This window comes from Amycolatopsis sp. cmx-4-54 (assembly GCF_046548895.1).
Classification (GTDB): Bacteria; Actinomycetota; Actinomycetes; order Mycobacteriales; family Pseudonocardiaceae; genus Amycolatopsis.
The window spans coordinates 1-55909 of record NZ_JAEBEJ010000011.1 but is presented as its reverse complement, the minus strand read 5'-3'; the positions used below and the strand labels follow the sequence as shown (position 1 = coordinate 55909).

Below are 55909 nucleotides of genomic sequence, written 5' to 3'. Positions count from 1 at the left end.
GACGATGATCGCCGAGATCTCCTTGCGCCCGTTCTCCTTCACGTCGGTGACGGCGGTGACCGTGACCAGTTTCGTGATGTCGGTGCCGGAGTTGGTGATGAACGACTTGCTGCCGTTGATCACCCAGGTGTCGCCGTCGAGTTTCGCGCGCGTGCGGGTGGCGCCGGCGTCCGAGCCGCCACCGGGTTCGGTGAGCCCGAAGGCGCCGAGCGCGGTGCCGGCGCACAGCTCCGGGAGCCACTTCTGCTTCTGCTCCTCGGTGCCGAACCGGTGGATCGGCATGGCGCCCAGGGAAACACCGGCCTCGACGGTGATCGCGACCGAGGAATCGACGCGCGCCAGTTCCTCCAGCGTCAGGCAGAGCGCGAAGTAGTCACCGCCCATGCCGCCGTATTCCTCGGGGAAGGGCAGGCCGAACAGGCCCATCTCTGCCATCTTCGCGACGATCTCGTACGGGAATTCCTCCCGCTCGTAGAGGTCGCCGATGACCGGGGCGACCTCGGAGCGCGCGAATTCCTCGACCGTCTTGCGCAGCGCCTCGTATTCGTCATCCAGCCGAAAGTCGATCATTGCTCATCCTTTTGGGGTGTCACGACGGCTACCGTCTCGTCCAGCGCGACCTGTTGGCCCGCCCGGACGGGGAGTTCGCTGACCACGCCGTCGATCGGCGCGGTGATCGTGTGCTCCATCTTCATCGCCTCGACGACCACGAGCGGCGTCCCGGCGCTCACCACGGCACCGGCGGCGGCCTTGACCACCAGCACGGTTCCGGGCATCGGACTGGTGACCGGTCCGGCGCCACCCGCGGCACCGGCCGCCGAACGCAGCCTTTCGCGCTCGCCGATCGCGAAGCTGTGGCCGTCCCGCGAGAGCCATACCGTCCGCCCGCTCCCGGCCGCGTGCCGGTAGCGGTGGAAACCGGTGGGATGCCGGACTTCCAGCAGATCGCCGTCGCGTCGCGCGGAAACCCGGACCGGCTCGGCGTCGTCGACACTCACGAGCGCGTTCGCCGGAGTGCCCTGCACCCGTACGACGACTTCGGAACTTCCGGACTTCAACGCGAAGTCGATCCCGCCGGAACCGCCGAGCCGCCAGCCGTCCGGCACGTCCCACGGATCGACGACGGAGCCCTGTGGTTGAAGGGAAAGCAGCCTGTCCAGCGCTGCCGCCACGAAGAACTCCGGAGGCACCTCCTCGGAGACCAAAGTGGACAGTCGCCGGTCGACGAGGCCGGTGTCGAGCTTGCCGCCACGGACGTCGCCGTCGGCGAGGAGCCCGCGCAGGAAGGCGACGTTGGTGCCGACGCCGAGCAGCGCGGTGTCCGCGAGCGCCAGATCGAGCCGGTGCAACGCGGCCGCGCGGTCCGGGCCCCAGGCGATGACCTTGGCCAGCATCGGGTCGTAGTTCGAGCCGATGACCGCGCCCTCGCTCATCCACGAGTCGACGCGTACGCCCTCGCCGGACGGCTCATGGACCGCGAGCACGGTGCCACCCGTCGGGATGAAGCCGCGAGCGGGGTCTTCGGCGTAGACGCGGGCTTCGACGGCGTGGCCGTCCAGCCGGACGTCGTGCTGCGCCACGGTGAGCACGTCGCCAGCGGCGATCTTGACCTGCCACTCCACGAGATCCAGCCCGGTCACCAGCTCGGTCACCGGATGCTCGACCTGCAGCCGGGTGTTCATCTCCATGAAGAAGAACTGGTCGGGCGCGGTGGCCGACACGATGAACTCGACCGTCCCCGCGCCGACGTAACCCACCGAGCGCGCGGCCTCGACCGCGGACGCGCCCATCTTCGCGCGCGTCGCTTCGTCGAGGAGCACGGACGGCGCTTCTTCGATGATCTTCTGGTGCCGCCGTTGCAGGCTGCACTCGCGCTCGCCGAGGTGGATCACGTTGCCGTGGGTGTCGGCGAGCACCTGGATCTCGATATGGCGCGGCGTGGTGACGAACCGCTCCATGAGCAGGGTGTCGTCGCCGAACGAACCCTTGGCCTCACGGCGCGCGGACTCGACCGCCGCGTCCAATTCGGACAGTTCGGTGACCAGCCGCATACCCTTTCCGCCACCACCGGCGGACGGCTTGAGCAGCAACGGGAACCCGACCCTCTCCGCGGCGGCCGCGAAACCGCCTTCGGGAATGTCCACATCGGACGCGCCGGGCACGACCGGGACACCGGCCTCGGACACCGTCGCCTTGGCGCGGATCTTGTCGCCCATGGCGTCGATGGCCTCGACCGGCGGGCCGATGAAGACCAGACCGGCGTCGGCGCAGGCACGCGCGAATTCCGCGTTCTCCGCGAGGAAGCCGTAACCGGGATGGACCGCCTGCGCTCCCGTGTCGAGCGCCGCCTGGACGATCGCCGGGATGGACAGATAGCTTTTCGCCGCTTCGGCCGGGCCGATACGGACGGCGGTGTGCGCCTCGCGGACGTGCCGGGCGTCGGCGTCCGCGTCGCTGTACACCGCGACCGAACGGATGCCGAGCCCCTGCAGCGAGCGGATCACGCGGACCGCGATCTCCCCGCGGTTGGCGACCAGAACCGTGTCGAACATGCTCACATCCTGTGTCTTCCGGCGGCGCGCGATCGCGAACGCGTAGCCAGGCCGCTCGTTGGTAAGTCGAACTCGAGTCGTGTGTCCAGGGCGGCCCGCCTCCACGTTCGCGAGTCCTCCGGACGGCATACGCGTCGGCTTCGGTCGAGTCGGGCGATCCTCCGCATCGTTGCGCTCACATCCTGAAGACGCCGTAGTTGACATCGGACAAGGGCGCGTTGGCCGTCGCGGACAGCGCGAGGCCGAGCACCGTGCGGGTGTCCGCCGGGTCGATCACGCCGTCGTCCCACAGCCGCGCCGTCGAGTAGTACGGGCTGCCCTGCGCCTCGTACTGTTCGCGAATCGGATCCTTGAAGGCCTCTTCGTCCTCAGTGGACCATTCGCCGCCGCGTGCCTCGATGGCGTCCCGGCGAACCGTCGAAAGCACCGACGCCGCCTGCTCGCCACCCATAACCGAGATGCGCGCGTTCGGCCACATCCACAGGAACCGCGGCGAGTACGCGCGGCCGCACATCGAATAGTTGCCCGCGCCGAACGAGCCGCCGATGACGACGGTCAGCTTCGGGACGCGCGCGCAGGCCACCGCGGTGACCATCTTCGCGCCGTGCTTGGCGATGCCGCCGGCCTCGTAGGCCCTGCCGACCATGAAACCGGTGATGTTCTGGAGGAACAGCAGCGGGATCGAGCGTTTGTCGCACAGTTCGATGAAGTGCGCGCCCTTCATCGCGGACTCGGCGAACAGGACGCCGTTGTTCGCGATGATGCCGACGGGGTGACCGTGGATCCGGGCGAACCCGGTGACCAGCGTCGAGCCGTACTCCTTCTTGAACTCGCCGAACCGGCTGCCGTCGACGAGCCGGGCGATGACCTCGCGGACGTCGTAGGGCACGCGCGGGTCGGTCGGGACGACACCGTACAACTCGTTCGGGTCGGCGACCGGTACCTCCGTCGGGAGGACATCCCACGGGCGTGACGTTCGCGGCCCCAAAGTCGACACGATCGAGCGAACGATGCGCAACGCGTCGGCGTCGTCCTCGGCCAGGTGGTCGGTGACGCCGGACTGGCGCGAGTGGACGTCGCCGCCGCCGAGCTCCTCCGCCGTGACGACCTCACCGGTCGCGGCCTTCACCAGCGGCGGACCGCCGAGGAAGATGGTGCCCTGGTTCCGCACGATGACCGCTTCGTCGCTCATCGCCGGGACGTACGCGCCGCCCGCCGTGCAGGAGCCGAGCACCGCGGCGATCTGCGGGATGCCCCGCGCGGACATCGTGGCCTGGTTGTAGAAGATCCGGCCGAAATGCTCACGATCCGGGAAGACCTCGTCCTGCCTCGGCAGGAACGCGCCGCCGGAGTCCACCAGGTAGACGCACGGCAGGTTGTTGTGCAGCGCGACCTCTTGCGCGCGCAGGTGCTTCTTGACCGTCATCGGGTAGTAGGTGCCGCCCTTGACCGTCGCGTCGTTGGCGACGATCACGCATTCGCGGCCGGAGACCCGCCCGATTCCGGTGATGATCCCGGCCGAGGGCGCCTCGTCGTCGTACAGTCCGGTGGCGGCCAGCGGGGACAGCTCCAGGAACGGCGAACCCGGGTCGAGGAGGGTGTCGACCCGGTCGCGTGGCAGGAGTTTGCCCCGCTCGACGTGGCGGGTGCGGGATTTCTCCGGGCCCCCGAGCCGGGCCGCGGCGAGCCGCTTGCGCAGGTCCTCGACCAGCTCGGCGTGGGAGGTGACGCTGCGGGCGTACTCGTCGCTGCCCGGATCGGCCGAAGTGCTCAGTACGGGTGTGTCCATGGCTCCTCGTCGCCAAGTTAGCCGTCGTTAACTTGCCCTTGTAGGTTAACGCCCACTAACCCGCTCTGTCCACCGCGTCCTCGTAGCGCGTGAAGGCCCCCTTCCCTCGGCTGACCCGAGGGAAGGGGGCCTTCACGCGCGAAACGATCAGCCGATCGCGGAGACCAGCGGGTTGTAGTAGCCGCCACGCTGACCGGCGGCCGTCGGGTGGTACGAGTTCACGATCGGCCAGGTGAGGCTGTGCAGGTAGTCGTCGGCCGACGAGCAGATGTTGTGCCCGGTGAAGGCGGGCCGCACGTCGACGAACTTCGCGCCGTTCGCGGCGGCGCGGGCCGAGAGCACCGACGCCAGCGCGTCGGAACCCGAGTTGATCGCCGAGCGCTTCGTGTCGCTCAGCCCGACCGAGCACGAACCCGGCACCGTGTAGAAGCGCGGGTACCCCAGGACGACCAGCTTCGCGCCGGGCGCCTTGGCCTTGATCTTGCCGTAGACGTTGTTCAGCAGGCCGGGAAGCGTGTTGTTCACATACGTCTTCGCGGTGTTGACCCGGTTGACGCAGGTCTGGTCGCTGCCGGTGGTGCAGGTGGTCATGACGTCGGCGAACCCGGCGTCGTTGCCGCCGACCGAGACCGTCACCAGCGTGGCGCTGGAGGTGACGTTCGCGATCTGGTTGAGGACGTCGCCGGTGCGCGCCCCCGAGCACGCGACGAACTTGAAGGTGGTCCCGGCGTGGGCGTTGGCCCACAGCTGGGGATAGGCGTTGGCGCTGCGCATGCAGTCGCCCGAGTCGCCGTAGCTGCCGGCACCGACGCCGGACGAGTACGAGTCACCGAGCGCCACGTAGTCGGTCGCCGCTTGGGCGGTGCCCGCGAGACCCAGGGTGGCAAGGACAGCGACCCCCAGGGCCGCACCTAAACGAGTGAAGGAAAGAGCTTTGATCCGAGCAGGGACGGCCATGGTCACTCCTTCGTGACAAGTTAACGAGACACAGCATTACCAGGTGGTAGCCACACGCAAAAGGGTCATTTCCCCAGGTAACCCGCTTGGCTCAGGCTGGAAGTACGGCCGCGTGTTAGCGCTCGCTAACATGCGGCCTTAATATGGCCAGATGCCGGCGAACCCCACCCCACTCGTGAACGGCGAGAAGGCGAACAGGCGTGAACAGATCATGGCCGCCGCCGCCGAACTCTTCGCCCACCACGGTTTCCACGGCGTCGGCATCGACGACATCGGCGCGGCCGTCGGCATCTCCGGTCCGGCGCTGTACCGGCATTTCCGCAGCAAGGACGCCATCCTCGGCGAGATGTTGAATTCGATCAGCCGCTACCTCCTCGACGGTGGGACTGCCAGGGCGAGCCAACGGGACGAGCCGGGTGAGGTTCTCGAAGCATTGGTGAATTTTCACGTCGAATTCGCGCTCGCGCATCCCGCGCTGATCACCGTCCAGGAACGCAACCTCGCCAATCTCACGGACAGTGACCGCAAACAGGTCCGCGCCCTGCAGCGTCAGTACGTCGAGGTCTGGGTGCGCGCGATCAGCGACGCCGTCCCCGGGATCGGCGAACGGCAGGCCCGGTCGGCGGCGCACGCGGTCTTCGGGTTGATCAACTCGACGCCCTACAACCGCCATCTCGGTGACAGCGAACTGGCCGAAATGCTCTGCCGCCTCGCGCTGGGTGCACTGCACGCCGCCAAGTGACCACGTCCGGGTTTCGGCCTATCCCCACTTTTCCGTCCTCTGGTGTTTGATAGGCACGTGGAGCCGGACAGGAGCGAGTACGAGCGGAGGCTCGTCGAAAAGGCGCAGCGCGCCCTCGTCGCGATCAGCCTCGGGGAGGACGCCGAGGCGCTCGACGAGCTCACGCCGACCGCCGTCGAGCCCCAAGCCCGCTCCGAAGAGACCAAAGAGCTCGTGATGATGCTCTTCGGTGAATGCAGCGCCATGGTGTCGACCCTCGGTGACGGCGGCAGCGCGCCAGTCAAGGTCCAGGTGTTCGACGAGGACGGTGAAGAGGTCTCGATCGACCAGGCGGACCCGCCCGTGCGGACGGCCGTGCGCACGCTGCTGGCCGAGGTGCACGGCAACAGCGAGGCCGCGCAGGAACAGGTCGAGATCGCGCTCGCCAACGCCGCGCCGGACGAGGTCGACAGCCTCGTGCTGCAGGCGCTGCGCTGGACGATCCGGCTGTCGGCGGAATGCTTGGACCGGGATCTGCCGGTGGCGCCTTGGATCTCGGACGCCGTCGCGGACTAGCCGGGCGTGGGTCCGCCGGGTGTCGCGACGTTCAGCGTTGCGAAAGTGGCGAGATCAAGTCGGTGGTGGAGTGGGTCGCCAAGGTGCCTGGGCCCCCTGACCGTCCATAAGGGACGCCGGTCAGGCAATGGTGTCCTTTTGAGGACGGTCAATATCGCGAAGGGGCTGTCTTACCCTCCAATAAGGGCGATTCCGAGTACCGGCGGCAGGCAAGCGCTCCAGCGGGAGCACGTTGCGAAAGCCACTTTCGCAACGTTGAAGGTTGCGAAAGTGGCTTTCGCAACGTGTTCCTCACCGAGCATCGGCGGGAGGGCAGGCACCGCGGCCTACCCCAGCAGCAGCTTCACCAGCCGCGAGATCTGCTCGGTCTCGATCAAGAACGAGTCGTGCCCGTACGGCGAGCCGATGACGGCGAACTCCGCCCCATCGATCCCGTCCGCGATGGCCTGCGCCTGGTACAGCGGGTAAAGCCGGTCACTGTCCACCCCGGCCGCGACCGTGCGCGCGGTGACCCGGCCGAGCGCGTTCGCGAGCCCGCCCCGCCCGCGGCCGACGTCGTGCGTGTTCATCGATTCGGTGAGCACCACGTAGCTGCCGGCGTCGAACCGGCGGGAAAGCTTCCCGGCGTGATGGTCCAAATAGGACTCGACGGCGAATCGTCCGCCGCGCAACGGGTCTTCACTGTCTTGGTGGCGACGCCCGAAGCGTTGCTCCAGTTCGGCTTCGCTGCGATAGGTCGTGTGCGCGATACGCCGCGCGATGCCGAGTCCGACGTCCGGGGCGCCGCCGGGGATGTCGTGATAGTCGCCGCCGTGCCAGCCCGGGTCGGCGCGGATGGCGTGCAGTTGCGGCGCGGCCCAGGCGATCTGATCGGCCGACGCCCGCGCCGTCGACGCGAGCACGAGCAGCGCCGCGACCCGATCCGGTTCGCTCACCGCCCATTCGAGCGCGCGCATCCCGCCCATGGACCCGCCGATCACCGCGGCCCATCGGCCGATGCCGAGCGCGTCGGCGAGGACGGTCTCGGCGCCCACCTGGTCCCGAACGGTCACGGCGGGAAACCTGCTGCCCCAAGGCTTTCCGCCCGGATGCCGCGAAGACGGACCGGTCGATCCCTGGCAGCCGCCGAGCACGTTCGGGACCACCACGAAGAACGCGTCGGTGTCGATCGCCTTGCCCGGCCCGATCAGGCCGTCCCACCAGCCGGGGCTGACGTGGCCTTCCTCCGCCGGGCCGACGGCGTGACTGTCCCCGGTCAGCGCGTGCTCGACGAGGATCGCGTTGGAGGCACCGGGATTCAGCGTTCCCCAGGTCTCGTAGGCGAGCGTGAAGGGCAGCGTCCCGCCGGTTTCGAGCGCCTGGACGCCGCTGACGAAGCGGCGACGCCCAGGCGGGTCTCCCTCGCGCCACGCACCGGTCACAGAGCGGCCTTGGCCGCCCGGAATCCGGCCTCGAGATCGGCCTTGAGGTCCTCGATCCCTTCCAGCCCGACGGCGAGCCGCACGAGCCCCGGCGTGACACCGCTGGAGGTCTGCTCCTCGGGCGTGAGCTGGCTGTGCGTCGTCGAGGCCGGGTGCACGATCAGGCTGCGCACGTCACCGATGTTGACCAGCTGGCTGTGCAGTTCCGTACCGTCCACAAAGGCCCGTCCGGCTGCGACACCGCCGCGCAGGTCGAACGAAAGCACCGCGCCGGCGCCCTTCGGCAGATACTTCTTCGCGGCCTCGTAGTACGGGCTCGACGGCAGCCCGGCGTAATACACCTTTTCGACTTCGTCACGCTGCTCCAGCCATTCGGCCAGCGCCTGCGCGTTGGACACGTGCCGCTCCAAACGCAGCGAAAGCGTCTCGATCCCTTGCAGAATAAGGAAACTGTTCAACGGTGCGATCGCGGCACCGGTGTCACGCAGGATCTGGACGCGGGCCTTGGCGGCGAAGGCACCCGGGCCGAGGGCCTCCCAGTACTTCAGGCCGTGGTAGCTCGGGTCGGCCTCGGTGAAGCCCGGGAACCGCGCCGGGTCCTTGCCGAAGTCGAAGGTGCCGCCGTCGACCAGCACTCCGGCGACCGTGGTGCCGTGCCCGCCGAGGTACTTGGTCGCCGAGTGGACGACGATGTCGGCGCCGTGCTCGATCGGGCGTACGAGATACGGCGTCGGCACGGTGTTGTCCACGACCAGCGGGACACCGGACTCGTGCGCGGCGTCGGCGACCGCGCGGATGTCGAGCACGTTGCTGCCCGGGTTGGCCAGCGTCTCGGCGAAGAACAGCTTGGTGTTGGGCCGGACGGCGGCCTTCCACTGCTCGATGTCGTCCTGGTCCTCGACAAAAGAGACCTCGATGCCGAGCTTCGGCAGCGTGTAGTGGAAAAGGTTGTAGGTGCCGCCGTACAGCGAAGGACTGGAGACGAAGTGGTCGCCCGCGTTCGCGAGGTTGAGGATGGCCGCCGTCGTCGCCGCGCTCCCGGAGGCGAACGCCAGCGCCGCGACACCGCCTTCGAGCGCGGCGAGCCGCTGCTCCAGCACGTCCTGCGTGGGGTTGTTGATCCGCGTGTAGATGTTGCCGGGCTCGGCGAGGCTGAAGAGATCGGCACCGTGCTGGCTGTCGCGGAACACGTACGAGGTGGTCTGGTAGATCGGGGTCGCCCGCGCGCCGGTGGCGGTGTCCGGCGCCGCACCCGCGTGGATCTGCTTGGTCTCGAACGACCATCCGTCCGCGCTCATCGCGATTCTCCTAGCGGCTCAAGGGGTTTCGGCTGATGACGCCGAAGCTAGCTCCGCCGGACGGACCATCCAACTGCTCTCAGGAGGTGGGATTCCTTTCCTGAAGGGCGAACCTGTTGCCCTCCGAATCGGTGAACATCGCCCACCAGCCCCACGGCTGCTTCTCCGGGCGGGCGGGGAATTCGACCCCCTTCGCCGAAAGCTCCTCGTACGTCTTTTCGATGTCGTCGGCGTAGAAGAAGAAATTGCCCGTCGGCACTTCGTCACGCACTTCGAACCGCTTGAGGTCCTCCGGCGCGGCACTCAGGACGAGCGCCGTCGCACCATCGGCGGACGTGACCTCGACCCACCGGCTCCCGTTGTCGTCGTACGGCACGTCGGTGGTGATCTCGAACCCGACGACCTCGGACCAGAACCTCTTCGCCCGGTCCTGGTCCCGCACTCCGACGACGATCTTGTGCACACCCTGAATCGCCACGTCAGCTCCTTTGTATCCATCATGGATATAACGAGATCGGAGTGTATGCTTCCCGGATGGCCGACGGCAACCCGCAGCTCACCCCCGCGGCGTTCCAGACCCTGCTGGCGCTGGCGAAAGGACGCGCGCACGGCTACGCGATCATGGGATTCGTCGACGAGGTGAGCGGCGGCACCGCCCAGCTCGGTCCCGGCACGCTGTACCGGACGCTCGCCCGGCTCGTCGCCGACGGCCTGGTCGAAGAGGCCCCGGACGCGAGCGAGGACCAGCCGCACGACTCGCGCCGCCGCTACTACCGGCTGACCCGCGCCGGCCGGGACGTCGCCGCCCGCGAGGCGGAGTTCCTGAGCAGGCTCGTCGCCGTGGCCGGGCAGGCCGGGCTGCTGAAGCGGGCGGAGTCGGCGTGAGCCGGGCGCTCGGTTTGACGCCGCATCTGTTCGTCAAGGACGTCGACGCGTCGCTTTCCTTCTACGCCAAGGCTTTCGGCGGCGTGGAACTGTTCCGCAACGTGCTGCCGAACGGCGTCGTACTGTTCGTGGAACTCGCCGTCGGCGACGCGCGGCTGCTGGTGAGCCAGGAGATCCCGCAGCTCGACGCCCTCGCGCCGTCGACCCTCGGCGGCACGCCGATGCTCCTGACCTTGGAGACCGAGGACCCCGACGACCTCGTGCGGCGCGCGGTGTTCGCGGGCGCGCGGGTGGAGGCGCCGGTCGAGGAGATGTTCTTCGGCGAGCGCTACGGCCGGATCATCGACCCCGACGGCCACCGATGGGCGCTGACGACCAAACGGGAGCGGTTCACGCCCGAAGACATCGACGCGAGGACCCCACGCGAGGTCTGACGTGTGCGGCGGTCCGGTGACCGGCGGACGTCTCCTCGGGCAGCGCGTCAGCGCGGCGAGGAGACTTCACCGCGCCCGCTGACGAAAACGCGACGAAGGGGCACCTCGACGCTCGACGCGAGCGGCCTTCGAGACTGCCCCTGCGGCGCGTTTTCGTCAGCGGGCGCAAAATAAGGCATGGTTTCCGTGCGGAGCGTGGTCGATCGGGTCGGTCCGACGCTGTTGCACGCCCTCCAGATCCCCGAGGAGTCCCCGGCCGTCGGCGACGTCGTCATCGCCGAACCCGGCAACACCCTCGCCGCGGGCGACCTCGTGCTCGGCGTCGCGATCACCGAAACGCCCGACGCCGCGGAACTCGTCCGGCTCTGCGCGGCCAAAGGCGCCGCCGCCGTCCTGCTGAAACCGCCGCTCGCGGCGAAACCGTCGGTGAAACGGGCCGCGAAATCGGCGGACATCGCGTTGATCGAGGTGCGCTCGGCGACTTCGTGGGCCCAGCTCGTCTGGCTGCTCAGGACGGTCCTCGACGCGCTGGCCGACGAGTCGGACGCGCTTGAGGACGGCGGCGGACCCGGTTCCGGTGACCTGTTCCGGCTCGCGGACGCCGTCGCCTCGGTGGTCGACGCGCCCGTGACCATCGAGGACACCAACTCGCGGGTGCTCGCCTACTCGGCCCGGCAGGACCTGACCGACTCGGCGCGCGTGTCCACGATCATGGGCCGCCGCATCCCCGATGACGTGCTCGCGCGGTTCCGGTCGCGGGGGGTGTTCCGCGAGCTTTCCCGCGGGCGGCAGACGATTTTCGTGCCCGCGCAGCGCGACGGCACCCTGCCCCGGCTCATCGTGCCGATCCGGATGGGCGGTGAGCTACTGGGGTCGATGTGGGCGGTCGTCGCGGGCCCGGTCTCGGACGAACGCGCGGCCGCGTTCGCCGACGCGGCGCCCGTCGTCGCACTGCACCTGCTGCGCCGCCGCGCGCACACCGATTCGCAACGCCGGGTCTCGGCCGAACTCCTGCGTGCCGTGCTGGAGGGGAAGGCCAGCCCGCGCAAGGCGATCGCGGAACTCGACCTGTCCGAGGAGCCGCACCGCGTCGTGGTCGTCGAAGTCGCCGGTGGCGACGGCCGCGACGACGAAGGCCTGCGGCTCGCCCTCCTCGAACGGATTTCACAGGGTGTCGGGAGGCGGCCGGTGGCCACGGAACTCGGCGGCGTGCTCTACGCGGTCGTCCCGGACGGCGACGGCTGGGACGAACTCCGCACCGCGCTCGAAGCCCTGCCGTCGTCGAGGAAGGGCGGAACACCACGGGCGGCCGCGGGGTCGGCCTGCGAAATCGGCGAACTCGCGACGTCGCGGCTTCAGGCAGACGAGGCATTGGGGCTGCTTCGAGCGAAGCTCGTGCCCGGTCGCGTCGTGGTCTTCGACGAGGCGTGGACCGCGCTTTCGCTGCACCGCGGGGCGACGGCGGCAAGTACCGCGAGGGTCGCCGAGCTCGGCCCGCTCGGCTTGCTGCGCGCGCACGACGAAGCCCACGAGAGCGGCTACGTCGACACGCTCTACCAATGGCTGCGGCATCCCGGAGACCCGCGCGCGGCCGCGAAGGAGCTCCGGATCCATCCCAACACTCTGCGGTACCGCATGCGGCGGCTGCTCGACCTCGTCCCGCTGGACCTCGACGATCCCGATGTCCGGCTGGCGCTGATCACACAACTCGTTTCCCTGCGCTGGAGCTGACTCAACTACAAACTGTTCGACAACGAACACTTTGTAGTTCGACAAAATCGTGCCCAGACGTCAGGAAAGGGTCTTTCAGGACGAGAAAAATCTTGAAAGACCCTTTCCTGACATCCGACGGTTCAGTGCGCGCTGGCGCGATAACCGTCCTCAATGGTCTGCCGCACCGCGGCGAGCAGATCGGCACCGGGGTAAAGCGGCAAAAGAACACCGGGACCGCCGTCGACCCGCAGCGCGGCTTCGAAGCCGTTTCCCGGGGTCTCGACCAGGCCCACGATGACATCTGCCGGATTGCCTTCGGTGTCGACGGTGCGGACACGCCGCTCCCGCCGCCAGTCCTGATTTGTCATGCGGAACAGAATGGCAGCTTACCGGCCAGTAAGATCAACATCTTGACTCGATCGTGCTGCTTTTACCGTTTCGCAGGTTGCCCGGCCGTTCGTCATACCCGATAGCCGAGGTCTTCGGCGACGAAACGCTTCGGCACCATCCGGACCCAGACGGTCCCTTTCACCTCGGGATCGTCGTGCAGGTAAGAACGAAAGCGGGCATCCCATTTGCGTTCGTCCCGACCGAGATACCGGCTCAGCAGCCGCCGTCCACGGGCAACGTCGAACGGCAGCACCTCCGCTTCACCACGCGCGAGCACCTGCCGGACGAGGCCGGTGCCGATGTCGCACACATCGACGGTCACCGCGATCGACGGCGACTCGCGGACGAGACCGGCCAGCCGCGCCCACGGGCCGGTGAGGATCCAGAAGGCCTGCTTCTCCCAGAGGTACCAGGTCGGGCGCACGGTCGGCCCGGCAGCGGCGACCCTGGCCGTGAGCGGTCCGGCGAGGAATTCGTCGACGTCGAACATCAGATCTCGAGCACCGTCTTGCCGATCGCGCCACGCGACTGCATGACCGCGTGCGCGTCGGCCGCCCGTTCGAGCGGAAATCGTTGGCCGATCATGGGTTCCAGCCGTCCGGCGGCGGCTTCGGCGAGCGCCGATTCGGTGAACGCCCGCATCTCGGCCGGTCCGCCGAGGCCCCGGATCACGGTGACCCCGCGCGCGGCGGCGTCCTCTTCGGACACCTCCGTCCACGATCCACTCGAGAGCCCGTAGATCAGCATCCGTCCGCCGGTCCTGAGCAATCCGAACGACGTCGCCCCGATGTCGCCCCCGACCCCGTCGAACACGACGTCGACCTCGCCGGCCTTCGCCGCCCAGTCCTGCTCGCGATAGTCGACCGCCACGTCCGCGCCGTGCTCCCGGACGTACTCGGTCTTCGCCGCGCCACCCGCCGCGCCGACGACCTCGGCACCCGCGGCCTTGGCGAGCTGGACGACCAGCCCGCCGACGCCGCCCGCCGCGGCTTCCACCAGCACGCGCTCGCCGGGACGGATACTCGCGGCGGTCACCAGCGCGGTCGCCGTGCGGCCGTCGGCGAGGATCGCCACCGCGGCGTCGAGGGCCAGGCCGTCCGGCACCTCGAAGACACCGTCGGCGGCGACCGCGACCCGTTCCGCGTACGCGCCGGAACCACCGGTCGAGGTGACGACGCGCTTGCCGACCAGGCCGAGGTCGACCCCCTCCCCGACCGCGCTGATCACGCCGCCGACGCCGTTGCCGGGGATCATCGGAAGTTCGGCGCGAAACGGCCCGCCACCGCCTGCCCGGAACTGTGTCTCGACGAACGTGATGTTGGCGAACGCCACCTCGACCAGGACCTGGCCCGCGGCGGGCACCGGATCCGGGGCATCGCCCGCGACGAGCACTTCGGGCCCGCCGAACTCTTTCAACCACACGGCTCTCATGTGACCGAAGATGCAAGCTCCAGTCGACTGGAGGTCAAGCGATTGTGCTGACGAAACCATGATCGGTTCTCAACACTGTCGCGGGCAAACGATGACACCGCCGTCCGGGTGGCTCACCGTGAGTGGCAGCACCTTCGTCCGCAGACCCGCCGCCAGGAGGCATTCCGTGCGTATCGCCGTCCCCCGTGAGATCAAGAAGCACGAGTATCGGGTGGCGCTCACCCCGGCGGGCGTGCACGAACTGACCGGGCGCGGCCACGACGTCTTCGTCGAGACCGGCGCCGGCGTCGGCTCCTCCATCACCGACGAGGAATACGTCGCCGCGGGCGCGAAGATCCTCGCGACGGCGGAGGAGACCTGGTCCGAGGGCGAGCTCGTGCTCAAGGTCAAGGAGCCGATCGCCGAGGAGTACCCGCGGCTGCGCGCCGACCAGGTGCTCTTCACCTATCTGCACATCGCCGCGGACCGCCCGCTGACCGACGCGCTGCTGGCCGCGGGCACGACCGCGATCGCCTACGAGACCGTGCAGACCCCGAACCGCGCGCTGCCGCTGCTCGCGCCGATGTCCGAGGTCGCCGGACGGCTGGCCCCGCAGGTGGGCGCGTTCTCGCTGATGAAGCCGAGCGGCGGCCGCGGCGTGCTGCCCGGCGGCATCCCCGGCGTGCACCCGGCGCGCGTGGTCGTCATCGGCGGCGGTGTCGCCGGCCTCAACGCGGCGCGGGTCGCGCTCGGCCTCGGCTCGGACGTCGAGATCCTCGACACCAACGTCGACCGGCTCCGTCAGATCGACAACGACTTCGGCGGCCGTATCCGCACGGTGACCTCGAACGCGCTGTCGGTGGAGCAGTCCGTGCTGGAGGCCGACATGGTCATCGGCGCGGTGCTCGTGCCCGGCGCGAAGGCGCCGAAGCTGGTCTCGAACGACCTCGTTTCGCGGATGCGCCCGGGCAGCGTGCTGGTGGACATCGCGATCGACCAGGGCGGTTGCTTCGCCGACTCGCGGCCGACCACGCACGACGAGCCGACCTACAAGGTCCACGAGTCGGTGTTCTACTGCGTCGCGAACATGCCGGGCGCCGTGCCCCGGACGTCGACCTACGGCCTGACCAACGTGACGCTGCCGTACGCCGTCCAGCTGGCTGAGCACGGCTGGCAGAAGGCGCTGCAGGCCGACGCTTCGCTGGCGAAGGGCCTCAACACGCATGCGGGCGCCCTCACCAACGCCCCCGTCGCCGCCGCGCACGGCCTGGCCGCCACCGATCTGGCCGACGTCCTGGCCTGACCCCCACGCCACATCCCCACGCGAGGGAGCTTTGCCACCCAGCGCAAAGGTCCCTCGCTCCTTTTATGGAGCGAGCTTCCCACCGCTGGTCATCCACCTCACCAGGCCAGGGCGCCCCGCGCCCTAGGCCAACCACCTCACCAGGCCAGGGCGCCCCGCGCCCTAGGCCCACCTCACCAGGCCAGGGCGCCCCGCGCCCTAGGCCGCCCCCTCGCCAACCGGCGCCGACCGCACCGCGGGGGTCCGGGGGGCTCGGCCCCCCGGGTGATACGACGAAGCCCCACCTCAGGGAAGGTGCGCAAGCACCGACCAAGGTGGGGCAAAGGGGCTGAGGGCGGCCCGCTCAACCAGCCTGGGGGTCACTGGGAGCGGGCCGCCTCCTACATCGTAGGTAATAAGTCGCCGTCGCGCTGCATGGGGTTGCCATGTCTTCCGAATTATTTCTTCACGGGCCTTCTTGATGGTCGGTGATTTTCCATGCTTCGCGGCGCATAACCGGTAGTCAGCGGCCATTCGGCGCAGCGGCGGATGCGCTGGAGGACGGAGTCGTCACCGTGGCGAACGTGACGAAGGTCGCTTTCGGCGGATTGACCCCTTCCTCGGGTGCGGACTCACTCCGTGAGGCAGGATGTCGCGTGATCGGCCTTCGTCAACAAAAGGGGACGGTATGCACGACGGCAGTGGCCGCATCGCGGTGCAGAACCTGAGCAAGCAGTTCGGCGCGGTCAACGCGGTCCAGAATCTGAGCTTCACGGTGGAGCCCGGGTCGGTGACCGGCTTCCTGGGGCCCAACGGGGCCGGGAAGACCACGACGCTCCGGATGCTGCTCGGGCTGGTGACGCCCACGAACGGCACGGCGACCATCAACGGGCGCCCGCACGACCAGCTGGGGAATCCGGCGCGGGTCGTCGGTTCGGTGCTGGAGAACGAGGGTTTCCACCCGGGGCGCACGGCGCGGAATCACCTGCGCGTGTACTCGGCGGCGATCGGGATGCCGGATCAGCGGGTGGACGAGGTGCTGGGGCTGGTCGGCCTTTCGTCGGCGGCGGACCGCAAGGCGGGCGGGTTCTCGCTCGGTATGCGGCAGCGGCTGGCGCTGGCGACGGCGTTGCTGGGGAACCCGCAGGTGCTGGTGCTGGACGAGCCGACGAACGGTCTCGACCCCGAGGGCATCCTGTGGCTGCGGAACTTCCTGCGAGCGTACGCGCGTGAGGGGCGCACGGTGCTGGTCTCGAGCCACCTTCTGAACGAGGTGGAGCAGACGATCGACCAGGTCATCATCATCAGCCAGGGCATGACGCGCTACAACGGCTCGCTGGACCAGTTGCGCAAGAGCAACCAGTCCCGGGTGCTGGTGCAGTCCGCCGACGCGAACGGCCTCGTCTCCGCCTTGCAGGAGGCGGGGATCACGCAGGTCTCGCCGATACCGGACGGCCGTGTCGCGGTGTCGGGTGCGACGGTGCAGCAGATCGGTGACATCTCCGCCAAGGCGAGCATCGCCGTCTACGGCATGCAGGAGGAGACCGCGGATCTGGAGCGGATGTTCTTCCAGCTGACCCAGGGTCAGTACGCCGCGCCGCCGCCCGGTTTCCAGCAGGGTCCGCCGCCGGGCTACCAGGGTCCGCCGCCCGGTTATCAGGGGCCGCCTCCCGGCTACGCGCCGCAGAACACGCCGCCGCCCGGATTCGCGCCGCCGCAGCAGTTCCAGCAGCAGGGTCCGCCGCCGCAGCAACCGCAGTACCAGCAGGCGCCGCCTCAGCAGCAGGCGCAGCAGCAGGGCCAGAACGAGGGCTGGGGAGGCCAGGGCTGATGGGCAACCTGATCAAGGCGGAGTTCCGCAAGACGCTCACGCTCAAGGCGTGGTGGGCGCTGATGATCCCCGCGGTGGTCTTCGCTTTCGCGTTCGCCCTGTTCTGGGGCATGATCACCAACGACTTCAGCGACTTCCTCGGCCGCTCCGACACCCGTGAGCTGACCGAGGCGCTCGGCATCTCGACCGGCGAGCTGCCCGTGGGCCTGCTCGCCCTCGGGCACGGCATCAACATCGGCACGATGATCCCGATCATCTTCGGCGTCTTCGCCCTCGCCGGCGAGTACACGAAGAAGACGATCACCACGACGTTCCTCACCGCCCCGAACCGGGTTTCGGCGTTGAGCGCGAAAATGATCACCTACATCGCCTGGGGTGCGATCTACGGCGTGATCATCGTGGGCGCGGCGAGCCTCGGCACCGTGATCACGGTCGACAGCGCGCGCCTGCCGACGGCGGGCCAGTGGCTGGGCGTGCTCGGCGCGGGTGTCCTCGCGACGATCCTGGCGACCCTGTTCGGCATCGGGGTCGGCGCGGTCTGGCGCAGCGTGGTCGGCAGCATCATCACGCTGACCATCTGGATGCTGGTGGTCGAGAACGTCCTGGTGTTCGTCATGTTCGGCGCCGCCGACATCACCTGGCTGGGCGGCGTCCTGCCGAACGGCACGGTCAACGGCATCGTGGGCGCCATCGGCGCGGAGGCGTTCGGCGCCGCCGGTGTGAAGGTGCCGGCGCTGGAGGACGAGACGGCGTGGGCGCTGCAGTACGCGGCCGGTGCCCCAGGCGCGTTCTCGTGGTGGGCCTCGGCGCTCATCTTCTTCGGCTGGACGATGATCTTCTTCCTGGCCGGCTGGGCCGTGAACCAGAAGAAGGACATCACGTAAGTCACCCTCACATGTGACATGAAAGGCCCCTTCATTGCAAAATTTGCAATGAAGGGGCCTTTCATGTCATTCGGCCCTGCGCGAACCCGCCGATCATGTCGGTGCGGCCGCATAGGCTTGCGGGGTGACTACTGCTCCACCTCGTCCGCGTCAAGCCAGTCCGGCTCGTGAGACCGCCTCCGCGCCCACCGGAGGCTGGATCCGCCGCCTGGCCGCTTCGTGCTGGAAACATCCTTGGCTGGTCGTGCTCTCGCTGGGCGCGGCCATCATCGGCGTCGGGCTGCAGGCCGCCGGTCCGCTGCTGATCCGCGAGGCGCTGGACGACGCCGTCGCGGGCGACACCTCCCGGCTAGGCCTGCTCGCCGCGGTGATGGCGGTGCTGCAGGTGCTGACCTTCGGCAACGCCTTCGCCCGCCGGTACGTCGGCGGGCGGCTGGCCCTCGACGTCCAGCACGATCTGCGCCGCCAGGTGTTCGGCGCGGTCTCGCGGCTCGACGGCGGCAAGCAGGACGCGTTGCGCACCGGCCAGGTCGCCTCGCGCGCGATCTCGGATCTGCAGCTGGTCACGTCGGTCCTGATGCAGGTGCCGCTTTCGGCGGGTTCGGTGATCTTCGCGCTGCTGTCGCTCGGCGCGATGCTGTGGATGTCGCCGACGCTGACCCTGATCGCGATGGTGGTCGCCCCGGCGATCGCGATCATCATGGCGGTGAGCCGGAAGCGGCTCTTCCCCGCGACGTGGGCGGCCCAGCAGCGCGCGGCCGACGTCGCGCAGCAGGTCGAGGAGACCGTCACGGGCGTACGCGTCGTGAAGGGTTTCGGCCAGGAAGCGCGCGAAGTCGCGAAGCTGGAGAAGACCGCGAAGAAGCTCTTCGCGGAACGCATGCGCGCGGCCCGGCTCTCGTCTTTGCCGACGGCCACGACGGCCGCGCTTCCCGCGGCGGGTCAGGTCGCGGTGCTGGCGGTCGGCGGCGTCCTCGCGCTGAAGGGTGAAGTCAGCCTCGGCACCTTCCTGGCGTTCGCCACCTATCTGTCCATCCTGATCGGCCCGGCCAGGATGATCTCAAGCCTCGTCGTGCAGGCGCAGCTGACCAGGGCGGGCGCGGAGCGGGTCAACGAACTGATCGACGCGCAGCCGGACGTCGTCGACAGCCCGGACGCGCGGCCGCTGCCAGAAGGCCCGCTCGGCGTCCGGCTGGAGGACGTCTCCTTCGGCTACACGCGGTCGGATCCGGTGCTCGACGGGCTCACCCTGGAGGCCCGGCCGGGCGAGACGCTCGCGCTGGTCGGCACGGCCGGTTCCGGCAAGTCGACGATCTCCTTGCTGCTCCCCCGGTTCTACGACGTGCACAGCGGCTCGGTCCAGGTCGGTGACCTCGACGTCCGCGACGTCCGGCAGCGAGACCTGCGCAGTGTCATCGGCGTGGTCTTCGAGGAGGCGTTCCTCTTCTCCTCGTCGGTGCGAGACAACATCGCCTACGGCAGGCCGGACGCGAGCGACGAGGAGATCCGCGCGGCCGCGCGGGCGGCGGAGGCGGACGAGTTCATCCAACGCCTCCCCGACGGCTACGACACGCTCGTCGGCGAGCGCGGTCTCACGCTGTCGGGCGGCCAGCGGCAGCGGCTCGGGCTCGCCAGGGCGCTGATGACCGATCCGCGCGTGCTGGTCCTCGACGACGCGACGTCCGCGATCGACACGGTCACCGAGGCCGCGATCCACGACACGCTGCGTTCGGTCACCGCGAGCCGGACGACGCTGCTGATCGCGCACCGCCGCTCCACCCTCGCCCTCGCCGACCGGATCGCCGTGCTCGACAAGGGCCGCGTCGTCGACGTCGGCACCGAGGAGGAACTGCTCGCGCGCTGCCCGTTGTTCCGCGAACTCGTGGCGGGTCCGGGTGACGACGTCGAGGAACCACACCGCTGCGAGGGCCTGGACTGCGGCCCCGCGGGAATCACCCCGGCCCTGTGGCCGGAGCAGGACAAGGCCGACGAGCTGCCGGGCGAGCGGAAGGGCACCGGCGGCGAATGGGACGTCGACCTGCCGCCGAGCCAGGAGCTCGTCGAAGGCGTCCGGAAACTGCCGCCCGCCACGGACGTCCCCCGCCTGCCGGGCACCGATGTCACCGCGCCCGAACCGAAGTTCCGCCTCGGCCGTCTGCTGAAACCGGTGCGCGGCCCGCTCGCCGTGGTGATCGGGCTGGTCGCGGCGGACGCGCTGGCCACCATCGCGATGCCCGCGCTGTACCAGTACGGCATCGACGGCGGGGTGCGCGCGGGAGTGGAGGCGGTGATCTGGCTGGCCGCCGGCATCGGCGCGCTGGTGATCCTCACGGACTGGCTGGTGGTCTATCTCCAGACCAAGATGACCGCGCGGGTCGGCGAGACGGTGCTGTATTCGCTGCGCGTCCGCAGTTACGCCCATCTGCAACGGCTCGGGCTCGACTTCTACGAACGCGAGCTGTCCGGGAAGATCATGACCCGGATGACGACCGACGTCGACGCGCTCTCGACGTTCCTGCAGACCGGTGTCGCGCAGGCCGTGGTGAGCGCGCTGACCCTGGTCGGGATCGCGGCGGCGCTGATGATCACCGACATCGGGCTCGCGGCGTACGCGCTCGCGGTGCTGCCGATCCTCATCGTGGCGACGGTGATCTTCCGCCGGGCGTCGTCCAAGGCGTACAACGAAGCCCGGGAACGGGTCAGCGTCGTCAACGCGGACATGCAGGAGAACGTGAACGGGCTGCGCGTCGCGCAGGCGTACACCCGCGAAGAGCGGACGGCGGAGAAGTTCGCTTCCCGCAGCGACGAGTACCGGCGTTCGCGGCTGCGCGCCCAACGCTATGTCGCGACGTACTTCCCTTTCGCGGCCATGCTTTCCGGTCTGGCCGAGGTGGTCGTGCTGATCGTCGGCGCGAACCGGGTCGCGGCGGGCACGCTGTCAGCCGGTGTGCTGGTGGCGTTCCTGTTGTACCTCGGCCAGTTCTTCTCGCCGATTCAGCAGCTGTCCTCGGTGTTCGACGGCTATCAGCAGGCGCGGGTCGGCCTCACGCGCATCGGCGACCTCCTGCGCACGCCGACTTCCGTTCCGGCGGCGGAGAACCCGGTCCCGGTACCGGAGCGGCTGCGCGGCGAGGTCTCTTTCAAGGACGTCGATTTCGCTTACACCGCAACGGATGATCCCGCGCTGAAGCAACTGACGCTGGAGGTAGCATCCGGGGAGACCGTCGCCTTGGTCGGTGCGACGGGCGCCGGAAAGTCGACAGCGGTGAAGCTCGTCGCGCGCTTCTACGACGCGACCGGCGGCGTGGTCCGGATCGACGGAACCGACATCCGCGAGTACGACCTGGCCGCCCTGCGCACGCGGATGGGCGTGGTACCGCAGGAAGCGCATCTGTTCTCGGGGACCGTCGCGGACAATGTGCGCTACGGCAGGCCTTCCGCGACGGACGCGGAGGTCGAGGAAGCGGTGCGGTCCGTCGGCGCGCTCGACGGTGTCGCCGCGCTCCCCGCCGGTTTCCACCAGCCCGTCGGTGAACGCGGACGGTCCCTTTCGGCCGGGCAACGGCAACTCGTCGCCCTCGCCCGCGCCGAACTCGTCGACCCGGACGTCCTCCTGCTCGACGAGGCGACCGCGGCCCTCGATCCGTCCACCGAAGCCGCCGTCCTGCGCGCGACGGAACAGCTCGCACGCCGCCGCACGACCTTCGTGGTCGCGCACCGCCTCGCCACCGCCGCCAAGGCGGACCGGATCGTGGTGCTGGACCACGGCCGGATCATCGAACAGGGCACCCACGCGGAACTGGTCGCGGCGGACGGCCACTACGCGCGCCTGTGGTCCCTCGGCTGACCCGCTCGCGCGCCGGTCAGGAGCCGAGAGGTCTTCCAGGCACCTACTGAATATGGCGGCATTGATCGCAGGTCCGTGATCGCCACCCCCAGCCCCAGCAACATCAGCAGGCACAACAGGTGCGCGAGAAGGCCCCCTTCCCTCGGCTCAGCCGAGGGAAGGGGGCCTTCACACCGTGTCGGTACAGCGGCGGTGGCGTGGTGGGACATGTCTCGTGAGTGGAAGACGGTCAGAGCCAAGGTGTTGGCTACCTACTGCCGGTGCGCTGGTGGCGGTTTCGCGTGACTGGACGGACGACACGCGGCGGAGCCCGGCCACGGCGTGTCGGTCACCCGATCACGCGTCTCGTCCAGTCGGTCACATGACCTCGCCGGTGCAGCCTCGCGAGCGGTAAGGCGCTGAGAACCGTCGTTACCACTCACGCCATCCGCCGTCGCTCACCCGGGAACGCGGCTCCGGCGGAGGAGTTGCGAAAGCCACTTTCGCAACGTTGAAGGTTGCGAAAGTGGCTTTCACAACCCCGACCGTCACACCTTGCCGAGGACATGAAGGACCCCTTCATGTACTTCAAGCGGGCACAGAGAGGTCCAGCTGGAATTGCGCCCCCGGAGCCGCCGGCTCCCATCCCCGCGCCAACGCCAGCCGGATCGCCCGTTCGACATCCGAGGGCAGCACTGCCTTCGACGGCACCCCCATGTAGTTCAACGGATGCGCGTGATCCGTCTGGACCACCAGCACCGCACCCCGCGCGTCCTCCAATTCCACCCCGTACGAAAGGAAATACCCGCCGTCCTGGGCGTAGGTGGGCTTCCGCCGGACGATCCACCGATAAGCGGTCTCGTCGACCACGATCCGCCGAGAACCCTTGCGCAGCAATGCCATGAAGCCAGCATGACGAGCAGGGCAAGGGAATTTCGGTCGCGCGTGAAGCCCTGCACCTGTCACCATCACGGCAAATGAAAGAAGAGATCCCGGCGCGGCAGATCCGCGCCGTGTACACCGAGACCACGATCCGCGTCTATCAGGCGTACTCGCCGGCCATCGCCGACGCCGCACTGAGGGCGGGCACTTTCGTGCCGCCGTTCAAACGCGAACGCATGACCTGGATCAAGCCGTCCTTCCTCTGGATGGCGTACCGCTGCGGCTGGGCCGCGAAGCCCGGCCAGGAGCGCGTGCTCGCCCTCGACATCACCCGCGAGGGTTTCGCGTGGGCGCTCGAACACGCGGCGCTCAGCCACTACAACCCCGACGTCCACGCCGACCTGAAGACGTGGCAGGGCGAGGTCAAGGCCAGCCCGGTCCGTATCCAGTGGGATCCGGAACGCAGTATCCGGCTCGGCGCACTGAAGCACCGTTCGCTCCAGATGGGCCTGAGCGGCGAGGCCGTCGATCGCTATGTCGACAAATGGATCACCGCGGTCACGGACGTCACCCCGGTCATGCACGAGGTCGGCGCCCTGGTCGCGGCGAACCGCATCGAAGACGCCGAAGCGCTGCTACCCGCGGAGCGTCCGTACCCCGGCTAAGGCCGCCACTTGAGGCTGCTCATCCCGGCGACCTCGACGTCCTGGGCCGAAGCCCAGCGGACGGTCCCCGGCCGGACGTGCACCCCGGCCGTCACCGCCCAGTCCGGCTCGTCGGGCTCGACGTGCTCCATCTCCTTGAAGTCGTCGAGTGTCGGCCAGACCGCCGAGCACGAGTCGCACATCAGCACGACCTTGCCGGACTCGGTGACCAGCGGGCGTACGCGCCCCTCGTCCCAGAACGACGGGCACTCGTCGAGCCACATCGGCTGCCACCACCTCGCGGGCGATCGGCGGCCGGCACGACACCGGCCGCATCCTCCACCCAGCGAAACCCCCCGACGTGAACTCCAGGCTGTCCGGGCACGACGACCCGGCCAACCTTTACCGACGAGACAGTGACCTGACCTGCACGGACGGTGAAAGTGGCAGCAAAGGTCCCCTGCTCCCCCGCAGGAAGCGGACCCGGCCTGTTTTCGGTCTCTTGATCGAGACAGTGACCCATCACCTAGTGCGCCACGCCTCACACAGGCCAGTTCCATCACACGGCCGCGACCGAGGGGGTTAGCCTGGTAGGCGCATCAGCGGTGTTCAAGATCTCGAGACGGATAGAGGCGAGTCCAAGCCGTGTCCAGCAGCAGCCCTGCGTCACAATTCGGCCCCAACGAGTGGGTCGTCGAGGAAATGTACGACCAGTTCCTTGCCGACCCCAGCTCAGTCGATGCCGCCTGGCACGACTTCTTCGCGGACTTCAAGCCAACGCAGGACGCGCAGGCGAAGGCCGACGACGCACGTCAGACCACTGCGGAGGGAAGCGCGGACGCGAACGGCCAGGCCGCCACGCCGACGCCGCAGACGGTCCGCAACGCCGAGTCCACCGCGAAGCAGACCGCCCCGGCGAAGGCTGCGCCGAAGACGGCCCCGAAGACCGAGGCGAAGGCGGCGGCCCCCAAGGCCGCGTCCAAGCCCGCGCCCAAGGCGGCGGAGAAGGCCCCCGCCAAGCCCGCCGAGAAGGACGCCGAGCCGGAGTCGAAGCAGCTCCGCGGCGCCGCGGCGGCGATCGCGAAGAACATGGACGCCTCGCTGTCCGTGCCGACGGCGACGAGTGTGCGCGCCGTCCCGGCGAAGCTGATGGCCGACAACCGCATCGTCATCAACAACCACCTCAAGCGCACGCGCGGCGGGAAGATTTCCTTCACGCATCTCATCGGGTACGCGATGGTGCGCGCGCTGAAGAATTTCCCGAACATGAACCGGCACTACCAGCTGATCGACGGGAAGCCGTTCGCGGTCACGCCGGAGCATGTGAACTTCGGTCTCGCGATCGACATGAAGGGCAAGGAAGGGTCCCGCACGCTCGTCGTGGCCTCCATCAAGGCCACCGAGAACATGACCTTCATGCAGTTCTGGCAGGCCTATGAGGAGATCGTCAAGAAGGCCCGCAACGGCAAGCTGACCGCCGACGACTTCGCCGGCACCACGATCTCGCTGACCAACCCCGGCGGTATCGGCACGAACCATTCGGTGCCGCGGCTGCAGGCGGGCCAGGGCGCGATCATCGGCGTGGGTGCCATGCAGTACCCGGCGCACTTCGAGGGCACCAGCGAGAAGGCCCTGGTCGACCTCGGCGTCTCGAAGATCATGACGCTGACCTCGACCTATGACCACCGCATCATCCAGGGCGCGGAGTCGGGGGAGTTCCTCAAGCGCATCCACGAGCTGCTGCTGGGCGAGGACGGCTTCTACGACGACGTCTTCACCAGTCTGCGCCTGCCCTACGAGCCGATCCGCTGGGTCGCCGACATCCCGGACGGCCCGGTCGACAAGACCGCGCGCGTGATCGAGCTGATCGACGCCTTCCGCATGCGCGGTCACCTGATGGCCGACACCGACCCGCTGAACTACCGGCAGCGCAGCCACGCCGACCTCGACGTCCTGTCCCACGGCCTGACCCTGTGGGACCTGGACCGCGAGTTCCCGGTCGGCGGTTTCGCCAGCCAGGAGCGGATGAAGCTGCGTGACATCCTCGGCGTCCTGCGCAACTCCTACTGCCGCACCGTCGGCATCGAGTACACCCACATCCTCGACCCCGAGGAGCGCCGCTGGATCCAGGACCGCGTCGAGGTCCCGCACGAGAAGCCGGACCCCGCGGTCCAGAAGTACGTGCTCTCGAAGCTCAACGCCGCCGAGGCGTTCGAGACGTTCCTGCAGACCAAGTACGTCGGCCAGAAACGGTTCTCCCTCGAAGGCGGCGAGACCGCGATCCCGCTGCTGGACACGCTGCTGGACAAGGCGGCCGAGTACGAACTCGACGAGGTCGTCGTCGGCATGCCCCACCGCGGCCGCCTGAACGTGCTCGCGAACATCGTCGGCAAGCCGATCGCGCAGATCTTCCAGGAGTTCGAGGGCAACCTCGACCCCGGCCAGGCGCACGGCTCCGGTGACGTGAAGTACCACCTCGGCGCCGAAGGCAAGTACTTCCGCATGTTCGGCGACGGTGAGACCAGGGTGTCGCTGACCGCGAACCCGTCACACCTGGAGACCGTCGACCCGGTCCTCGAAGGCATCGTCCGGGCGAAGCAGGACATCCTCGACAAGGGTGACAGTGACACAGGGGGCTTCACCGTCCTGCCTGTCCTGATGCACGGCGACGCGGCCTTCGCGGGCCAGGGTGTCGTGGCCGAGACCCTGAACCTGGCGCTGCTGCGCGGCTACCGCACCGGCGGCACCGTCCACCTCATCATCAACAACCAGGTCGGCTTCACCACCGCGCCGGAGAACTCGCGGTCGAGCCAGTACGCCACCGACGTCGCGAAGATGATCGGCTCGCCGATCTTCCACGTGAACGGCGACGACCCCGAGGCCGCGCACTGGGTGGCCAAGCTGGCCGTCGACTACCGCCAGGCGTTCCACAAGGACGTCGTGATCGACCTGATCTGCTACCGCCGCCGCGGCCACAACGAGGGCGACGATCCCTCGATGACGCAGCCGGCGATGTACGACATCATCGACACGAAGCGGTCGGTCCGGAAGACCTACACCGAATCGCTGATCGGCCGCGGCGACATCTCCGTCGAAGAGGCCGAGGCCGCGTTGCGCGACTTCTCCAGCCAGCTGGAGCACGTGTTCAACGAGGTCCGCGAGCTGGAGAAGCACCCGGCGAAGGCCAGCCCCTCGGTCGAGGAGGAGCAGCAGGTCCCGGCGAAGGTGCCCACGGCGACCACCACCGAGGTCATCGAGCACATCGGCGACGCGTTCCTCAACGTGCCCGAGGGCTTCACCCCGCACCCGCGGGTCAAGCCGGTCATGGAGCGCCGCCACAAGATGTCCCGCGAAGGCGGCATCGACTGGGCGTTCGGCGAACTGCTCGCCTTCGGCTCGCTGGCCATGGAAGGCCGTCTCGTGCGGCTGTCCGGCCAGGACTCCCGCCGCGGCACCTTCACCCAGCGCCACTCGGTGCTGATCGACCGCAAGAACGGCCAGGAGTACTCACCCCTGGCCAGCCTGGCCGAGGGCCAGGGCCGCGTGATGATCTACGACTCGGCGCTGTCCGAGTACGCGGCGGTCGGCTTCGAATACGGCTACTCCGTGGCCAACTCCGAAGCACTGGTCATGTGGGAAGCGCAGTTCGGTGACTTCGTCAACGGCGCGCAGACCGTCATCGACGAATACATCTCCTCCGGTGAGGCCAAATGGGGCCAGCTCTCCGACGTCGTGCTGCTGCTGCCGCACGGCCACGAAGGCCAGGGCCCGGACCACACCTCCGGCCGCATCGAGCGCTTCCTCTCGCTGTGCGCCGAAGGCTCCATGACCGTCTCGGTCCCGTCCACCCCGGCGAACTACTTCCACCTGCTCCGCCGTCACGCCCTCGACGGAGTCAACCGGCCGCTGGTGGTCTTCACCCCCAAGTCGATGCTGCGCAACAAGGCGGCGACCTCGGCGGTCGAGGACTTCACCGGCCAGTCGAAGTTCATGTCGGTCATCGACGACGCCGACGTCGACCCGTCGAAGGTGCGCAAGGTCCTGCTGACGTCGGGCAAGCTGTACTGGGAGCTGGTGGCCGAGCGCGCCAAGCGCGAGGCGAACGACATCGCGATCGTGCGGATCGAGCAGTACTACCCGCTGCCGAAGAAGAAGCTGCTGGCGGCGCTCGAGCGCTACAACGGCGCTCCCGCGGTCTGGGTCCAGGAGGAGCCGGAGAACCAGGGTGCGTGGCCGTTCTTCGGCCTGAACCTGCCGCGGAAGCTCCCGGAGGTGTTCTCCAGCCTGGACGTCGTGTCGCGTCGTCCGATGGCGGCGCCGTCGGCCGGTTCGTCCAAGGTGCACGAGGTCGAGCAGAAGGCGCTGATCGCGCGCGCCTTCGACTGATCGCCTGGAAGTACATGAAGGCCCCCTTCCCTGCGCCTGTCGCAAGGAAGGGGGCCTTCATGTACTTGAGGTGTCGAAAACGGTGAGTCCCGTTCGTGTAGGGGGAAACGAACGAAGGAGACACCATGAACACCCTGCTCGACGGCCTCAAGCTCCCCGAATCCGCCCGCTGGCACGACGGCCGTCTCTGGCTGGCGAACTGGGGCGGCGGGCAGATCCTCGCCGTCACACCCGGCGGCGAGAGCGAACTGATCGCGAACGTGCCGACCGCGATGCCGATCACCTTCGACTGGCTCCCCGACGGCCGCCTGCTCATCGTCGACGGCCCGAACGCCCGCCTGCTCAACGCGGACCTGAGCACCTACGCGGACCTGAGCCTGGTCGCCTCCCTCTGGAACGAAGTCGTGGTCGACGGCCGCGGCAACGCCTTCGTCAACGGAATGAACGACTTCCAGACGCCCGGTGCCATCGCCGTCGTCACCCCGGACGGCGAAGTGCGCCAGGTCGCCGACGGCATCCTGTTCGGCAACGGCATGGCCGTCACACCCGACGACGCGACGCTGATCGTCGCCGAGTCGTACGGCAGCAGGCTCACCGCGTTCGACATCGCCGAGGACGGTTCGCTGTCCGGCAGGCGGGTGTGGGCCGAGCTCGGCGGCGACCACCCGGACGGCATCTGCCTCGACGCCGAGGGTGCGGTCTGGTACGCGGACGTGGCGGGCAAGCACTGCGTCCGCGTCCGCGAAGGAGGCGAAGTGCTTCAGAAGGTCGAATCCGACCGGGGCTGCTTCTCCTGCACGCTCGGCGGCGAGGACGGGCGTTCGCTCTACGTCCTCGCCGCCGAGTGGCACGGCTGGGAGAACCCGTTCGGCGACGGGCCGACCGGGCAGGTCCAGGTCATCGAAATCGGCTAGGGCGTGTCTTCCCAGCTGAAGTCGGCAGGTTGGGCGAGGACACGCGCGCGCGCGTTTCTTTTCGGCCGGAGGCCTCGGATTTGCGGAGGCGGGCCGCTGTTGCGGCTGGGTGAGCGACCAGCTGATGCCGCGGCCCGGCTGCGGAAATCCGAAAGCGCGCTTTGAGAGACACTGCCTAACCGATCGCCTCGGAGGTCGCCTTGGCCACCTTCAAGGCGTTCTCCTTGCACACCGTCTGGTTGACCGTGCCGGACGGGTCGGGGCCGGTCACGATGATCTCGCCCTCGACGTTGCCCTGGTAGAACTTGATCTGGCATTGACTCGACGAGTCGAGCTTGGTGTGCACGGCCTTGGTCGCCTTCGCCATGCCGGGGATGAGGACGCCGCCATCGGTCACGGCGTTCTCGACCCCGGCCTTGGCCCAGGCTTCCCCGGCGCCCGAACCCGGCTCCTTCGACTTCGACAGGTACATCGACACGGTCGCCGACGGCGCGTTCGGTTCACGCCAGCTGCAGGACGAACGGGTGTAGGTGATCTCGTCGTTGGACGTGCTCGCCGGCTCCTCGCCCTTCGGCGTTTCGAGCGGCGGCAGGTTCCGCACCTTGCTCCCGATCCGCTCGCAGGCCGGCATGGCGGTGTACTTGTCCGGCGGTCCGGTCTTCTTGGACGACGTCGGCGCCGCGGTCGGCGACGAACCGTCGTCGCCGGACAGCAGCAAGAAGGCGGCGACCCCGCCACCACCGAGCAGCACCACCGCGCCGATGACGAGACCGACGACGAGCCCGGTGTTCGACTTCTTGGGCGGCGGACCGTATCCGGGCGGCGGATATCCCGGATACCCCTGATGTCCCTGCGGCGGATACGGCTGCTGAGGTCCCTGCTGATAGGGCGGTCCGGGCTGCATGCGGAGAGGTTAAAGCCTCGCGAAGGTCCTTAGTGGACGAACGCCGCAACTGGGCGCCGAATCACTCTCCGGTGACGGGAAGGCCCCCTTCCCAGCAGGAGGAAGGGGGCCTTCACGTACTCCAGGGGTGGATCAGACGGTCAGCGACCAGCTGTTGAGCGAGCCGCTGTCGACCCGGTAGACGTCCTGGACCTTCAGCTTCCAAGCGCCGTTGGCGGCTTCGGTCGAGACGTTGGCGGTGTAGGTGGTGTTGATGTTGTCGGACGAGTCGTTGCTCGAACCCTTCAGGCGGTACGAGCTGCCGTCCGGCGCGACCAGGTCGATGACGAGGTCACCGACGTAGGTGTGCGTGATGTTGACCGCGACCTTGGTGGTGGCCGAGGCGTTGCGGGCGCAGTTCGCGACGGTGATCGTGCTGGTCACCGCGGCACCGGCGTCGGGGATGGCGACGACGCCGCTGTTGGTCTGCGTGCCACAGGGGGTCGGCTCGGGGCCGGGGCCACCGCCGGCACCGGTGTAGAGCAGCACGTTCGGTGAACCGGTGCCCGGGTTGGTCACCTTGTCCTTGGTGCCGTTGGCGACCAGCGCGTCACGGACCTGCTTCGGCGTCGCCGACGGGTTGGCGGAGGCGTACAGGGCCGCCGCGCCCACGACGTGCGGGGTCGCCATCGAGGTACCGCTGATGGTGTTGGTGCCGTTGTTCAGCCACGTCGACGTGATGCCGCTGCCCGGCGCGAAGATGTCGAGGCAGGTGCCGACGTTGGAGAAGCTGGACCGGGCGTCGGTGTTCGTGGTCGAGCCGACCGTGATCGCTTCCGGCGTCCGGGCGGGCGAGGTGTTGCAGGCGTTGGCGCCGTTGTCGTTGCCTGCCGCGAGACCATAGGTGATGCCGGCCGCGATCGAGCGCTGGACGGCCTGGTCGAGGGTGCTCGAGGCACCGCCGCCGAGGCTCATGTTCGCGACGGCCGGCTTGACGGCGTTCGCGGTCACCCAATCGACACCGGCGATGACGCCGGCGGTCGTCCCGGAACCGGAGCAGTTCAGCACGCGGACGGCGACGAGCTTGACGCCCTTGGCCAGACCGTGCGCGGTACCGCCGATGGTGCCGGCGACGTGGGTGCCGTGGCCCTGGCAGTCCGTGGCGTCGTTGTCGTTGTCGACGGTGTCACGGCCGTGGGTCGCGCGCCCGCCGAAGTCGGGGTGCGTGGTGAGGATGCCGGTGTCGATGACGTACGCGGTGACGTTCGACGCCGTGGTGCTGTAGCTGTACTTCTGGTCGAGCGGAAGGCTCTGCTGGTCGACCCGGTCCAGGCCCCACGACGGCGGGTTCAGCTGGTCCGCCGAGATCGAGACGGTCTGGTTCTGCTCCACGTAGGCGACCGCGGGGTCGGCGGCGACGCGCTTCGCCTGCTTTTCGGTCAGCGCACCGGAGAAACCACGGACCGAAGACGCGAAGGTCTTCTCGACCGTGCCGCCGTGGCGCTGGGTCACGCTCTTCGCGGTGGCTTCGACCGACGAGCCGTCCTTCAGCACGACGATGTAGCTGTCCTTGATCGCCTTGTCGCTACCGGCGTTGACGATCGAACCCTCGGCCGCCGACGCGACGGTGGTGCCGCCCAGCGCCGTCAGCACGGCGACGGCCGCGGCCACACCGAAGGCGGGCAGTCGTCTCTTCAAGGTTCCCAGGGAATTGTTCAAGATATTCCTCCCAGGCAGGGGCGACCCACGGGCATGAGGAAGCCCGCCGGATCGTTGGGGTGACTCAGAGGTGAAGCGCGTTCCACTTAGGAGCGCAGGCTGAGACTAAGTCGCGGTTTCACCCCAAGGAAGACCTTGCATTACGGACATCCCGGTAGTAGTGGACGTCACGTCGGCGCAGTTCGGGCACCGTTCAGCCCCCGCCGTTAGTCGCGTTTTGCGCCCGTACGGCCCACGAAGAATTGGGGATCCGCACATCTGGAGGTCGTTTTCCGTCCGCCCGCCCGTTTCAGCGCCGTATAAGTACACACGGATGGCCGCCTACTAAAGTCGCGACCTCGCGGCGCGGAAATCGATTTCCATCCTACCTTCGGATGGAGCATGCTCGTGCGCATGCTGCTCCGACAGGAAACCCCGGCCGACCGCGAGGCGATCCACGCCGTCCATCTGGCCGCGTTCGAGAAACTCAGTGTCCCGGTGGTCGAGGCGAAACTCGTCGACGAACTGCGTGCCGACGGTGACCTGATCGGCGCACTGTCCATCGTGGCCGAACGCGACGGGGAGGTCGTCGGGCACGTCTGCTGCAGCCCGGCCAAGCTCGGCTCGGACGCGAAATCGACGGTCGGTCTCGGCCCGCTCGGAGTCCTTCCCCGGTACCACGCTTCCGGCATCGGCTCCGCGCTCGTGCACGCCGTGCTCGGCGCGGCGGACGCGCTCGGTCATGGCGCCGTGGTCCTGCTGGGTGACCCGAACTACTACTCCCGCTTCGGCTTCGTGCTCGCCGCGCGGCACGGGATCACGCCGCCGGTCGCGGAATGGGCGCCGCACTTCCAGGTCCGCACCCTTCGCGCGTACACGCCCGCGCTCCAGGGCGAGTTCCGCTACTCGCCCGCTTTCGAGCGCCTCTAGCCCCTCCCGCATTTCGTCCTCTGAATGCGGTCCTTGCGCGTGCGACCACCGCATTCAGAGGACGAAATGCAGGGGGAGGTCAGGCGGGCGCGAGGAGGTCGTGCCGGCGCAGGAACTCCTCGGCGACGTCGAGCGGGTTGCGCTTCTCCTCGCTGAACTGGACGTTCAGCTCGGTCAACTCGTCGGTCGTGAGCACCGCCGAAACCCGGTTCAACGCGTCGACCTCCTTCGGCGACAGCGTCCCCTTCGCGACGAGCGGCACGATGTTCTGCGCGGGGAACATGTTCTTGTCGTCCACCAGCGGGACGAACCCGTTCGCGGCGATCGACGACGACGTGCTGAACAGATCGGCGACCTGGATGTCGCCCGACTTCAGCGCGGCGACCGTGACCGGGCCGCCCGTGTCGGTCGTCCGGATCTCGGCGAACTCGCAGCCGTACAGCGCCTTGATCTTGTCCTTCCAGCGGCTGCTCCACTGGCCGGGACCGCCGAACACGAATTCCCCGCACCGCTTGCCGAGATCGGAGAAGGTGCGGATCCCGGAATCGGCGAGTTCCTTGCGCACCACCAGCAGGTCCTTGTCCTCCGCGGGCGCCTGCTCGAGGACTTCGAATCCGGACGGCAGGTTCTGCTTCAGCTGCGCGTAAACGTCCTGCGGTGTGGTCGCCTGAGTGTCCTTGTCGAAGTAGCGCAACAGGTTCCCGCTGTAGTCCGGCACCACCGAAAGCGACTTGTCCTGCAGTGCTTTGACGACGACCTCGCGGCTGCCGACAGGCGGGCGCACGGTCACGTTCTCGGCGCCCGCGTTGCGCAGCGCGCCCGCGTAAATCTGGGCCAGCAGAAGGCTTTCCCCGACGTCGGACGCGCCGATGATGATGTCGCCGGTCGCGCCACCCTCGGCGCCTCCGGCCAGCGGGTTGCCACAAGCCGTCACCAGCAAAGCGATCCCGGCGAGCAGCGCCGTCACCGTCCGCTTCATACCTTCGCCTTCTTCCCGCTCGCCGCCTGCGCCAGCCGAACTCCCTTGGGCACCAGCAGCCGCTGGACACCCGCCAGCGCGAGGTCGAGCACGACCGCGAGCAACGTCGTCAGCAGCGCGCCCGCGACCACCTGCGGATAGTCCAAAATGGCCAGTCCGTCGAGCAGGAACCGGCCCAGCCCGCCGAGCCCGACGTAGGCGGCCACGGCGGCCGTCGCCACCAGTTGCAGCACCGAGTTCCGCACGCCGCCGAGCACCAGCGGCAGCGAGATGGGCACCTCGACCTTCCACAACCGTTGCCAGCCGGTCATTCCGATGCCCTGCGCCGCGTCGACCACGCCGTGGTCGGTCGCCTGGAGACCCGCGTAAGTCCCGGCGAGGATCGGCGGGATGGCGAGCACCACGAGCCCGATGATCGTCGAAAGCTCGCTTTCGGTGAAGAGCAGGAACAGGAAGGTCACCAGCCCCAGCGTCGGCAGCGCGCGGATCGCGTTGCCGCCGCTCACCAGCAGCACCGCGCCGCGACCCGTATGCCCCACGTAGAGCCCGAGCGGGATCGCGATGAGCAGCGCGAAGACCAATGCCAGCGCCGTGTAGCCGAGATGCTGCAGCAGCCGGGCCGGGATGCCGTCCACGCCCTGCCAGTGGGCCGGGTCGCCGAACCAGTTCAGGACGTCGCCGATCATTTCGCCCCCGCCGTGGTCGCCACCCGGTCCCAGGGTGTGAGGACATTACGCAACTGGACCAGCACCAGGTCCACGATCAGCGCGAGCAGCAGGGTCGCGACGATCCCGACGACGATCGGCGAAAAGTACTCGCGCTGGAAGCCGTCGGTGAACAGCACGCCGAGCCCGCCAGTGCCGATCAGCGCGCCGACACTGACCAGGCTGATGTTGCTGACCGAGGCCACCCGGACGCCTGCCGCGAGCACCGGCACCGAAAGCGGCAGCTCGACGGCGAGGAAACGGCGCGCGGGTTTGTAGCCGATCGCCGTGGCCGCGGCGACGACGTGCGGCGGGACGGCGTCGAGCGCGTCCAGCACCGGGCGCACGAGCAGGGCGGCGGTGTACACGGTGAGCGCGACGATGACGTTGACGCTGTCGAGGATCTTCGAACCGATGATGCCCGGGATCACCACGAACAGGGCGAGCGACGGGATCGTGTACAGCAGGTTCGACACCACCAGGAGCACGGAACGCACCGCCGCGAACCGGTGCCCGAGCCAGCCCGCCAGTACCGCGATCACCAGGCCCAGCACCAGCGGGACCAACGAGAGATAGATGTGGTCGAGCAGGTCGCCGAAGAACTGCGACCGGTTGTTGGCGCTGCCCAGGTAGCGGCCGAGCTCCGCGAAGAAGTCCCCCATCAGGAACTCAGCGACGGCGCTTCGATCACTTCGAGGACTTGCTTGGCTCTGACCACGCCGAGGACCTTCAGGTCGGCGTCGACCACCACACCGAGGCTCGCGGGCGACGAAAGCGCGGCGTCGAGCGCGCCACGGATTGGCGCGCCCTGGACGTACAGGGATCCGCCCGCGACGAGATCGGTCTCCGCGAGCGCACCGTCCACAGTGGACCCCGGGCGCAGCCAGCCGCGCGGCTGTCCCTCGGCGTTGACCGCGACCTGCCAGTCGTCGGACGGCCCGGGGGCGGGCTTCCCGACCTCGACCCGCTTCACCTCTTCGACGACGATCCCCTCTGCCGACAGGAAGGAAAGCCCGCGGTAGCCGCGATCCTTGCCCACGAACGACGCGACGAAGTCGTCGACGGGATGACGCAACACCTCCGAGGGCGTGCCGTACTGCGCGAGCACCCCACCGACGCGGAGCACCGCGATCTTGTCGCCGAGCCGCACGGCCTCGTCGATGTCGTGCGTGACGAACACGATCGTCTTCCCCAGCTGCGACTGCAGACGCAGCAACTCGTCCTGCAGTTCCTCGCGGACGATCGGGTCGACGGCGGAGAACGGCTCGTCCATCAGCAGCACCGGCGAATCCGCCGCGAGCGCCCTGGCGACGCCGACGCGCTGCTGCTGGCCACCGGAAAGCTGGGCGGGGTACCGCTTGCCGAGTTCCGACGGCAGGCCGACGGTCTCGAGCAGCTCGGCCGCGCGTTTACGCGCCTTGCCCTTGTCCCAGCCGGACAGCAGCGGCACGGTGGCGACGTTGTCCAGGACCGTCCTGTGTGGAAAGAGGCCGGCGTGCTGGATGACGTAACCGATGCCACGGCGCAGCAGCGCCGGGTCGCCGTCGCTGACGTCCTTGCCGTCGAGGAGCACCGTGCCCGAAGTCGGCTCCACCATCCGGTTGATCATCCGCAGCGACGTGGTCTTGCCGCAGCCGGACGGCCCGACGAAGACGGTGATGGTGCCGTCCTCCACGGTGAGGTTCAGGTCGTCGACCGCGACCGTCCCGTCCGGATACCGCTTGGTCACACCACGGAACTCGATAGTCACGTGTCTCTCCCCATGTCTGGTCGAAAAACCGTAGCCCAGATCCTGCCTGTTGGCACGGTGTCCCAGGGGACGGGTCACTAGGCTGCGGGCTGTGAGTTCCTCCGTCGATGACGTCCTCGCGGTACACGGTGTCCACGTGCGACCGCTCCATCAGGTGATTTCTCTGCTCCGGACGGATTGGCGTGACCTCGGCGAACTGGTCCGGATCAGCACCGCGCCACGCCGGAGTGTCGAAGACGTCCTGAACGCGCTCGGCGACGACCTCGAGCGGGCCGAGTCCCGCTTCCGGCTGGCCCCCGCCGCGCGCGAGAAGTACGCGCGCTTCGAGGCCCGGGACCGGAAATCCGACCCCGACCTGCTGAAGACCATCACCAGCTACGTCGAGAACGTGCCCGCGCCGCTGGCGGCGCTGGACCACGTGCAGGCGACGCCGGAGACGGTGCTGAACCGGGCGCTGTGGCTGGACGAGCGGTACGACCTCGGTACGGCGAAGCTGCTGTTCCTCGGCGACCACGACCTCACTTCACTGGCCGTGCGCGCGTTGCGGCCCGACGCGGACCTCACCGTCGTCGACCTCGACGATCGTGTGCTCTCCTACATCGACGAACTCAGCGAGCGGTCCATCCGCACCCTGCACACGGATCTGCGCGTCGGCCTCCCACCCTCGGTGACCGGGCGGATGGATCTCGTGTTCAGTGATCCGCCTTACACCCCCGAGGGAATGGGCTTGTTCGCGGCGCGGGGGGTCCAGGCGCTCGCCGAACCCTCGGACGGGCGACTGCTGCTCGCCTACGGCTACAGCCCCCGGCATCCAGCGCTGGGCGCGCAGGTACAGCGTGCGCTCGCGACGCTCGGGCTGACCTTCGAGGCGATCCTGCCGGGCTTCAACCGGTACTTCGGCGCGCAGGCGATCGGGAGCGCGGCGGACCTCTACGTCTGCCAGCCGACCGCGAAATCGAAGAAGAACCGCGGCGGCAAAGGGAAGGCCACGATCTACACGCACGGCCCGCAGTCGGTGGAATCCGCCGGCGCGGCCAAGCCGTCACTGCTCGACAAACTGCACGAGATCGCCACCGAAGGCGGGCTGGCGCTCGAGTCGCGTCCGGTCGACTGGTCCGTCTCCGGCCCCGAGGGCGACGCGGTCGCGATGGACCTTTCGGCCGACCCCGGACCGTGGCTGCTGCGGACCCTGCTGGGCACCAACGCGCGACGGCTGGCGCTGCTGGTCCCGAATTCGCATCCCGACCTGACGAACGCCGAAGCGCAGTCCGCGCTGAACCGGCTGATCGGCGCGAAGTACAGGCTGCGGCTGTTGCGGAGCACCCCGGACAACCGGCACGCCATCGTCGTCGCGGACGCCGTCGAGCACCAGGAAGAACTGCTGACCCGGGCGCACGCGCGGCTGGCGAACGTCTCGCTGGACGTCCCGCCGGATCTGACGGACGCGCGGCTGATCGACCTGCCCCGGCACCGGCTGGCGGAACTGCTCGCCTGAGCGCGCTCGGCTGTGTCATCGCAACGTCATGAGCCGTTCCTAAGTTCGGTTCCATGACTCAGCCGTACGGGTTTGCCCCTCCACCCGGGTACCCGCCGCGAAGCCCCAAGACCAGCGGCCTGGCGATCGCCACGCTCGTACTGGGCCTGGCCGGTTGCTTGGCGCTGCCGCTGCTCCCCGCGATCATCCTGGGCATCATCGCGCTCACTCAGACCGGTCCGGGGAAGCAGCGAGGCCGGGGCCTGGCGATCGGCGGCCTCGCGGCCGCGGGGTTCTGGGCCATCGGCTGGGTCGCCCTGCTCGGGAACACCATGGGCGACCCGGACCGCTACACCGCGAGCCCGCCGAGCGCGAGTTGCGCGGCCCCGCCGTCCGGCCACGCCAACGCCTGCACCTTGAAACCGGGCGATTGCTTCCGGCAGTCCACGGCCATGGGCACTTTCACCAGCGTCGAACTCACCGCGTGCGGAGACACGCACGACACCCAGGCGATCGGGACCTTCATCGCGGCGGACGGCCCCTGGCCAGGCGGCGGAGAACTGAAAGCGGAAGCCTCGGCCCACTGTCAGCGGATCATGGCCAAGAACGTGGACCGTCCGCGACTCGACGCGGCCGGTGTCCGCGCCGACCTGAGCTACCTGAAGCCTGAGCGCGAAGCCTGGGAAAACGGTTTGCGCACGGTCTTCTGCACGATTCACACGCCCGGCTCGGAGCTGATCGGTTCCGTACTCGCCCCCGGTGCCGATCTGTCCATCCCGACCGGCTGACGTGCGCGACCCCACACGCTATGAAAGGCCCCTTCATTGCAAATTTTGCAATGAAGGGGCCTTTTATAGCGCTTGAGCGAGCGTGAAAGGAACTCTCACACCACGCCGTCGGCCTCGGCGGCCTTCGCGACCGCGGCGGCCACCTCGGGCGCGACGCGCGGGTCCAGCGGGCTCGGGACGATCCGGTCCGGGCCGAGGTCGTCCTGCGCGACCGCGAAGATCGCGTCGGCCGCGGCGAGCTTCATGTTCTCCGTGATCGCCCGCGCGCCGGAGTCGAGCGCGCCGCGGAAGACACCGGGGAACGCCAGCACGTTGTTGATCTGGTTAGGGAAGTCGCTGCGCCCGGTCGCCACGATCTTGGCGTACCGCGACGCCGCGACCGGGTGCACCTCCGGGTCGGGGTTGGACAGCGCGAACACGATCGCGTCGTCCGCCATCCCGGCCAGCAGCGTCTCGTCGATGGTCGCCCCCGACAGGCCGAGGAAGACGTCGGCGCCCTTCAGCGCTTCGCCGAGGCCACCGCGCAGACCGGCCGTGTTCGTGGTCTCGGCGAGCTTCTGCTTGATCGGGTTCAGGCCCTCACGGCCGGAGTGGATGATGCCGCGCGAGTCGAGCACGGTGACGTCCGCGACGCCGGCGTTCTGCAGGATCCTGGCGCAGGCCACTCCCGCCGCGCCCGCTCCCGAGACGACCACGCGCTGGCCGGAGATTTCCTTCCCGAGGACCTGGTTCGCCCCGCGCAGCGCGGCCAGTGTGACGATCGCCGTCCCGTGCTGGTCGTCGTGCATGACCGGGCAGTCGAGGACCTCCTTGAGGCGGTCCTCCAGTTCGAAGCAGCGCGGCGCCGAGATGTCCTCCAGGTTCACCGCGCCGAACGACGGGCGCAGCCGGACCAGGGTCTCGATGATCTCGTCGACGTCGGTGGTGTCGAGCACCAGCGGGATCGAGTCGAGCCCGCCGAAGGTCTTGAACAGGACCGACTTGCCCTCCATGACCGGCAGCGAGGCACTCGCGCCGATGTCACCGAGACCGAGCACCGCCGTACCGTCGCTGACCACCACGACCAGCCTGTCCGCCCACGTGTACCGCTTCGCCTTGGCCGCGTCCTCGGCGATCGCACGGCTCACCTTCGCCACCCCAGGCGTGTACGCGACCGAGAGGTCACGGGGCGAGGAGATCGGGCGCGTCGCGGCCACGGAGAGCTTGCCGCCCTCGTGGCCCTCGAAGATCTCGGTGTCCGTCACTGGCGTGGTCATCGTGGTTCCCGTCATTGCTTCCGCCGTGTCTAAGGACGGCGAAGTCTCGATTCGAGCGAAGGTCATGGGATTCTCCTGGGACTGCGAGCGGGGGAACTGGCCGGTGAGCAGGCCAAAACTGGGCATGGCCCGGCCACCTGGGGTAACTCGTCCTCCGACACGGCAGCCCAGCGCGGTAGCGCCGGCCTGTCGGCGAAGCGTCCAATCGGCCATCGGTGCCGTGGGTATGGCGACGGCCGCGGACGCAGCGGTCAGATCATTGTGACAGGCATGCGGACCAGTGTGCCCCTCTGGTGCGGTTCATGTCACAGACCGCCCCGGATTTCCGCAGCTCAAGAGACCTTTCGCAAGACGTCCATCCGGTTTGGGAAGGCGGTCTCAGCCCTGGTTAGCATTGAGGCCATGCAAGCCAGGCGCCTCAGCATCTCCCACTGTTTCGAGTTCACCCCGCGGGTTTTCCCCGATCACCGCGGCCTGTTCGTGGCGCCGTACCAGGAACAGGGTTTCGCCGACGCGGTCGGGCACCGATTTCGCCTCGGCCAGGCCAACACCAGCGTCTCCCGGCGCGGCGCGATCCGCGGCGTGCACTTCGCGGACACCCCGCCCGGGCAGGCGAAATACGTGTACTGCCCGCGAGGCGCGCTGCTCGACATCATCGTGGACCTCCGGGTCGGCTCGCCCACTTTCGGCGAATCCGCTTCCGTGCTGCTCGACAGCACCGAGTACAAAGCGGTCTACATCGCCGAAGGCCTCGGCCACGCCTTCATGGCGCTCGAAGAAGACACGGTCATGACGTACTTCTGCTCCGAGCCGTACAACCCGACGGGCGAGCACGGCGTCAACCCGATGGACGCCGACCTCGCGCTGTCCTGGCCGCAGGACATCGAACCCTTGCTGTCCGAAAAGGACACCACGGCGCCGTATCTGAAAGAGGCCCTGGAGCAGGGGTTGCTGCCTCAGTACGACGACTGCGTGGCCTACTACGAGAAGTTGCGGGCCGCGAACTGAGCTAGCGCGCCACGTCTTCGCTCAACACCCGTTCCACATTCCGTTCCGCCAGCGCGGTGATCGTCACGAAGGGATTCACGCCGGTACTGCCCGGGATGAGCGACCCGTCGGTGACGTAGAGATTCCGATAGCCCTTCACCCGGCCGTACAGGTCGGTGGCCTCACCCAGCACCAGTCCACCCAGCGGGTGATAAGTGAACCGGTTCTCGAACGACCGCGTATCCCCGAACAGGTCACTGCGGTAGATCGTGCGGTTGGCCCGGTTGACCTTGTCGAACAACGACTTCGCCGCGTCGATCGACGGCTTCCCCTGCGCGGCGTCCCAGCGCAGCCGCACGGAGTCGGCCGTGGCGTCGTAGGTGAAGTGGCCGCGTTCGGGGTTCTTCGTGATCGCCAGGTAGAGGCTCAGCCAGGTCTCGACCCCGGCAGGCACCGGCGCGACCTCGGCGAAGACCGGATTCACCGGGTCGTCCCAAGCGTCGATGCCGAGCGCGGGCATGCCCGACTGCAGCGATCCGCCGAGATCCCACCCGTGGTTGGCGCGGCCCAGCATCACGTTGCCGTTGGTGCCCCAGCCGCGGCCGACCTCGTCGTTCAGCCCGGGCAGCGTCCCGGTTTCCCGTGCCCGCACGAGCAGTTCCGTCGAACCGAGGCTGCCGGCGCCGAGGAACAGGTACTTCGCGCCGAGTTGTTTCCTCGCGACGACCGCGCCGTCCTCGGCGGTTTCGTGCACGGTGAGGACGTACGTGCCGTCGCTCTGCCGGGTGATCCCGCGCACCTGGTGCAGCGTCTTGATGGTCACGTTCCCCGTGCCCAGCGCGGCCGCGAGGTAGGTCTTGTCGAGGGATCGTTTGCCGTGGTTGTTGCCGTAGATGACCTCGGACGCGAGTGCCGACTTCGGCACCGTGCCCGCTTCTTCCCGCTTCATGTACTCGAAGTCGTAGACGCTGGGCACGAACACCGTCTTGAGTCCCGCCCGCGTCGCGGCCTTCCGCGAGACCCGCGCGTAGCGGTAGGACCGGCAGGTTTCGAACCACTGCGGATCGATGTGGTTCACCCCCAGGGCCCGGTTGGCCAGGGGGAAGTACTTCCCGTACATCTCGTCCGCGTCGACGGCGGGCAGGATCTCCTCGAAGTACGACCGCTTCGGTGTCACGGCCATCGCGCCGTTGACCAGCGAACCGCCCCCGACGCCCCGGCCGACGTAGACGGACATGTCGCCGTGGTCCACCCGGTCGAGCACACCGGGGTACCGCTTGATGTCCCGGTTCGCCAGGTCCATCCAGAGAAACGACGCGAGCGGGGCCTGCGTGCGGTTCTTGAACCAGGCGGCCCGCCGGTCCGGCCGGAGCATGTCGCAGAAGATCTTTCCGTCGGGGCCGGGTTCGGTCCACAGTTTGCCCATTTCGAGCATGACCGTGGGAATGCCGGCTTCGCCGAGCCGGAGCGCGGTCACCGCGGCGCCGTACCCGGTGCCGACGACCACTGCCGTCGAGAAGCCGGGAGACGATTCTCCGGCCCGCGCGGTGGAAATCGTGGTGAGCCCGAGAGCGGCGGCGGAGTTGAGCGCGGTGAACCCGAGGAACCCGCGGCGCGACAGTGGGGACATGGGCCGATGATCGCCCGCTGTTCGAGCCGCCTTCAAGGGCGAATCCGAAGCGGGTTCGCGTCAGCTGGGTAAACACCGTTTATTTTCACTCGAACGTGGCGATCCCAGGGGTCCCTTGGGTGGCTTCCCCGATGTGAGCCAAACCCGGACAGACCACCCTTTCGGGTCATGAGACGTCTTCTCGGCGCGACCGCGGCCGCACTGTCCGCAGTCGCCCTCTTCGCTTTCCCCGCCCACGCTTCCGCGGCACCGTCGCCGCTGCCCGACTTCGACTTCTCCGCCTGCCCCGCCCCGCCCGCCGACGCCGACCCCGGCACCTGGCGATGTGAAGCCTTTGTCGCCCAAGGACTCTTGACCATCGGCGACCGGGAGATCCCGCTCGGGGAGATGCGGCTGACGTTCTCCGAAGGCAAAGTGGACGGCAAGTACGCGCAGGCGTTCGGCGAACTGCGGCACACACCCGCTCGGATCCGCGGCACTTTCGGCGCGAGCCTGCAGCTGAAGTACGGCGGCTACTCGGACTTCCTGTCGGACGACGAGCGGCGCGGCGAACTGGATCTCTACGCCGTCCTGCGGCATCCCTTACTGCCCAAGGAATGCACGATCGGCACACGCACCGAGCCGATGCACTCGATCGTCAAGGACGATCCCGCGGTGCCCTTCGAGGTGATCTCGCAGAACCCGACGACGGTGAAGTTCGGCGTCGTCGACACGCAGCTCGCCCTGCCGCGCACGACCGGCTGCGGCCCGCTGGCGCAAGTAGCCGACGAATTGCTGGACCTGCCGTCCGCGGGCGGCCGGAACACCTTCAAGATGGCGACCTACGTGCAGTTCAAACCCCTTTGACCACCCGCGTTTCGTCCTCTGGACGCGGTAGTTGCGCGTGCAAGGACCGCGTCCAGAGGACGAAATGCGCCGCGCCGAGACGCCTACTTCTTCTTGGTCACCCAGATGGTGATGGTCGCGGTCACGACCGGTTTCCCGTTCGTGTCCGTGATCGTCACCGGCACGGGAAGCTCGAAACCCTCGTCGCCGAATTCCGGCAGCTCCGGCAGTTCGGCGACCGCGCGCAGGCTCGTCCCGGCCTTCGCCACGTACTCGACCGTCATGCCCTTGGGCAGCCAGCGGTGCGTCGCCGGGACGGTCGCCTCGGCGAGCATGCCCATCGCGATCTCGGCGAGGTTGCACGCCGCGATCGCGTGAAAGGTCTTGATGTGGTTGTGCACACCCCACCACTTCGGGGACGTCACCTCACACCGGCCGGGACGCAGTTCGCGCACCGACGGGAGCACCGTGCGGAAATACGGCACACGCAGGCACATCGCCGCCGAGAACAGCTGTTTGCCGACCGGCTTGCCAGCCAGCCGGTTCCACATCGCGTAGGTCGGATTCTGCGCCATCACGGTCTCCTCATCATGTTACTCACCAGTAGCATAACCGGACCGCAGGCTATATTCGCAACGTGGCACATCGGCTCTTCCTCCTCCGGCACGGCCAGACCGAGTGGTCCGTCAACGGACGGCACACCGGACGCACCGACATCCCGCTCACGACCGCGGGCGAAGGGCAGGCCCGCGCCGCGGGCGGCACCTTGCGCGCGGTCCTCGGCGGCAACCCGGCGCTCGTCCTCTCCAGCCCTCGCACCCGCGCGCTGCGGACGGCCGAACTGGCCGGGCTGCGCGTCGACGAGGTCACCGAAGAACTGGCCGAATGGGACTACGGCGACTACGAGGGCGTCTCCACCCCGGTGATCCGCGAGACTGTTCCCGGCTGGACGGTCTGGTCGCATCCGATCCCCGGCGGCGAAAGCGCGGAGGACGTCAACGCCCGTGCGGACAAACTGATCGAACGAGTCCGCGAACCGCTCGGCGAGGGTGACGTGATCCTCGTCGGCCACGGGCATTTCAGCCGCGTCCTGGTCGCGCGCTGGATCGGTCTCCCATCGACCGCGGGCGTCCACTTCGGACTCGACCCGGCCGGCGTCGCGGTGCTCGGCGACGAACGCGGCGAGCCGCAGATCGAACACCTCAACCTGCTCCCCACCACAGAGGACTGAAATGGGCGACGACCGCATCCGGCGGATCCGCGAAGAAGACGTGGACGCCGTCGTCCAGCTCGTCTACGACCTCGCCGAGTTCGAACGCGCCCCGGACGAGTGCCACCTCACTCCCGAGCAGTTGCGCGTCGCACTGTTCGGGGACGCACCCGGCCTGTTCGGGCACGTCGCCGAGGTCGACGGCGAGATCGTCGGCTACGCGCTCTGGTTCCTCAACTTCTCGACCTGGCGCGGCGTGCACGGCATCTACCTGGAGGACCTCTACGTCCGCCCCGAGCAGCGCGGCTCCGGCCTCGGCAAGGCGCTCCTGGCCACTCTCGCGGCGGTCTGCGTCGAGCGTGGCTACGCCCGCCTCGAGTGGTCGGTGCTCGACTGGAACCCGGCGCAGGGGTTCTACAAGTCCCTCGGCGCCGTGCCGATGGACGAATGGACCGTCGACCGGCTCACCGACGAACCGCTCAAGGCACTCGCCGCGCAGGCCTAGCGAAAGCACAGGCGTAACTCGCCCCGTCGCGAGGTCTAGGCCGTGTCCTGTAAGTCTGTTCGATGGGCTTCGTGATCCAGGTGGTTCCTGGCGGTGCGGGCGGGCCGGCCTCGTACCGGGTCGTACTCGGCCGCGTCCGCCCGTGCCGTCAGGGACCACTTGGGCGCGGAGACCGCGAACAAGACTTGCAGGACACGGCTTAGGAGTCGCGTTCCTCGCGCTCACGACGCGCCGCGCGGCCGGCGGCGCCGTCACGCTCGGCGGCTTCTTCCTCGCTCTCGCCTTCCTCCATCCCCAGCGCCCACGCGCGCGAGGGGCGGCGGAACAGCAGCACGATGACGGCGACGCCGATCAGCGCGAGCGGCACTCCCCACACCGGTTGCCCGGACGGGCCCGCGCCGTACCAGCCGACGCCGACCAGGATCAGCGCGACGACCACGCCGGGCGACCTCGCCCAGGTCTTCCCCATCATCAGGCCGGCCGCGCAGGCCAGCGTTCCGGCGGCGAGGACGAGGTAATAGGCGACCTCGGCCAGCAGGTTCTCCGGTCCGGCCTGGCCGTTGACCAGGAGCAGGATCGCGAACACGATCAGGGCGAGCCCCGGCAGCGCGGTGACGGCCCCGGCGAGGCGGACTTCACGGGGCGCGGGCGAGAGCTTGTCTGCGATGGACACGACGAAACAGCCTTCCAGGCTTCCGGACACGGTGCTCCACCAGGGCGGGTCACCGTACGTGAGCACTTTCGATCGTATGCCACCCGGTCGGCCGGTTTCCCCTCGCCGCCGTATGAGAAGAATTGGCGGTGTCGTCGATGAGCGGGCGGTCGGCCCGGGTGCACTTGTCACGACGCGCTGTCACCAGCCGACGGTGAGGAGGGACGCCCGCCACAGGGGTCACAAGGTCACGCGCGCGTTTCTCCGCGGCCGCAGGCCTCGGATCTGCGAAGACGGGCCACTGACACGGCCAAGTGAGTGGACGGTCGACGCCGCGGCCCGCTTCGGAAATTCGAAAGCGCGCGTCCAGCAACGCTGCCTCGATGACGCACAGGCCGTTGAGCTTCGCGTCACCTGACGCTCCCCTCTTCGGGCCGAAGAGGCTTACGCTGCGGTATGTGCGTGCCATCCTCGTCGTGAACCCCCAGGCCACCTCGACCACCGCCGGTGGCCGTGACGTGCTGGCGCACGCACTGGCCAGCCAGGTCAAACTCGACGTGGTGGAGACCGACTACCGCGGCCACGCGATGGCTGTGGCGCGATCCGCCGCCCGCGACGGGATCGACCTGGTGGTCGCCCACGGCGGCGACGGCACGGTCAACGAAGTGGTCAACGGTCTGCTCGCGGACGCCGACGGCGATCCCGCGAAGGTCGGGGCCGCTCCCATGCTCGGTGTCGTGCCGGGCGGCTCGGCGAACGTCTTCGCCCGGGCGCTGGGTATCGCGCACGATCCCGTGGAAGCGACCCATCAGCTCCTCAACGCCATCGAGAACGACCGGAGCCGCGAAGTCGGCCTCGGGATCGCCGACGGCCACTGGTTCACCTTCAACGCCGGCTTGGGCTGGGATGCCGACGTCGTCGGCCGCGTCGCAAAACGCCGGGGCAAGCAGACCACCGCCGGGCTCTATCTGAGGGCCGCGGTGGCGTCGCATCTGCGGCCTCCGCTCGGCCGTCCGCCGCTCACGGTCCGGATCCCGGGCGAAGAGCCCACCGAAGTGCTGACCGCTTTCGTGTCGAACACCGATCCGTGGAGTTACCTGGGCAACCGTCCCGTCCATCTGAACCCGGGCAGCTCGTTCGACACCGGACTGGGCCTTTTCGCGTTGAGCGGTCTGGGATTGCCCACCGTGTTCAAGCATGTACGGCAGGCATTGCTCACTAAGAGCGATCAACGCGGGCGACGTCTCCTTCGTCACGATGACCTGCCGATGATCCGCATAGACGCTGCTGAACCGGTAAACTTCCAGGTGGACGGCGACCTCGTCGGCCAGCGGAAGAGGGTGGAGTTCTTCAGCGTCCCGGGAGCACTGACGGTAATCGTCTGACGACCGGGCCGCTGATCGCCTGCGGCAAAGTACGAACTGCCGCTCATCGACGCAGAACCTCCGCTCACCGCATCGGCCTTCCCTTCGGGAGGCTGTTTCGGAACGAAACCGCAGGTCAGAAGCGTCGCTCGGCCGGGTGAGCTGACTCACCGATCTTCAGAAAACCCTTGTCGAAACGGGTGCTTCGTGAAAGCATTCACAAGCACCCAAAAAAACGACCGCCATGACGACTATGGCGCGGAGTACCGCGCCGTTATGAAGGAGCTCAGAAACATGGACTGGCGCCACGACGCGGCCTGCCGAGACGAGGACCCCGAGCTGTTCTTCCCCGTGGGAACCAGCGGTCCTGCTCTGTCGCAGGTAGCGCAGGCGAAGGCCGTGTGCCACCGCTGCACCGTCGCTTCCGACTGCTTGGCCTGGGCATTGGCCAGCGGGCAGGACGCAGGCGTTTGGGGCGGGATGAGCGAGGACGAGCGACGGGCCCTGAAGCGCCGTCGTACGCACATCGGCACGCGTACCTCCGCCTGAGTCTTTCGGACTCAGCACGCTTCATCGAATCACTCACAACTGAGCAAGACCCCAAGCTTCGGGAAACTCCCGCGGCGTAATGGCTGTATGGCCGTGCGTCGTGAGGTGACACGTACCCGACTTGAGCTTAACAAGCGAGGCCGACACGCCCTCACGGGGGTATGGCTTCAGTGGACTTTTTCCAAGTCCTCCCGCGGAACCGTTACAGGGCCGGCGCCACTTCTCTTCGGGCGCCGGCCCTAAAACGTGTCCGGATGAGACTGTCCCTTGTGGACGATCAAACGCGACAGTCCACTAGAGACGCCGCGACAACGGGATCCTCAGCGCCGCTTCGGTTCCCAGCCGTCGCCCGCCGGTCTCGTCGGAATCCGCGCGCAGCCCCCGGATCGACAGCGATCCGCGCAGTTCCGACTCCACCAGTGTCCGCACGATCTGGAGCCCGAGGCCGTCGCTGCGTTCCAGTGAGAAACCCGCGGGAAGCCCGCGCCCGTTGTCGCGGATGACGACGTCGAGCCAGCGGGCGGAGCGCTCCACCTCGAGCTCGACCTTGCCAGGCCGTCCATCGGGGAACGCGTGCTCGATGGCGTTCTGGACGAGTTCGGCCAGCACCATCACCAACGGCGTCGCGATCTCGGCGACGACGACGCCGAACGAGCCGGTGCGCGAAAGCCCGACCTGCGATTCCGCCGTCGCGACCTCACCGACCATCGGGAGGACGTTGTCGAGCAGCTTGTCGAGATCGACCCGCTCGTCCACCGAGATGGACAGCGCCTCGTGCACCATCGCGATCGACGAGACCCGGCGCACGGACTCGCCGAGCGCGAGCCGCGCCTCCTCGCTGGAGGTCCGGCGCGACTGGAGCCGCAGCAGCGCGGCGACGGTCTGCAGGTTGTTCTTCACCCGGTGGTGGATCTCGCGGATGGTCGCGTCCTTCGACAGGAGAGCGCGGTCACGGCGCTTCACCTCGGTGACGTCGCGCACCAGCACCAGCGCGCCCGCGGCCTGCCCGGCGGGACGCAGCGGCAGCGCACGGAACAGCACGACGGCGCCACGCCGGGAATCCGCCTCCGTCCGGCTGCTGGGCTTGCCGTCGAGCGCCTCGATGATCCGATGCGACACCTCGGTCGCGTCGAACGGGTCACGGATGAGCGACCGGGTCAGCGGCGCGAGACGCTGACCGACGAGATCGGACTCGTGCCCCATCCGGTGGTAGGCCGACAACCCGTTCGGGCTGGCGAAGACCACCGTGCCGGTCGGGTCGAGGCGGATCAGGCCGTCGCCGACCCGTGGGCTCGTATGCGTGTCCGTCTGGTTCCCCGGGCTGGGGAAAGTGCCGTCGACGATCATCTGGCACAGGTCGCCCGCGCTGCCGAGATACGCGATCTCGAGCGGGCTGGGCACCCGCGAGGCCGCCAGGTTGGTCTCGCGGCTGAGGACGGCGATCACCGTGCCGGCGAACACCACCGGGATGGCCTCGCGTCGCATCGGCAGGTCGCGGTACCAGTGCGGATCCTCTTCGCGGCAGATCCGCACCTCGCGGCTCGCCTTGGCCAGCTGCGGATGCTCGTCGACGGTGAACCGGGAGCCGACGACGTCCTCCGGATGGGCCGTCGGCGCCGTCGTCGGGCGCGCGTGGGCGACGCAGACGTAGTCGCCCCCGTCCGGCTGCAGCTCCTCCGAAACGGCGACCCAGAGCAGGAAGTCGGCGAAGGACAGGTCGGCCAGCAGCTGCCATTCGGCGACCACGGTCTGGAGATGGTCCGCGGCTTCACCGGACAGGCCGGTGTTCTCCGCGAGCAGATCGGAAAGGGTGGACACGTCCCCATCCAAGCAGGGTGAGGGCCGCATGACACACTGGAGAGGTTGACCCTGGCCCAGCGGTGTCGTATCACCCCGCGAGGGCCACTCGGACGAGGAGTGAAACATGTCGAAGCGCGCCCGCAAGCGTCGCGACCGTAAGAAGAACGGCGCGAACCACGGCAAGAAGCCCAACTCCTGATCATTCGATCAGACGGCGAAGGCCCCCGCACCGATCCGGTACGGGGGCCTTCGTGTGTCCTGAGTCGCCCTATTCGAAGGTCTGCTCGATCTTGACCTCGGTGCGCTCGATGGTCAGCGAGCCCTTGGTCTGCACGGTCTGGCGGATCGAGGCCCGCAGCCGGGACTTGAGGTCGTCCGGCGCGTGGTCACCGCCGCATTTGCGGGCGAGGAGCTGCTTGATGTGCTCGTCGATGCCGTATTCCTCGAGGCACGGCGGGCAGTCCTCGATGTGCTTGCGCAGGGCGGCGTCGCGCTCGGCGCTGCACTCCTTGTCCAGCAGCAGGTAGATGTCGGCGAGGGCTTCTCCGCACCTGACCTTGTCGTCCGCGCCGGCGCAGTAGTCCTCGGTCATCGCCCCGCCACCTCCTGCTCCTTGCCCGAGCGGATGAAGCCCCGCTCGCGGGCGACGTCGGCGAGCAGGTCACGGAGCTGGGCGCGGCCGCGGTGCAGCCGGGACATCACGGTGCCGATGGGCGTGTCCATGATCTCGGCGATCTCCTTGTACGCGAAACCTTCGACATCGGCGAGGTAGACCGCGAGGCGGAACTCCTCGGGCAGCTTCTGCAGCGCTTCCTTGACGTCGGCGTCGGGCAGGTTGTCCATCGCCTCGACCTCGGCCGAGCGCAGCCCGCTGGAGGTGTGACTCTCCGCCTTGGCGATCTGCCAGTCGGTGATCTCCTCGGTGGGCTGCTGCACCGGCTGGCGCTGACGCTTGCGATAGCCGTTGATGTAGGTGTTCGTGAGGATGCGGTACATCCACGCCTTGAGGTTGGTGCCCGCCTTGAAGGACGCGAAGGCCGCGTACGCCTTCAGGTACGTCTCCTGGACGAGGTCCTCGGCGTCGGCGGGATTCCGGGTCATCCGCATGGCGGCCGAGTACAGCTGGTCGAGCAGGGGCATCGCGTCCCGCTCGAAGCGCTCGGCCCGCGCGGCCGCCTCTTCGGCGTCCGTGCCCGTGTCCGGCGCGGGATTCTGCGTGCTCGGCAAACCGTTCCCTTCCCGATCGGCGTCGATGCGCTTGTGCGCATGAGACGTCGTCGAGTTTACGCGGGGGCGGATCACCTGGCCGCCCGGCGTGCGCGGGATCAGGATTCGGGGAGCTTCGAGTGTGGTGGACACGTGCCTTCCAACAGTGCGGCCCGGCCCGGCATTCCCGGCGCGCTCGTAGACTCCGCCCATGGCAGGCAAGGGAACCCCGGCGACGGCGCTGCTGGTGAAGCAGAAGGTGGCGCATGTTCTGCACGCCTACGACCACGACCCGCGGGCCGAGTCGTACGGCCTCGAAGCCGTCGAAGCGCTGGGGCTCGACCCCGCGCGCGTGTTCAAGACACTGGTCGCCGAGGTCGACGGGAAACTGACCGTCGGCGTGGTCCCGGTCACCGGTCAGCTGGATCTGAAGGCGCTGGCGGCCGCCGTGGGCGGGAAGAAGGCGAAGATGGCCGACCCCGCCGCCGCACAGCGCGCGACGGGATACGTGCTCGGCGGGATCTCGCCGCTCGGGCACCGGAGCCGGCTGCCGGTGGTGATCGACGCGTCGGCGGAGAAGTTCGAGACCGTGCACTGCTCGGCCGGACGGCGCGGGCTGGAGGTCGAACTCGCGCCCGGCGAACTGGCGCGGCTCACCGGTGCCGTGGTCGCGCCGATCGCCGGCTGACCTCCCCGCGTTTGAGTTCACCCCGGCGGGTGAGGGCGCTGGATCAAGTCCGTGAAGGACTCCTTGAGGGACTCTGGGTCCCTCAAGGAGGCCTTCACGGCACGGCGACCCGGCTTCGCCGCAGTAGTGCCTGACGCCGTCGAGCCCGTTCCGCATTTGGTCGACTGAATGCGGTGGTCGTTCACCCTCGCGAGGGAGGTGGGTCGGTCCGCAGCGGGAAGATCACGCGACCGTGCTCGGGAATCGTCATCGGCAAGCGAACGACGACTCCTGGGAGTGACGAATGACCGAGACCTTGCCCGGCGTACCGAGATGGGCGAACCTCGCCGCCCACGCGACACTGCTGGTGACGTTGCCATCCGGGCTGTGGCGGATCGCGATGGGCCTCGGCATCCCCGTCGGGTTCACCGCGCAGGGGCTGGACGAATTCGGCATCCCCGGCTGGGGTCAGGCTTACGTCTTCGGGCTGAGCCTGCTCGCCGAGGCGCTCGCGTTCCTCACCCTCGGGCTGGTCCGGCCGTGGGGTGAGGTGTGGCCGCGCTGGATACCGGGGCTGCGAGGCCACCGGATCCCGCCGCTCGCGGCGATCCTCCCGGCCGCGGCGGGGGCGATCGCCCTGACCGCGCTGAGCGTCCAGGGGCTGTTCGGCTGGGCGGAGGCCGGTTCTTCGATGGCGGCGGGCAGCTGGGAGGACTCGCCGGTCTACGGCGTCGTCATGGCGGCCTGTTACGCGCCGCTCCTGCTCTGGGGTCCGTTGCTGGCGGCCGTCACCGTGCACTACGCCCGGCGGCGGCTCTCAGGCGAGCGGCCGCAGCACACGCTCCAGCCACTCGGCGGCCGCGCGTGACACGCCTTCGAGGTCGGCGCTGAGGTTGTGGTCGCCCCTGAGCACCACGATCTCGTGATGCGGCCCCGCCTTGGGCAGGCCGAACGGGTCCCGGTCACCCTGCACCACCAGGGTCGGGACCTCGACGGCGTCCAGTTCACCCTGCCGGGTTTTCTCCGGCTTCCCCGGCGGATGCTCGGGGAAGGCCAGGCAGAGCACCGCCACCGCCTGCCCCGTCGCGGCGGTCCGGCAGGCGACGCGGGCACCGGACGACCGGCCGCCGAACACGAGCGGAAGATCGTCGAAACGCGCGGAGATCTCGTCGGCCACGGTGAGCCAGGCGGTGTCGAGCTGGGTGGCGGGAGCGGGCGCCCGGCGGCCGGCCACCCGGTACGGCTGCTCGACGAGCGCGACGTGGACACCGGCCGCCTGCGCCGCGCGGGTGACCGCGACCAGGTCCTTCGCGCCGATCCCCCCGCCCGCGCCGTGTCCGAGCATCAGCACCGCGACGCCTTCTTCGGCACAGTGCAACTCGGCCCGCGCGGGTCCGTAGGCGGTGTCGATCTCCAGCTTCGTCATGAGTTCGGCAGCTCGAAAAGCGGGCTTTCGGCGGCGGGTTCGACGCGGTCCACCAGGTCCGGGCCGTTGTTGCGGACGTTGTTGACCAGGCTGGACACCGGCCGCAGCTCGATCGTGTCGACCAGGTCCGCCGGGGGCGGGACGAGCAGTTCGGTGACGTCGGCGAGGTCCGGGTCGAGCCAGGTGTCCCACTTTTCGCGTGGCATCAGCAGCGGCATGCGGTGGTGGATGTCGGTGAGCCTGCCGACCGAGTCGGTGGTGATCACGGAGAAGGTGATCAGCGGGTCGGCTTCCTTGTCGTCCTTCGGCCGCCAAGTCTCCCAGATCCCGGCGAACGCGAGCGACTCGTCACCCGGTCCGGTCATGAAGAAGGGCTGCTTCTCCTTGCCGTCACGCCGCCACTCGTACCAGCCGTCGGCGGGGACGAGGCAACGCCGCGCGGAGACCGCCTTCTTGAACGACGGCTTCTCCTTCGCGGTCTCGGCACGCGTGTTGATCATCTTCGAGCCGACGGCGGGGTCCTTCGCCCAGAATGGGACCAGCCCCCAGCGCATCATCCGCAGCGACCGCACGGCGGGCTCGTCTTCGAGCACCGCGCCGTCGGCGTCCCGCGGATGCCGCTGCACGATGGTGGGGACGACCTTGGTCGGCGCCACGTTGTGATCGGTCCGGACCCGGCCGTCGGTCAGGTCCACCGCGGCGAACTCGTCGATCAGCGCCGCCGGGTCCTTGGTCGCGGCATAACGCCCGCACATGCGAAAACCTCCCTGATCGACAGCCATCGTTACACGCTACCGATGCGTTGGCGAGCAGCATGGGATCATAGTTCGGCGGGATGCGAAGAGCAGGAGGCGGTTTGGCGGGCAAGGACTGGCGCAGGCTGGACGAATCCGACGTCCGGATCCGTCCTGGCAAGGGCACCAGGCCGCGCAGCAAACGCCGTCCCGAGCACGCGGACGCCTCCACCGCGATGGTCATCGGCAAGGACCGCGGGCGCTGGACCTGCGCGATCGATTCCGATCCGGACCGGGTCGTCACCGCGATGCGGGCCCGTGAGATGGGCCGGGTCTCGGTCGTCGTCGGTGACACCGTCGGCATCGTCGGCGACGTGAGCGGCAAGCCGGACACCCTCGCCAGGATCATCCGGGTGGACGAACGCTCCAGCGTGCTGCGCCGGACCGCGGACGACACCGACCCCTTCGAACGGGTGGTCGTCGCCAACGCCGAGCAGTTGCTGATCGTCACCGCGCTGGCCGATCCCCCGCCGCGCACCGGATTCATCGACCGCTGTCTCGTCGCCTGTTACGCGGGCGGACTCGAACCGGTCCTGTGCCTGACGAAGGCCGACCTCGCGAGCCCGGACGAACTCCTCGCCGGCTACGCGGGCCTCGACATCCCGGCCGTGGTCACCCGGCACGACGAGCATCCGGAGGAGCTGACCGGGCGGCTCAAGGACCGGGTCACCGCGCTGGTCGGGCATTCGGGCGTCGGAAAGTCCACTTTGGTCAACCGGCTGGTGCCGGACGCCGGACTGGCGACCGGCGTGGTCAGCGCGGTCGGCAAGGGCAGGCACACGTCCGTCGCGGCCGTCGCGCTCTCCCTGCCCGGCGGCGGCTGGGTGGTCGACACGCCGGGCATCCGGTCGTTCGGGCTCGCGCATGTGACCGCCGACGACATCGTCCTGGCGTTCGAGGAATTCGCCGAGGCGGCCGAAGAGTGCCCCTCCGGCTGCGGGCACCTCGGGCCGCCTTCGGACCCGGACTGCGCACTCGACGACGTGGTCACCGAGGGTCACGCCAGTCCGGAGCGGTTGACGTCGTTGCGGCGTCTTTTGGGCTCCCGAGCTGGGCACGACGACGAACGGTAACTAATTCCGGCTTCGCGCGATAACCCGTTCGGATTAGATCAACTTTTTCTGAGGGGTCCTCTTGAAGCGCGTAACCATGCTCGCCGCCATCACGACGGCCGCCGTCCTGGCGCTGTCCGCCTGCGGTGGCGAGAAGCAGCCCGGCGCGGCTGCCCCCGCTCCTGCTCCTTCCGAGCAGAAGAGCCTGCTTTCGGCGCCGCTCGGCGACCCGATCCAGCTCGCGGCCCTGACCCGCGAGAGCACCAAGAAGGCCAAGTCGTTCAAGATGACGATGGAGAGCGTCGCCGGCACCGAGAAGAACACGGTGACCGGGCAGGGCGTGTACGACGGTGACAACACCGAGTTCTCCATGGTCATGGACGACGTCAGCAAGAAGGTGGAAGTCCTTTTCGTCGACAACGCGTTCTTCTTCAAGCTCGGCGCGGACGACAAAGCCGAGCTGAAGACCGACAAGGCGTACGTGAAGATCTCCGCCGACGGCCAGGACCCCATCTCGCAGCTGCTCGGCAAGATGATGTCGAAGGCCGTCAAGGACAGTGACCCGTCGCGCACCCTCGAGCAGGTCTCGAAGGCGGGCAAGATCACGAAGTCGGACCAGGTCGAGCTGAACGGTCAGCTCACCAACCACTACGTCGTCGAGATCGAGGCCGAGAAGGTCATCGCCCTCATCGCGGGCGAGGCGGGCGTCCCGTTCCCGGCGGATGTCCAGCAGAAGATCGACGCGAAGCTCAAGGGCAAGAACGTCACCATCCCCACCGAGCTGTGGCTCAACGCCGACCAGCTGCCGCTGCAGGTCGTCTCGGACCAGACCGCGTTCGTGAAGGCCATGGGCGCTCCCGGTGACGGCGTCGCCAAGACCACGGTCAAGTACACGGACTGGGGCAGCCCGGTCGACATCACCGCCCCGCCCGCCGACCAGGTCGGCGACCTGACGGAGATCATGAAGAAGGCCGGCGGTCAGTAGATGAGGCGCGTTTTCCAGCTGACCGCGGTGGCCGCGGCCCTGACCCTCGTGGTCACGGGTTGCGGCACCCGCCCGGGCCCGGCCGCCGAGACCGCCGAGCACAAGGGCGGCGGCGAACTCGCGCTGGCCAGCCCGTTCACCGACGCGCTCGGCCTCGTCGAGGCCGCGAAGCAGGGGACCCAGAAGGCGAAGTCCTCCACGACGATCATCGACGGCAGGCTGGGGGCCAAGGCGGTCACGGGCACGGTGAAGGCGTTTTACGACGGTCCCGCCACGAAGCTCGAGGCGAACCTGACCGCCGACGGCGAAACGGTCGGGATGCGTCTGGTGGACCGGGTCCTGTTCATCAAGCTGTCCGGCGACCAGCGGGCCGAGTTCAAGACGGCCAAGACCTGGGGAAAGGTCCCGTTGGACAGCGAGGAACCCCGAAGGAAGGCCTTCGGAAAAGCCATGCAGCGGTCCTTCGAGATGGGCGACCCGGCGAAGCAACTGGAGATGGTCGAGAAGACCGGCAGGATCATCAAGTCGGAGCAGACCCAGCTGAACGGCGTGCCGGTGAACCACTACTTCGTGGAATTCGACATGCGGAAGCAGTTCGACCTGTTCCTCGGCGACGACCTGCCCGCGGACGAGCGGGCAGACGTCGAGAAGCGGCTCGAAGGCAAGGACCTGCGGGTTCCGGCCGAGCTGTGGATCAACGCCGAGCAGCTTCCGGTGAAGATGACCATGGACATGACCTCGCTCATGAAGGGGATGGGGGCACCCGAGACGGCCGACGCCAAATCGACCTACACCTACAGCGACTGGGGAGCGGCCGTCGATGTCTCCCCGCCGCCCGACGGTGAGGTCGCCGATTACATCGAGCTGATGGGCGGCTAGGCCGTGTCCTGTAAGTCTGTTCGATGGGCTTCGTGATCCAGGTGGTTCCTGGCGGTGCGGGCGGGCCGGCCTCGTACCGGGTCGTACTCGGCCGCGTCCGCCCGTGCCGCCAGGGACCGCT

General features: G+C 68.5%; 54 protein-coding genes (1 of these 54 cut by a window edge). 27 read left to right on the top strand and 27 right to left on the bottom strand.

Annotation, left to right across the window (positions count from 1 at the left end; genetic code table 11):
* The 4 genes from ACLJQ7_RS31275 to ACLJQ7_RS31260 all read right to left on the bottom strand — a co-directional run.
* On the bottom strand, positions 1 to 570 hold the beginning of the coding sequence (locus ACLJQ7_RS31275) for an acyl-CoA dehydrogenase family protein (RefSeq protein ID WP_410651747.1). 585 nt of this gene lie to the left of the window's left edge; 570 of the gene's 1155 nt are visible here — the first part of the coding sequence; its start codon is at positions 568 to 570; its stop codon lies beyond the left edge, outside the window.
* A complete protein-coding gene (locus tag ACLJQ7_RS31270) occupies positions 567 to 2552 on the bottom strand; it encodes an acetyl/propionyl/methylcrotonyl-CoA carboxylase subunit alpha (protein ID WP_410651746.1) in 1986 nt (661 codons plus the stop codon). Before ACLJQ7_RS31270 ends, ACLJQ7_RS31275 begins: the two co-directional genes overlap by 4 nt.
* Before the next feature lie 175 nt (positions 2553 to 2727).
* The gene (locus ACLJQ7_RS31265) at positions 2728 to 4341 is read right to left on the bottom strand and encodes a carboxyl transferase domain-containing protein (protein WP_410651745.1); all 1614 of its coding nucleotides are present in this window, start codon (positions 4339 to 4341) and stop codon (positions 2728 to 2730) included.
* A 147-nt stretch (positions 4342 to 4488) separates the two neighbouring features.
* The gene (locus ACLJQ7_RS31260; protein WP_410651744.1) at positions 4489 to 5298 is read right to left on the bottom strand and encodes an SGNH/GDSL hydrolase family protein; all 810 of its coding nucleotides are present in this window, start codon (positions 5296 to 5298) and stop codon (positions 4489 to 4491) included.
* Between the two features lie 151 nt (positions 5299 to 5449).
* Here ACLJQ7_RS31260 and ACLJQ7_RS31255 point away from each other — a divergent pair, with 151 nt between their 5' ends.
* Entirely contained in the window at positions 5450 to 6040 is a 591-nt protein-coding gene (locus ACLJQ7_RS31255; RefSeq protein ID WP_410651743.1) for a TetR/AcrR family transcriptional regulator, read from the top strand.
* A 57-nt stretch (positions 6041 to 6097) separates the two neighbouring features.
* Positions 6098 to 6595, top strand: coding sequence for a hypothetical protein (locus tag ACLJQ7_RS31250; RefSeq protein ID WP_034309225.1), 498 nt, complete (start codon positions 6098 to 6100; stop codon positions 6593 to 6595).
* Between the two features lie 326 nt (positions 6596 to 6921).
* On the opposite strand, the gene ACLJQ7_RS31245 is transcribed toward ACLJQ7_RS31250, so the two are convergent.
* The 3 genes from ACLJQ7_RS31245 to ACLJQ7_RS31235 form a co-directional block, all read right to left on the bottom strand.
* Positions 6922 to 8016, bottom strand: a complete 1095-nt coding sequence (locus ACLJQ7_RS31245; RefSeq protein WP_410651742.1) for a homoserine O-acetyltransferase — start codon at positions 8014 to 8016, stop codon at positions 6922 to 6924.
* Entirely contained in the window at positions 8013 to 9314 is a 1302-nt protein-coding gene (locus tag ACLJQ7_RS31240; RefSeq protein ID WP_410651741.1) for a bifunctional o-acetylhomoserine/o-acetylserine sulfhydrylase, read from the bottom strand. The genes ACLJQ7_RS31245 and ACLJQ7_RS31240 overlap by 4 nt, the downstream gene beginning before the upstream one ends.
* A gap of 79 nt (positions 9315 to 9393) precedes the next feature.
* Positions 9394 to 9792 (bottom strand): VOC family protein, encoded by a 399-nt coding sequence (locus ACLJQ7_RS31235; protein ID WP_410651740.1) that lies wholly within the window; start codon positions 9790 to 9792, stop codon positions 9394 to 9396.
* A 56-nt stretch (positions 9793 to 9848) separates the two neighbouring features.
* Here ACLJQ7_RS31235 and ACLJQ7_RS31230 point away from each other — a divergent pair, with 56 nt between their 5' ends.
* From ACLJQ7_RS31230 to ACLJQ7_RS31220, 3 genes are all read left to right on the top strand, one after another.
* A complete protein-coding gene (locus ACLJQ7_RS31230) occupies positions 9849 to 10199 on the top strand; it encodes a PadR family transcriptional regulator (RefSeq protein WP_034309234.1) in 351 nt (116 codons plus the stop codon).
* Positions 10196 to 10633: a VOC family protein gene (locus tag ACLJQ7_RS31225; protein WP_410651739.1), complete on the top strand. Its 438-nt coding sequence runs from the start codon at positions 10196 to 10198 to the stop codon at positions 10631 to 10633. The genes ACLJQ7_RS31230 and ACLJQ7_RS31225 overlap by 4 nt, the downstream gene beginning before the upstream one ends.
* A 177-nt stretch (positions 10634 to 10810) precedes the next feature.
* A complete protein-coding gene (locus ACLJQ7_RS31220) occupies positions 10811 to 12364 on the top strand; it encodes a helix-turn-helix domain-containing protein (protein WP_410651738.1) in 1554 nt (517 codons plus the stop codon).
* Positions 12365 to 12486: 122 nt separating this feature from the next.
* Here the strand turns inward: ACLJQ7_RS31220 and ACLJQ7_RS31215 are convergent, their stop codons facing one another.
* The 3 genes from ACLJQ7_RS31215 to ACLJQ7_RS31205 form a co-directional block, all read right to left on the bottom strand.
* Complete coding sequence (locus ACLJQ7_RS31215) at positions 12487 to 12714, bottom strand: hypothetical protein (RefSeq protein WP_410651737.1); 228 nt, start codon at positions 12712 to 12714, stop codon at positions 12487 to 12489.
* Positions 12715 to 12806: 92 nt separating this feature from the next.
* Positions 12807 to 13226 carry a pyridoxamine 5'-phosphate oxidase family protein gene (locus ACLJQ7_RS31210; RefSeq protein WP_410651736.1) on the bottom strand — a complete coding sequence of 140 codons (420 nt, stop codon included), beginning with the start codon at positions 13224 to 13226 and terminating at the stop codon, positions 12807 to 12809.
* The gene (locus ACLJQ7_RS31205) at positions 13226 to 14167 is read right to left on the bottom strand and encodes a zinc-binding dehydrogenase (RefSeq protein ID WP_410651735.1); all 942 of its coding nucleotides are present in this window, start codon (positions 14165 to 14167) and stop codon (positions 13226 to 13228) included. The genes ACLJQ7_RS31210 and ACLJQ7_RS31205 overlap by 1 nt, the downstream gene beginning before the upstream one ends.
* Positions 14168 to 14333: 166 nt before the next feature.
* On the opposite strand from ACLJQ7_RS31205, the gene ald reads away from it, so the two are divergent.
* From ald to ACLJQ7_RS31185, 4 genes are all read left to right on the top strand, one after another.
* A complete protein-coding gene (ald, locus tag ACLJQ7_RS31200; protein ID WP_410651734.1) occupies positions 14334 to 15449 on the top strand; it encodes an alanine dehydrogenase in 1116 nt (371 codons plus the stop codon).
* Positions 15450 to 16116: 667 nt separating this feature from the next.
* Positions 16117 to 17259 (top strand): ABC transporter ATP-binding protein, encoded by a 1143-nt coding sequence (locus ACLJQ7_RS31195; RefSeq protein ID WP_410651733.1) that lies wholly within the window; start codon positions 16117 to 16119, stop codon positions 17257 to 17259.
* Positions 17259 to 18143: an ABC transporter permease gene (locus tag ACLJQ7_RS31190; protein ID WP_409490401.1), complete on the top strand. Its 885-nt coding sequence runs from the start codon at positions 17259 to 17261 to the stop codon at positions 18141 to 18143. The genes ACLJQ7_RS31195 and ACLJQ7_RS31190 overlap by 1 nt, the downstream gene beginning before the upstream one ends.
* A gap of 124 nt (positions 18144 to 18267) precedes the next feature.
* Positions 18268 to 21990: an ABC transporter ATP-binding protein gene (locus ACLJQ7_RS31185; protein ID WP_410651732.1), complete on the top strand. Its 3723-nt coding sequence runs from the start codon at positions 18268 to 18270 to the stop codon at positions 21988 to 21990.
* Positions 21991 to 22557: 567 nt separating this feature from the next.
* On the opposite strand, the gene ACLJQ7_RS31180 is transcribed toward ACLJQ7_RS31185, so the two are convergent.
* Positions 22558 to 22872 (bottom strand): hypothetical protein, encoded by a 315-nt coding sequence (locus ACLJQ7_RS31180; protein ID WP_410651731.1) that lies wholly within the window; start codon positions 22870 to 22872, stop codon positions 22558 to 22560.
* A gap of 74 nt (positions 22873 to 22946) precedes the next feature.
* Here ACLJQ7_RS31180 and ACLJQ7_RS31175 point away from each other — a divergent pair, with 74 nt between their 5' ends.
* Complete coding sequence (locus ACLJQ7_RS31175; RefSeq protein WP_410651730.1) at positions 22947 to 23516, top strand: DUF4291 domain-containing protein; 570 nt, start codon at positions 22947 to 22949, stop codon at positions 23514 to 23516.
* Here the strand turns inward: ACLJQ7_RS31175 and ACLJQ7_RS31170 are convergent.
* A complete protein-coding gene (locus tag ACLJQ7_RS31170) occupies positions 23513 to 23779 on the bottom strand; it encodes a hypothetical protein (protein ID WP_410651729.1) in 267 nt (88 codons plus the stop codon). The two genes, ACLJQ7_RS31175 and ACLJQ7_RS31170, sit on opposite strands and share 4 nt — an antisense overlap.
* A gap of 361 nt (positions 23780 to 24140) precedes the next feature.
* Here ACLJQ7_RS31170 and ACLJQ7_RS31165 point away from each other — a divergent pair, with 361 nt between their 5' ends.
* Positions 24141 to 27881 carry a multifunctional oxoglutarate decarboxylase/oxoglutarate dehydrogenase thiamine pyrophosphate-binding subunit/dihydrolipoyllysine-residue succinyltransferase subunit gene (locus ACLJQ7_RS31165; protein ID WP_410651728.1) on the top strand — a complete coding sequence of 1247 codons (3741 nt, stop codon included), beginning with the start codon at positions 24141 to 24143 and terminating at the stop codon, positions 27879 to 27881.
* 125 nt (positions 27882 to 28006) lie between these two features.
* Positions 28007 to 28795, top strand: a complete 789-nt coding sequence (locus ACLJQ7_RS31160) for an SMP-30/gluconolactonase/LRE family protein (RefSeq protein WP_410651727.1) — start codon at positions 28007 to 28009, stop codon at positions 28793 to 28795.
* Between the two features lie 175 nt (positions 28796 to 28970).
* Here ACLJQ7_RS31160 and ACLJQ7_RS31155 read toward each other — a convergent pair whose 3' ends face one another.
* Positions 28971 to 29699, bottom strand: coding sequence for a hypothetical protein (locus tag ACLJQ7_RS31155; RefSeq protein ID WP_410651726.1), 729 nt, complete (start codon positions 29697 to 29699; stop codon positions 28971 to 28973).
* Positions 29700 to 29831: 132 nt separating this feature from the next.
* Entirely contained in the window at positions 29832 to 31397 is a 1566-nt protein-coding gene (locus ACLJQ7_RS31150) for a S8 family serine peptidase (protein WP_410651725.1), read from the bottom strand.
* 393 nt (positions 31398 to 31790) lie between these two features.
* Between ACLJQ7_RS31150 and ACLJQ7_RS31145 the strand changes: the two genes are divergently transcribed.
* Complete coding sequence (locus ACLJQ7_RS31145; protein ID WP_410651724.1) at positions 31791 to 32306, top strand: GNAT family N-acetyltransferase; 516 nt, start codon at positions 31791 to 31793, stop codon at positions 32304 to 32306.
* 79 nt (positions 32307 to 32385) lie between these two features.
* On the opposite strand, the gene ACLJQ7_RS31140 is transcribed toward ACLJQ7_RS31145, so the two are convergent.
* Genes ACLJQ7_RS31140 through ACLJQ7_RS31125 form a run of 4 tightly spaced genes read right to left on the bottom strand, consistent with a single transcriptional unit; the run spans position 32386 to position 35739 of the window.
* Positions 32386 to 33285 carry an ABC transporter substrate-binding protein gene (locus ACLJQ7_RS31140; protein WP_410651723.1) on the bottom strand — a complete coding sequence of 300 codons (900 nt, stop codon included), beginning with the start codon at positions 33283 to 33285 and terminating at the stop codon, positions 32386 to 32388.
* Positions 33282 to 33971, bottom strand: a complete 690-nt coding sequence (locus tag ACLJQ7_RS31135) for an ABC transporter permease (protein ID WP_410651722.1) — start codon at positions 33969 to 33971, stop codon at positions 33282 to 33284. Before ACLJQ7_RS31135 ends, ACLJQ7_RS31140 begins: the two co-directional genes overlap by 4 nt.
* Positions 33968 to 34651 carry an ABC transporter permease gene (locus tag ACLJQ7_RS31130; RefSeq protein WP_410651721.1) on the bottom strand — a complete coding sequence of 228 codons (684 nt, stop codon included), beginning with the start codon at positions 34649 to 34651 and terminating at the stop codon, positions 33968 to 33970. Before ACLJQ7_RS31130 ends, ACLJQ7_RS31135 begins: the two co-directional genes overlap by 4 nt.
* Positions 34651 to 35739 (bottom strand): ABC transporter ATP-binding protein, encoded by a 1089-nt coding sequence (locus ACLJQ7_RS31125; protein ID WP_410651720.1) that lies wholly within the window; start codon positions 35737 to 35739, stop codon positions 34651 to 34653. The genes ACLJQ7_RS31130 and ACLJQ7_RS31125 overlap by 1 nt, the downstream gene beginning before the upstream one ends.
* Before the next feature lie 91 nt (positions 35740 to 35830).
* Here ACLJQ7_RS31125 and ACLJQ7_RS31120 point away from each other — a divergent pair, with 91 nt between their 5' ends.
* A complete protein-coding gene (locus tag ACLJQ7_RS31120) occupies positions 35831 to 37234 on the top strand; it encodes a bis-aminopropyl spermidine synthase family protein (RefSeq protein WP_410651719.1) in 1404 nt (467 codons plus the stop codon).
* Between the two features lie 53 nt (positions 37235 to 37287).
* Positions 37288 to 38001, top strand: coding sequence for a DUF4190 domain-containing protein (locus ACLJQ7_RS31115; RefSeq protein WP_410651718.1), 714 nt, complete (start codon positions 37288 to 37290; stop codon positions 37999 to 38001).
* A gap of 95 nt (positions 38002 to 38096) precedes the next feature.
* Here the strand turns inward: ACLJQ7_RS31115 and ACLJQ7_RS31110 are convergent, their stop codons facing one another.
* The gene (locus tag ACLJQ7_RS31110; RefSeq protein WP_410651717.1) at positions 38097 to 39272 is read right to left on the bottom strand and encodes an NADP-dependent malic enzyme; all 1176 of its coding nucleotides are present in this window, start codon (positions 39270 to 39272) and stop codon (positions 38097 to 38099) included.
* A gap of 387 nt (positions 39273 to 39659) precedes the next feature.
* Between ACLJQ7_RS31110 and ACLJQ7_RS31105 the strand changes: the two genes are divergently transcribed.
* Entirely contained in the window at positions 39660 to 40265 is a 606-nt protein-coding gene (locus ACLJQ7_RS31105) for a dTDP-4-dehydrorhamnose 3,5-epimerase family protein (RefSeq protein WP_410651716.1), read from the top strand.
* A 1-nt stretch (position 40266) separates the two neighbouring features.
* On the opposite strand, the gene ACLJQ7_RS31100 is transcribed toward ACLJQ7_RS31105, so the two are convergent.
* Positions 40267 to 41874: a GMC oxidoreductase gene (locus ACLJQ7_RS31100; RefSeq protein ID WP_410651715.1), complete on the bottom strand. Its 1608-nt coding sequence runs from the start codon at positions 41872 to 41874 to the stop codon at positions 40267 to 40269.
* A 168-nt stretch (positions 41875 to 42042) separates the two neighbouring features.
* Here ACLJQ7_RS31100 and ACLJQ7_RS31095 point away from each other — a divergent pair, with 168 nt between their 5' ends.
* Positions 42043 to 42720, top strand: coding sequence for a hypothetical protein (locus tag ACLJQ7_RS31095; protein WP_410651714.1), 678 nt, complete (start codon positions 42043 to 42045; stop codon positions 42718 to 42720).
* 83 nt (positions 42721 to 42803) lie between these two features.
* On the opposite strand, the gene ACLJQ7_RS31090 is transcribed toward ACLJQ7_RS31095, so the two are convergent.
* Positions 42804 to 43274 carry a hotdog fold domain-containing protein gene (locus ACLJQ7_RS31090; protein WP_410651713.1) on the bottom strand — a complete coding sequence of 157 codons (471 nt, stop codon included), beginning with the start codon at positions 43272 to 43274 and terminating at the stop codon, positions 42804 to 42806.
* Positions 43275 to 43336: 62 nt separating this feature from the next.
* Between ACLJQ7_RS31090 and ACLJQ7_RS31085 the strand changes: the two genes are divergently transcribed.
* Entirely contained in the window at positions 43337 to 43930 is a 594-nt protein-coding gene (locus tag ACLJQ7_RS31085; RefSeq protein WP_410651712.1) for an acid phosphatase, read from the top strand.
* Between the two features lies 1 nt (position 43931).
* Positions 43932 to 44414, top strand: coding sequence for a GNAT family N-acetyltransferase (locus tag ACLJQ7_RS31080; protein WP_410651711.1), 483 nt, complete (start codon positions 43932 to 43934; stop codon positions 44412 to 44414).
* A 199-nt stretch (positions 44415 to 44613) separates the two neighbouring features.
* Here the strand turns inward: ACLJQ7_RS31080 and ACLJQ7_RS31075 are convergent, their stop codons facing one another.
* Positions 44614 to 45117: a hypothetical protein gene (locus ACLJQ7_RS31075; RefSeq protein WP_410651710.1), complete on the bottom strand. Its 504-nt coding sequence runs from the start codon at positions 45115 to 45117 to the stop codon at positions 44614 to 44616.
* Between the two features lie 407 nt (positions 45118 to 45524).
* Between ACLJQ7_RS31075 and ACLJQ7_RS31070 the strand changes: the two genes are divergently transcribed.
* On the top strand, positions 45525 to 46451 hold the full coding sequence (locus ACLJQ7_RS31070) for a diacylglycerol/lipid kinase family protein (RefSeq protein ID WP_410651709.1): 927 nt from the start codon (positions 45525 to 45527) through the stop codon (positions 46449 to 46451).
* A gap of 273 nt (positions 46452 to 46724) precedes the next feature.
* A complete protein-coding gene (locus tag ACLJQ7_RS31065; protein ID WP_007028999.1) occupies positions 46725 to 46979 on the top strand; it encodes a WhiB family transcriptional regulator in 255 nt (84 codons plus the stop codon).
* Positions 46980 to 47273: 294 nt separating this feature from the next.
* Here the strand turns inward: ACLJQ7_RS31065 and ACLJQ7_RS31060 are convergent, their stop codons facing one another.
* Positions 47274 to 48797 (bottom strand): sensor histidine kinase, encoded by a 1524-nt coding sequence (locus ACLJQ7_RS31060; RefSeq protein WP_410651708.1) that lies wholly within the window; start codon positions 48795 to 48797, stop codon positions 47274 to 47276.
* A gap of 106 nt (positions 48798 to 48903) precedes the next feature.
* Here ACLJQ7_RS31060 and ACLJQ7_RS31055 point away from each other — a divergent pair, with 106 nt between their 5' ends.
* Positions 48904 to 48978, top strand: coding sequence for a 50S ribosomal protein bL37 (locus ACLJQ7_RS31055; protein ID WP_369299112.1), 75 nt, complete (start codon positions 48904 to 48906; stop codon positions 48976 to 48978).
* 69 nt (positions 48979 to 49047) lie between these two features.
* Here ACLJQ7_RS31055 and rsrA read toward each other — a convergent pair whose 3' ends face one another.
* Both rsrA and ACLJQ7_RS31045 read right to left on the bottom strand, forming a co-directional pair.
* Positions 49048 to 49371: a mycothiol system anti-sigma-R factor gene (rsrA, locus tag ACLJQ7_RS31050; protein ID WP_410651707.1), complete on the bottom strand. Its 324-nt coding sequence runs from the start codon at positions 49369 to 49371 to the stop codon at positions 49048 to 49050.
* Entirely contained in the window at positions 49368 to 50006 is a 639-nt protein-coding gene (locus ACLJQ7_RS31045) for a sigma-70 family RNA polymerase sigma factor (protein WP_410652012.1), read from the bottom strand. The genes rsrA and ACLJQ7_RS31045 overlap by 4 nt, the downstream gene beginning before the upstream one ends.
* Before the next feature lie 190 nt (positions 50007 to 50196).
* On the opposite strand from ACLJQ7_RS31045, the gene ybaK reads away from it, so the two are divergent.
* Both ybaK and ACLJQ7_RS31035 read left to right on the top strand, forming a co-directional pair.
* Positions 50197 to 50673, top strand: a complete 477-nt coding sequence (ybaK, locus tag ACLJQ7_RS31040) for a Cys-tRNA(Pro) deacylase (protein WP_410651706.1) — start codon at positions 50197 to 50199, stop codon at positions 50671 to 50673.
* A gap of 283 nt (positions 50674 to 50956) precedes the next feature.
* Complete coding sequence (locus tag ACLJQ7_RS31035; protein WP_410651705.1) at positions 50957 to 51520, top strand: hypothetical protein; 564 nt, start codon at positions 50957 to 50959, stop codon at positions 51518 to 51520.
* Here the strand turns inward: ACLJQ7_RS31035 and ACLJQ7_RS31030 are convergent.
* Together ACLJQ7_RS31030 and ACLJQ7_RS31025 are read right to left on the bottom strand one after the other, a co-directional pair.
* Positions 51470 to 52078 carry an alpha/beta family hydrolase gene (locus ACLJQ7_RS31030; RefSeq protein WP_410651704.1) on the bottom strand — a complete coding sequence of 203 codons (609 nt, stop codon included), beginning with the start codon at positions 52076 to 52078 and terminating at the stop codon, positions 51470 to 51472. The two genes, ACLJQ7_RS31035 and ACLJQ7_RS31030, sit on opposite strands and share 51 nt — an antisense overlap.
* Positions 52075 to 52833 (bottom strand): SOS response-associated peptidase, encoded by a 759-nt coding sequence (locus ACLJQ7_RS31025; protein ID WP_410652011.1) that lies wholly within the window; start codon positions 52831 to 52833, stop codon positions 52075 to 52077. The genes ACLJQ7_RS31030 and ACLJQ7_RS31025 overlap by 4 nt, the downstream gene beginning before the upstream one ends.
* Positions 52834 to 52934: 101 nt before the next feature.
* Here ACLJQ7_RS31025 and rsgA point away from each other — a divergent pair, with 101 nt between their 5' ends.
* From rsgA to ACLJQ7_RS31010, 3 genes are all read left to right on the top strand, one after another.
* Positions 52935 to 53945, top strand: coding sequence for a ribosome small subunit-dependent GTPase A (gene rsgA, locus ACLJQ7_RS31020; protein ID WP_410652010.1), 1011 nt, complete (start codon positions 52935 to 52937; stop codon positions 53943 to 53945).
* Positions 53946 to 54006: 61 nt separating this feature from the next.
* Positions 54007 to 54909 (top strand): hypothetical protein, encoded by a 903-nt coding sequence (locus ACLJQ7_RS31015; protein WP_410651703.1) that lies wholly within the window; start codon positions 54007 to 54009, stop codon positions 54907 to 54909.
* The gene (locus tag ACLJQ7_RS31010; protein WP_410651702.1) at positions 54910 to 55788 is read left to right on the top strand and encodes a hypothetical protein; all 879 of its coding nucleotides are present in this window, start codon (positions 54910 to 54912) and stop codon (positions 55786 to 55788) included.
* The last annotated feature ends 121 nt before the right edge of the window (positions 55789 to 55909 follow it).

Coding starts and splice junctions, on each gene's coding strand:
- ACLJQ7_RS31270 (WP_410651746.1), bottom strand. CDS start 2,552: ATGTTCGACACGGTTCTGGTCGCCAACCGCGGGGAGATCGCGGTCCGC.
- ACLJQ7_RS31265 (WP_410651745.1), bottom strand. CDS start 4,341: ATGGACACACCCGTACTGAGCACTTCGGCCGATCCGGGCAGCGACGAG.
- ACLJQ7_RS31260 (WP_410651744.1), bottom strand. CDS start 5,298: ATGGCCGTCCCTGCTCGGATCAAAGCTCTTTCCTTCACTCGTTTAGGT.
- ACLJQ7_RS31255 (WP_410651743.1), top strand. CDS start 5,450: ATGCCGGCGAACCCCACCCCACTCGTGAACGGCGAGAAGGCGAACAGG.
- ACLJQ7_RS31240 (WP_410651741.1), bottom strand. CDS start 9,314: ATGAGCGCGGACGGATGGTCGTTCGAGACCAAGCAGATCCACGCGGGT.
- ACLJQ7_RS31230 (WP_034309234.1), top strand. CDS start 9,849: ATGGCCGACGGCAACCCGCAGCTCACCCCCGCGGCGTTCCAGACCCTG.
- ACLJQ7_RS31220 (WP_410651738.1), top strand. CDS start 10,811: ATGGTTTCCGTGCGGAGCGTGGTCGATCGGGTCGGTCCGACGCTGTTG.
- ACLJQ7_RS31215 (WP_410651737.1), bottom strand. CDS start 12,714: ATGACAAATCAGGACTGGCGGCGGGAGCGGCGTGTCCGCACCGTCGAC.
- ACLJQ7_RS31210 (WP_410651736.1), bottom strand. CDS start 13,226: ATGTTCGACGTCGACGAATTCCTCGCCGGACCGCTCACGGCCAGGGTC.
- ACLJQ7_RS31205 (WP_410651735.1), bottom strand. CDS start 14,167: ATGAGAGCCGTGTGGTTGAAAGAGTTCGGCGGGCCCGAAGTGCTCGTC.
- ACLJQ7_RS31195 (WP_410651733.1), top strand. CDS start 16,117: ATGCACGACGGCAGTGGCCGCATCGCGGTGCAGAACCTGAGCAAGCAG.
- ACLJQ7_RS31190 (WP_409490401.1), top strand. CDS start 17,259: ATGGGCAACCTGATCAAGGCGGAGTTCCGCAAGACGCTCACGCTCAAG.
- ACLJQ7_RS31180 (WP_410651731.1), bottom strand. CDS start 22,872: ATGGCATTGCTGCGCAAGGGTTCTCGGCGGATCGTGGTCGACGAGACC.
- ACLJQ7_RS31175 (WP_410651730.1), top strand. CDS start 22,947: ATGAAAGAAGAGATCCCGGCGCGGCAGATCCGCGCCGTGTACACCGAG.
- ACLJQ7_RS31170 (WP_410651729.1), bottom strand. CDS start 23,779: ATGTGGCTCGACGAGTGCCCGTCGTTCTGGGACGAGGGGCGCGTACGC.
- ACLJQ7_RS31160 (WP_410651727.1), top strand. CDS start 28,007: ATGAACACCCTGCTCGACGGCCTCAAGCTCCCCGAATCCGCCCGCTGG.
- ACLJQ7_RS31155 (WP_410651726.1), bottom strand. CDS start 29,699: ATGCAGCCCGGACCGCCCTATCAGCAGGGACCTCAGCAGCCGTATCCG.
- ACLJQ7_RS31145 (WP_410651724.1), top strand. CDS start 31,791: ATGCTGCTCCGACAGGAAACCCCGGCCGACCGCGAGGCGATCCACGCC.
- ACLJQ7_RS31140 (WP_410651723.1), bottom strand. CDS start 33,285: ATGAAGCGGACGGTGACGGCGCTGCTCGCCGGGATCGCTTTGCTGGTG.
- ACLJQ7_RS31135 (WP_410651722.1), bottom strand. CDS start 33,971: ATGATCGGCGACGTCCTGAACTGGTTCGGCGACCCGGCCCACTGGCAG.
- ACLJQ7_RS31130 (WP_410651721.1), bottom strand. CDS start 34,651: ATGGGGGACTTCTTCGCGGAGCTCGGCCGCTACCTGGGCAGCGCCAAC.
- ACLJQ7_RS31115 (WP_410651718.1), top strand. CDS start 37,288: ATGACTCAGCCGTACGGGTTTGCCCCTCCACCCGGGTACCCGCCGCGA.
- ACLJQ7_RS31110 (WP_410651717.1), bottom strand. CDS start 39,272: ATGACGGGAACCACGATGACCACGCCAGTGACGGACACCGAGATCTTC.
- ACLJQ7_RS31105 (WP_410651716.1), top strand. CDS start 39,660: ATGCAAGCCAGGCGCCTCAGCATCTCCCACTGTTTCGAGTTCACCCCG.
- ACLJQ7_RS31100 (WP_410651715.1), bottom strand. CDS start 41,874: ATGTCCCCACTGTCGCGCCGCGGGTTCCTCGGGTTCACCGCGCTCAAC.
- ACLJQ7_RS31095 (WP_410651714.1), top strand. CDS start 42,043: ATGAGACGTCTTCTCGGCGCGACCGCGGCCGCACTGTCCGCAGTCGCC.
- ACLJQ7_RS31090 (WP_410651713.1), bottom strand. CDS start 43,274: ATGGCGCAGAATCCGACCTACGCGATGTGGAACCGGCTGGCTGGCAAG.
- ACLJQ7_RS31080 (WP_410651711.1), top strand. CDS start 43,932: ATGGGCGACGACCGCATCCGGCGGATCCGCGAAGAAGACGTGGACGCC.
- ACLJQ7_RS31065 (WP_007028999.1), top strand. CDS start 46,725: ATGGACTGGCGCCACGACGCGGCCTGCCGAGACGAGGACCCCGAGCTG.
- rsrA (WP_410651707.1), bottom strand. CDS start 49,371: ATGACCGAGGACTACTGCGCCGGCGCGGACGACAAGGTCAGGTGCGGA.
- ybaK (WP_410651706.1), top strand. CDS start 50,197: ATGGCAGGCAAGGGAACCCCGGCGACGGCGCTGCTGGTGAAGCAGAAG.
- ACLJQ7_RS31035 (WP_410651705.1), top strand. CDS start 50,957: ATGACCGAGACCTTGCCCGGCGTACCGAGATGGGCGAACCTCGCCGCC.
- ACLJQ7_RS31030 (WP_410651704.1), bottom strand. CDS start 52,078: ATGACGAAGCTGGAGATCGACACCGCCTACGGACCCGCGCGGGCCGAG.
- ACLJQ7_RS31025 (WP_410652011.1), bottom strand. CDS start 52,833: ATGTGCGGGCGTTATGCCGCGACCAAGGACCCGGCGGCGCTGATCGAC.
- ACLJQ7_RS31010 (WP_410651702.1), top strand. CDS start 54,910: ATGAGGCGCGTTTTCCAGCTGACCGCGGTGGCCGCGGCCCTGACCCTC.